The 55,657-nt window shown below is 71.6% G+C and carries 52 protein-coding genes and 1 pseudogene (1 of these 53 cut by a window edge); 13 read left to right on the top strand and 40 right to left on the bottom strand.

Features of this window, described 5'->3' with window-relative positions; translation table 11 throughout:
- A protein-coding gene (locus BUB97_RS16680) for a DedA family protein (protein WP_073136768.1) crosses the window boundary here: on the bottom strand, positions 1–592 show its 5' portion. Its footprint begins 11 nt before the window's first position; only the first 592 of its 603 coding nucleotides appear in the window; the start codon lies at positions 590–592; its stop codon lies off the left edge, out of view.
- A 190-nt stretch (positions 593–782) separates the two neighbouring features.
- Here BUB97_RS16680 and BUB97_RS16675 point away from each other — a divergent pair, with 190 nt between their 5' ends.
- Entirely contained in the window at positions 783–1,934 is a 1,152-nt protein-coding gene (locus BUB97_RS16675) for a hypothetical protein (protein WP_073136766.1), read from the top strand.
- 166 nt (positions 1,935–2,100) lie between these two features.
- On the opposite strand, the gene BUB97_RS16670 is transcribed toward BUB97_RS16675, so the two are convergent.
- The 5 genes from BUB97_RS16670 to BUB97_RS26290 all read right to left on the bottom strand — a co-directional run bounded on the left by BUB97_RS16670 (position 2,101) and on the right by BUB97_RS26290 (position 13,213).
- Entirely contained in the window at positions 2,101–3,918 is a 1,818-nt protein-coding gene (locus BUB97_RS16670) for a PTS fructose transporter subunit IIBC (RefSeq protein WP_073136764.1), read from the bottom strand.
- 12 nt (positions 3,919–3,930) lie between these two features.
- A complete protein-coding gene (gene pfkB / locus BUB97_RS16665; RefSeq protein WP_175562661.1) occupies positions 3,931–4,881 on the bottom strand; it encodes a 1-phosphofructokinase in 951 nt (316 codons plus the stop codon).
- Positions 4,878–7,361, bottom strand: a complete 2,484-nt coding sequence (gene ptsP, locus BUB97_RS16660) for a phosphoenolpyruvate--protein phosphotransferase (protein ID WP_073136762.1) — start codon at positions 7,359–7,361, stop codon at positions 4,878–4,880. Before ptsP ends, pfkB begins: the two co-directional genes overlap by 4 nt.
- A gap of 463 nt (positions 7,362–7,824) precedes the next feature.
- The gene (locus BUB97_RS16655) at positions 7,825–12,942 is read right to left on the bottom strand and encodes an alpha-2-macroglobulin family protein (RefSeq protein WP_073136760.1); all 5,118 of its coding nucleotides are present in this window, start codon (positions 12,940–12,942) and stop codon (positions 7,825–7,827) included.
- A gap of 103 nt (positions 12,943–13,045) precedes the next feature.
- Positions 13,046–13,213 (bottom strand): hypothetical protein, encoded by a 168-nt coding sequence (locus BUB97_RS26290; RefSeq protein ID WP_175562660.1) that lies wholly within the window; start codon positions 13,211–13,213, stop codon positions 13,046–13,048.
- Positions 13,214–13,375: 162 nt separating this feature from the next.
- Here BUB97_RS26290 and BUB97_RS16650 point away from each other — a divergent pair, with 162 nt between their 5' ends.
- Entirely contained in the window at positions 13,376–13,573 is a 198-nt protein-coding gene (locus BUB97_RS16650; RefSeq protein ID WP_073136758.1) for a hypothetical protein, read from the top strand.
- A 159-nt stretch (positions 13,574–13,732) separates the two neighbouring features.
- Here the strand turns inward: BUB97_RS16650 and BUB97_RS16645 are convergent, their stop codons facing one another.
- From BUB97_RS16645 to BUB97_RS16580, 14 genes are all read right to left on the bottom strand, one after another.
- Positions 13,733–14,416, bottom strand: a complete 684-nt coding sequence (locus BUB97_RS16645) for an anti-sigma factor (RefSeq protein WP_073136756.1) — start codon at positions 14,414–14,416, stop codon at positions 13,733–13,735.
- On the bottom strand, positions 14,413–14,961 hold the full coding sequence (locus BUB97_RS16640) for a sigma-70 family RNA polymerase sigma factor (protein ID WP_073136754.1): 549 nt from the start codon (positions 14,959–14,961) through the stop codon (positions 14,413–14,415). Before BUB97_RS16640 ends, BUB97_RS16645 begins: the two co-directional genes overlap by 4 nt.
- Positions 14,954–16,141, bottom strand: coding sequence for an iron-containing alcohol dehydrogenase (locus BUB97_RS16635; RefSeq protein WP_073136752.1), 1,188 nt, complete (start codon positions 16,139–16,141; stop codon positions 14,954–14,956). Before BUB97_RS16635 ends, BUB97_RS16640 begins: the two co-directional genes overlap by 8 nt.
- Positions 16,142–16,207: 66 nt before the next feature.
- Positions 16,208–17,299: an ABC transporter ATP-binding protein gene (locus tag BUB97_RS16630; RefSeq protein WP_073136751.1), complete on the bottom strand. Its 1,092-nt coding sequence runs from the start codon at positions 17,297–17,299 to the stop codon at positions 16,208–16,210.
- The gene (locus BUB97_RS16625; RefSeq protein WP_073136749.1) at positions 17,296–18,291 is read right to left on the bottom strand and encodes an ABC transporter ATP-binding protein; all 996 of its coding nucleotides are present in this window, start codon (positions 18,289–18,291) and stop codon (positions 17,296–17,298) included. The genes BUB97_RS16630 and BUB97_RS16625 overlap by 4 nt, the downstream gene beginning before the upstream one ends.
- Positions 18,292–18,293: 2 nt before the next feature.
- Complete coding sequence (locus BUB97_RS16620; RefSeq protein ID WP_073136747.1) at positions 18,294–19,727, bottom strand: amidohydrolase family protein; 1,434 nt, start codon at positions 19,725–19,727, stop codon at positions 18,294–18,296.
- Between the two features lie 58 nt (positions 19,728–19,785).
- Positions 19,786–21,378, bottom strand: a complete 1,593-nt coding sequence (locus tag BUB97_RS16615; RefSeq protein WP_073136745.1) for an ABC transporter substrate-binding protein — start codon at positions 21,376–21,378, stop codon at positions 19,786–19,788.
- A 21-nt stretch (positions 21,379–21,399) separates the two neighbouring features.
- On the bottom strand, positions 21,400–22,290 hold the full coding sequence (locus BUB97_RS16610) for an ABC transporter permease (RefSeq protein WP_073136743.1): 891 nt from the start codon (positions 22,288–22,290) through the stop codon (positions 21,400–21,402).
- Positions 22,290–23,228 (bottom strand): ABC transporter permease, encoded by a 939-nt coding sequence (locus BUB97_RS16605; RefSeq protein WP_073136741.1) that lies wholly within the window; start codon positions 23,226–23,228, stop codon positions 22,290–22,292. Before BUB97_RS16605 ends, BUB97_RS16610 begins: the two co-directional genes overlap by 1 nt.
- A gap of 7 nt (positions 23,229–23,235) precedes the next feature.
- Positions 23,236–24,873 (bottom strand): amidohydrolase, encoded by a 1,638-nt coding sequence (locus BUB97_RS16600; RefSeq protein ID WP_073136739.1) that lies wholly within the window; start codon positions 24,871–24,873, stop codon positions 23,236–23,238.
- Positions 24,870–25,652 carry a class II aldolase/adducin family protein gene (locus BUB97_RS16595; protein WP_073136737.1) on the bottom strand — a complete coding sequence of 261 codons (783 nt, stop codon included), beginning with the start codon at positions 25,650–25,652 and terminating at the stop codon, positions 24,870–24,872. The genes BUB97_RS16600 and BUB97_RS16595 overlap by 4 nt, the downstream gene beginning before the upstream one ends.
- Positions 25,653–25,795: 143 nt before the next feature.
- Positions 25,796–26,257, bottom strand: coding sequence for a thioesterase family protein (locus tag BUB97_RS16590; RefSeq protein ID WP_073136735.1), 462 nt, complete (start codon positions 26,255–26,257; stop codon positions 25,796–25,798).
- Between the two features lie 111 nt (positions 26,258–26,368).
- Positions 26,369–27,055, bottom strand: coding sequence for a class I SAM-dependent methyltransferase (locus BUB97_RS16585; protein ID WP_139281368.1), 687 nt, complete (start codon positions 27,053–27,055; stop codon positions 26,369–26,371).
- The gene (locus tag BUB97_RS16580; protein WP_073136733.1) at positions 27,052–27,759 is read right to left on the bottom strand and encodes an RraA family protein; all 708 of its coding nucleotides are present in this window, start codon (positions 27,757–27,759) and stop codon (positions 27,052–27,054) included. Before BUB97_RS16580 ends, BUB97_RS16585 begins: the two co-directional genes overlap by 4 nt.
- Positions 27,760–27,929: 170 nt before the next feature.
- Here BUB97_RS16580 and BUB97_RS16575 point away from each other — a divergent pair, with 170 nt between their 5' ends.
- Together BUB97_RS16575 and BUB97_RS16570 are read left to right on the top strand one after the other, a co-directional pair.
- Complete coding sequence (locus tag BUB97_RS16575) at positions 27,930–29,591, top strand: methyl-accepting chemotaxis protein (protein WP_086062266.1); 1,662 nt, start codon at positions 27,930–27,932, stop codon at positions 29,589–29,591.
- Positions 29,588–30,763 carry a PP2C family protein-serine/threonine phosphatase gene (locus tag BUB97_RS16570; protein WP_073136729.1) on the top strand — a complete coding sequence of 392 codons (1,176 nt, stop codon included), beginning with the start codon at positions 29,588–29,590 and terminating at the stop codon, positions 30,761–30,763. Before BUB97_RS16575 ends, BUB97_RS16570 begins: the two co-directional genes overlap by 4 nt.
- A 15-nt stretch (positions 30,764–30,778) precedes the next feature.
- On the opposite strand, the gene BUB97_RS16565 is transcribed toward BUB97_RS16570, so the two are convergent.
- Complete coding sequence (locus tag BUB97_RS16565; protein WP_073136727.1) at positions 30,779–31,318, bottom strand: hypothetical protein; 540 nt, start codon at positions 31,316–31,318, stop codon at positions 30,779–30,781.
- A 182-nt stretch (positions 31,319–31,500) separates the two neighbouring features.
- Between BUB97_RS16565 and BUB97_RS16560 the strand changes: the two genes are divergently transcribed.
- Positions 31,501–32,733 (top strand): helix-turn-helix transcriptional regulator, encoded by a 1,233-nt coding sequence (locus BUB97_RS16560; RefSeq protein WP_073136725.1) that lies wholly within the window; start codon positions 31,501–31,503, stop codon positions 32,731–32,733.
- Between the two features lie 6 nt (positions 32,734–32,739).
- Here BUB97_RS16560 and BUB97_RS16555 read toward each other — a convergent pair whose 3' ends face one another.
- From BUB97_RS16555 to BUB97_RS16485, 15 genes are all read right to left on the bottom strand, one after another.
- Positions 32,740–35,286 (bottom strand): ATP-binding protein, encoded by a 2,547-nt coding sequence (locus BUB97_RS16555; protein ID WP_073136723.1) that lies wholly within the window; start codon positions 35,284–35,286, stop codon positions 32,740–32,742.
- On the bottom strand, positions 35,283–36,014 hold the full coding sequence (locus tag BUB97_RS25525; RefSeq protein ID WP_086062265.1) for a response regulator: 732 nt from the start codon (positions 36,012–36,014) through the stop codon (positions 35,283–35,285). The genes BUB97_RS16555 and BUB97_RS25525 overlap by 4 nt, the downstream gene beginning before the upstream one ends.
- A complete protein-coding gene (locus BUB97_RS16545; RefSeq protein ID WP_073136721.1) occupies positions 36,011–37,138 on the bottom strand; it encodes a chemotaxis protein CheB in 1,128 nt (375 codons plus the stop codon). Before BUB97_RS16545 ends, BUB97_RS25525 begins: the two co-directional genes overlap by 4 nt.
- On the bottom strand, positions 37,135–38,304 hold the full coding sequence (locus BUB97_RS16540) for a chemotaxis protein CheW (protein ID WP_139281367.1): 1,170 nt from the start codon (positions 38,302–38,304) through the stop codon (positions 37,135–37,137). Before BUB97_RS16540 ends, BUB97_RS16545 begins: the two co-directional genes overlap by 4 nt.
- Entirely contained in the window at positions 38,301–39,056 is a 756-nt protein-coding gene (locus BUB97_RS16535) for a CheR family methyltransferase (RefSeq protein WP_073136717.1), read from the bottom strand. The genes BUB97_RS16540 and BUB97_RS16535 overlap by 4 nt, the downstream gene beginning before the upstream one ends.
- A gap of 36 nt (positions 39,057–39,092) precedes the next feature.
- Positions 39,093–39,419: an STAS domain-containing protein gene (locus tag BUB97_RS16530; RefSeq protein ID WP_073136715.1), complete on the bottom strand. Its 327-nt coding sequence runs from the start codon at positions 39,417–39,419 to the stop codon at positions 39,093–39,095.
- A 59-nt stretch (positions 39,420–39,478) separates the two neighbouring features.
- Complete coding sequence (locus tag BUB97_RS16525; protein WP_086062264.1) at positions 39,479–39,889, bottom strand: ATP-binding protein; 411 nt, start codon at positions 39,887–39,889, stop codon at positions 39,479–39,481.
- A gap of 306 nt (positions 39,890–40,195) precedes the next feature.
- Positions 40,196–40,912 (bottom strand): phosphate regulon transcriptional regulator PhoB, encoded by a 717-nt coding sequence (phoB, locus tag BUB97_RS16520; RefSeq protein ID WP_073136713.1) that lies wholly within the window; start codon positions 40,910–40,912, stop codon positions 40,196–40,198.
- Positions 40,909–41,637: a phosphate signaling complex protein PhoU gene (gene phoU, locus BUB97_RS16515; protein ID WP_073136711.1), complete on the bottom strand. Its 729-nt coding sequence runs from the start codon at positions 41,635–41,637 to the stop codon at positions 40,909–40,911. The genes phoB and phoU overlap by 4 nt, the downstream gene beginning before the upstream one ends.
- 17 nt (positions 41,638–41,654) lie before the next feature.
- Positions 41,655–42,437: a phosphate ABC transporter ATP-binding protein PstB gene (pstB, locus tag BUB97_RS16510; RefSeq protein WP_073136828.1), complete on the bottom strand. Its 783-nt coding sequence runs from the start codon at positions 42,435–42,437 to the stop codon at positions 41,655–41,657.
- A 113-nt stretch (positions 42,438–42,550) separates the two neighbouring features.
- Positions 42,551–43,456 (bottom strand): phosphate ABC transporter permease PstA, encoded by a 906-nt coding sequence (gene pstA / locus BUB97_RS16505; RefSeq protein WP_086062263.1) that lies wholly within the window; start codon positions 43,454–43,456, stop codon positions 42,551–42,553.
- A gap of 5 nt (positions 43,457–43,461) precedes the next feature.
- Positions 43,462–44,442 carry a phosphate ABC transporter permease subunit PstC gene (gene pstC, locus BUB97_RS16500; RefSeq protein ID WP_073136709.1) on the bottom strand — a complete coding sequence of 327 codons (981 nt, stop codon included), beginning with the start codon at positions 44,440–44,442 and terminating at the stop codon, positions 43,462–43,464.
- A gap of 59 nt (positions 44,443–44,501) precedes the next feature.
- Positions 44,502–45,539, bottom strand: coding sequence for a phosphate ABC transporter substrate-binding protein PstS (gene pstS / locus BUB97_RS16495; protein ID WP_073136707.1), 1,038 nt, complete (start codon positions 45,537–45,539; stop codon positions 44,502–44,504).
- Positions 45,540–45,709: 170 nt separating this feature from the next.
- Entirely contained in the window at positions 45,710–46,138 is a 429-nt protein-coding gene (locus BUB97_RS16490) for a phage holin family protein (protein ID WP_073136706.1), read from the bottom strand.
- Between the two features lie 13 nt (positions 46,139–46,151).
- Positions 46,152–46,454: a DUF883 family protein gene (locus BUB97_RS16485; RefSeq protein WP_073136704.1), complete on the bottom strand. Its 303-nt coding sequence runs from the start codon at positions 46,452–46,454 to the stop codon at positions 46,152–46,154.
- Between the two features lie 215 nt (positions 46,455–46,669).
- Here BUB97_RS16485 and BUB97_RS26285 point away from each other — a divergent pair, with 215 nt between their 5' ends.
- Positions 46,670–46,825 carry a hypothetical protein gene (locus tag BUB97_RS26285; protein WP_175562658.1) on the top strand — a complete coding sequence of 52 codons (156 nt, stop codon included), beginning with the start codon at positions 46,670–46,672 and terminating at the stop codon, positions 46,823–46,825.
- A 28-nt stretch (positions 46,826–46,853) separates the two neighbouring features.
- Here BUB97_RS26285 and BUB97_RS16480 read toward each other — a convergent pair whose 3' ends face one another.
- The 4 genes from BUB97_RS16480 to BUB97_RS16470 all read right to left on the bottom strand — a co-directional run bounded on the left by BUB97_RS16480 (position 46,854) and on the right by BUB97_RS16470 (position 50,169).
- The gene (locus BUB97_RS16480; RefSeq protein ID WP_139281366.1) at positions 46,854–48,629 is read right to left on the bottom strand and encodes a sensor histidine kinase; all 1,776 of its coding nucleotides are present in this window, start codon (positions 48,627–48,629) and stop codon (positions 46,854–46,856) included.
- A gap of 80 nt (positions 48,630–48,709) precedes the next feature.
- Entirely contained in the window at positions 48,710–48,859 is a 150-nt protein-coding gene (locus BUB97_RS26280; RefSeq protein ID WP_245818332.1) for a NepR family anti-sigma factor, read from the bottom strand.
- A gap of 62 nt (positions 48,860–48,921) precedes the next feature.
- Positions 48,922–49,518 carry a sigma-70 family RNA polymerase sigma factor gene (locus BUB97_RS16475; RefSeq protein WP_073136824.1) on the bottom strand — a complete coding sequence of 199 codons (597 nt, stop codon included), beginning with the start codon at positions 49,516–49,518 and terminating at the stop codon, positions 48,922–48,924.
- A 144-nt stretch (positions 49,519–49,662) separates the two neighbouring features.
- Positions 49,663–50,169, bottom strand: a complete 507-nt coding sequence (locus BUB97_RS16470; protein ID WP_175562656.1) for a sigma-70 family RNA polymerase sigma factor — start codon at positions 50,167–50,169, stop codon at positions 49,663–49,665.
- Positions 50,170–50,290: 121 nt separating this feature from the next.
- Here BUB97_RS16470 and BUB97_RS16465 point away from each other — a divergent pair, with 121 nt between their 5' ends.
- The 7 genes and pseudogenes from BUB97_RS16465 to BUB97_RS16435 all read left to right on the top strand — a co-directional run.
- Positions 50,291–51,007 carry a response regulator gene (locus BUB97_RS16465; protein WP_073136700.1) on the top strand — a complete coding sequence of 239 codons (717 nt, stop codon included), beginning with the start codon at positions 50,291–50,293 and terminating at the stop codon, positions 51,005–51,007.
- Positions 51,008–51,155: 148 nt separating this feature from the next.
- Positions 51,156–51,380 (top strand): CsbD family protein, encoded by a 225-nt coding sequence (locus BUB97_RS16460; protein WP_073136698.1) that lies wholly within the window; start codon positions 51,156–51,158, stop codon positions 51,378–51,380.
- Between the two features lie 87 nt (positions 51,381–51,467).
- Entirely contained in the window at positions 51,468–51,629 is a 162-nt protein-coding gene (locus BUB97_RS16455; RefSeq protein WP_073136696.1) for a DUF1328 domain-containing protein, read from the top strand.
- 7 nt (positions 51,630–51,636) lie between these two features.
- The gene (locus tag BUB97_RS16450; protein ID WP_073136694.1) at positions 51,637–52,290 is read left to right on the top strand and encodes a hypothetical protein; all 654 of its coding nucleotides are present in this window, start codon (positions 51,637–51,639) and stop codon (positions 52,288–52,290) included.
- A gap of 40 nt (positions 52,291–52,330) precedes the next feature.
- Entirely contained in the window at positions 52,331–54,166 is a 1,836-nt protein-coding gene (locus BUB97_RS16445) for an ABC transporter ATP-binding protein/permease (RefSeq protein WP_073136692.1), read from the top strand.
- A 277-nt stretch (positions 54,167–54,443) separates the two neighbouring features.
- Complete coding sequence (locus tag BUB97_RS16440) at positions 54,444–55,325, top strand: tyrosine-type recombinase/integrase (RefSeq protein WP_245818330.1); 882 nt, start codon at positions 54,444–54,446, stop codon at positions 55,323–55,325.
- 95 nt (positions 55,326–55,420) lie between these two features.
- A pseudogene (locus BUB97_RS16435) lies at positions 55,421–55,657 on the top strand (IS21 family transposase); the annotation flags it as partial.

Here is a 55,657-nt window from a genome sequence, read left to right as displayed (position 1 = left end):
CCTTCCGGAAGGTGGCGACGCGATAGAGGTAGAGCAGCAGGAGGGCCCCCATTACCACGTTCGAGGCCGGATTCACGTAATCGGCAACGCGCGCATGCTGGTCCTCGAGCACGTAGCCGACACCGGCGAGCATCCCGGTCCAGAGGGCGGTGCCGATGCCGGTGAACAGGAGAAAGGCCGGCAGAGGCATGGAAGCGAAGCCGGCGGGAATGGAGACGAGGGTCCGGATGGCAGGCACGAAATGGCCGAACAGCACGGCCTTGCCGCCATGCCGCCCGAACCAATCGGCGGCATGGTCCACCTCCTCCGGCGAGAGGGTCAGCCAGCGCCCATGCGCCTCCGTCCAGCGGCGCAGCCTCTCCTGTCCCAGGCGACGGGCGATGCCGTACCAGAACAGCGCGCCGAGCATCGCGCCCGCGATGCCGGCGAGAATGACGAGGAGGATGTTCAGCTCGCCCCGCGCCGCGCTGAATCCGGCGAGCGGCATGATGAGTTCGGAGGGGATCGGCGGAAACACGTTCTCCGCCAGCATGAGAAGTGCGATGGCCAGGTAGCCGCCGCTTTCCACGAGGCCGGTGATCCAGTCGAACATAGGCCCTCCCGCCGGAACCGGGGACGGAACGCATGGCGGGACGGCGGGATCGTGTCCTGCCCCGCCTCTCACCGGCACGTGAGCGACCGCCCCGGCCGGAGCCGCCGCTTGCCAGCCGGCGCCCCTCGCCCGAATTTGCGCGCCGCGATGGGGGATGCGGGATGGCGAAGCGGAACGGGGTGACGGCCGGATGCGGCTGATCCTCACCGGGGCGGACCTCCTGGGAGACACCCTCCGCCTCGGCCTCCGGATCGAGCCGCTCCACCCCGGCCTGCCGCCCGATGCCGTCCTGGCGCATCTCCACTGGAACCGCCCCGACGCGCCCTGGCCGCCCACGCCCCTGCCCCTCCGCGCCCTGCGCCCGGCCGAAGGCGGCTTCCGCGCGCTTCTCCCCCTGCCCCCGCCCGACCGGTCGCTGCACGGCGTCTCGGTGGTCCCAGCCCGGCCAGGCGACGTGCTGGAGGAGGATGACGGCACCGCCTCGCGCCTGGCCCGGCTCTTCCCCAGGACGGACGAGGAGTACGTGGCGCTGTTCCAAAGCGAGACACGCCGCTGGGGCCACCGGAAGACCCGCTTCTTTCTCGCCGCGCAGATCGCCCGCTTCTTCCCCGGCGCGCCGGAGCACCGCATCGGCGCCGCGCTCGTCATGGGCTACAAGGCCGCCGAAATCGGCGAGCGCGACGTGCTGCTGGCCGCGCTGGAGGTGAATGGCGCCGCCTTGGGATGGCTCGCGCCGCTCGGCCTGGATTGGCACCCACGGCGCAACCGCGAGCATCTGGAAATCTCGCTGCTGACCGTGCGGTGGCATCTCCAGCTCGCCCTGGGCGACGAACCCGCCACGCGCGCGACCCTGCGAAGCCTGCTGGAACGCTGCCAGGCCCGGGCCAGCTACTGGACCCTGGCCTATTCCGCCTGCAAGTCGCTCGTCCTCGGCGGCTGGCTGGAATGGCGCCACGGCGAAAGCGGGCGGGCCCGCGAAAGCTGGGAGCGTTGCGTCGCGATCTTCAAGACGGCGGTGCAGGAGGCGGATCCCGCCCGCGCCGTTCTCTTCAAGGAACTCTCGGTCAGCCACGAGGCGGCGCATTTCGCCGGGCTGTGCCTGCGCGCCCTCGCCCGGCCACGCCACCACCCCATGCCGCCGCTCGAACAGATCCTGGACGTCGCGACCCGGGTGCCGCCCCCCTCCCGCGCGCCGATGGCAGCCGCCATCCTGGCGGTGCACGCTTCCTCGCGGGCGGACGGCCAGATTCAGGCTCCCCGCCCCCGGGAGGCGCTGCCTCCCGGACCCCGCGTTCGGCCTGCCGGGGATGCGATGATCGCTGTGGCGCCGCAGGCAGTTTGATTTTTTTCCTGCGTGGGCTGACGCCGCAGTCGCCTGAGGTCATGGACCTCAGGCGCACCTCCAGCCACACATTCCACGGCAGTCTTCCAGAAAAGATGAGGGAGGGTCCGGGAGGGAGAATTCCTTCTCCCTCCCGGGGCGCCTCCGTTCAGGCCCAGGCCCCTGGTCAGCCCGACGCCACCTCCGCCGCCGGCCGCTTCACAATGGCCACCAGCACCGCCCCGACCACGGTGCCGGCCGCGATGGCAGCGAGGTACATCGCCACATTGCCCACCGCCCCCGGGATCAGCAGCACGAACAGGCCGCCATGCGGCGCGCGCAGGGTGCAGCCGAAGAGCATGGAGAGGGCGCCCGTCACCGCGCCGCCGATCATCATGGTCGGGATCACCCGCAGCGGGTCGCGCGCCACATAGGGGATGGCGCCCTCGCTGATGAAGCAGAGGCCGAGCACGCCCGTCGCCTGCCGCGCCTCGATTTCGGAGGCCACGAACTTGCGCGGCGCGATGAAGGTGGCGAGGGCAAGGGCGAGCGGCGGCACCATGCCCGCCGCCATCGTGGCCGCCATCGGCCCGAAGGAGGAGGAGGAGAGCAGGCCGACGGTGAAGGCATAGGCTGCCTTGTTCACCGGCCCTCCCATGTCGAAGCACATCATCGCGCCGAGCAGCGCGCCGAGCAGAACGGCGTTGGTGGAGGACATGCCACCGAGCCAGGCGGTCAGCCCGTCCATGATCCCCTTCATCGGCGCGCCGATGACATAGACCATCAGCAGCCCCGTGATGGCCGTGGCGAGGAGCGGGATGACCAGCACCGGCATCAGCCCCTGGATGCCCTCGGGCAGCCGCACCTTCTCGGCGATGAGCTTCGCCGAATAGCCGGCGATGAAGCCGGAGACGATGCCGCCGAGGAAGCCGGCCCCGAGCTGCTGCGCCAGCAGCCCGCCGATCAGCCCGGGCGCGAGGCCCGGCCGGTCCGCGATGGAATAGGCGATGAAGCCGGACAGCACGGGCACCATCAGCAGGAAGGCCGCGCCGCCACCGATCTGCATCAGCGCGGCCGGCAGCGTGCCGGGTTCCTTGAAGGCCTCGATGCCGAAGACGAAGGAGAGCGCGATCAGCAACCCACCCGCGACCACCACCGGCAGCATGTAGGAGACGCCGGTGAGCAGGTGCTTGTAGGGGCCGGACTGCGCTTTGCCCGACTGCGCCTTGCCCGCCGCGCGGGCCGCCGGTGCCGCGCCGCGCGCGGCAGGGATGGCTGCGGGCGCCTCCGTCGCCAGCGCGGCCTCGATCACGGCGGGCGCCTTCTTCAGCGCCGAACCGGTATCGGTCTGGTACAGCGCCTTGCCGGCGAAGCGGGAGAGATCGACAGCCGTGTCGGCCGCGATGATCACGGCATCGGCGCCCGCGATCTGCTCATCGGTCAGCACGTTCTTCGCGCCCACCGAGCCCTGGGTTTCCACCGCGATCTCGTGGCCCATCGCGGCTGCCTGGCGCTTCAGCGCCTCCGCGGCCATGAAGGTATGCGCGATGCCGGTGGGGCATGCGGTGATCGCCACCAGCCGCTTGCGCGGCCCCGCGGCAGGCGCCACGGCGCTGGCCGGCGCGGCTGCGGTCTCGCCCGCCGGGGCGGGGGTCGCGGCATGGGTTGGCACGGCCGGGGCCGCCGCTTCCGCCCTGCCGCCCAGGGCGAGCGCGGCATGGATCGCCCCCGCCGGGTCCCGGATGGCCGAGGCCGTGCTCGTCACATGCATCCGCCGGCTGCCCAGCGCACCGAGATCCACGCGCGTATCGGTCGCCAGCACCACGCCGTCGGCGGCGGCGATCGCCGCGTCATCCGCCCAGGCGGCCGCCCCGGCGGCGGGGTCGATCACCCGGGCCTCGATCTCGTGGCCCAGCAGCGCGGCCTGCTTCTTCAGCGCCTCCGCCGCCATCACCGAATGCGCGGTGCCCGACGGGCATGCCGTCAGGGCCAGGATCCTGCTCATCTCAAACCCTCCTCACGCCGCGTCCGGCAGCGTCTCGACCTCGACCAAATCCGCCAGCGACGCGATCTCCGCCGCATCCGGCAGGCGCGGCCCGAGGGTGGAGAGCGCGCCGAGCGAGAAGGCCGTCGCCAGCCTTGCCCGCTCCGCCAGGTCGAGCCCGCGCAGGCCGCCCATCAGCCAGCCCGCCACCATCGCGTCCCCCGCGCCCACGGTGGAGCGCAGCGCGCGCGGGCGGCCCACCGCATGCACGCGCCGGTCGCCCTCCGCGAAAACCGCGCCCTCCGCGCCGAGCGAGACGATCACCGTCGCCACGCCGCGCGCCTGCACCTTGCCCAGCGCGGCGGCCGCGTCGGCCACGCCCGCGATGCGCTCGCCCAGCAGCTCTCCCAATTCCTCGCCGTTCGGCTTGATGCAGTCCGGACGGGCGGCCAGCCCGGCGGCGAAGGGCGGGCCGGAGGCGTCCAGCAGCACCTTCGCTCCGGCCTGCCGCGCCTCGGCGAGCATCCGGGCATGCAGGTCCGGGGACGCACCTTTCGGCAGGGAGCCGCAGAGGGCGACCCAACCGGCGCCCGCCGCCGCCTCCCGCACCGCCCGGAGCAGCGCGGCCTCCGCCGCCGCATCCACCGTGAAGCCGGGGAAGTTCAGGTCGGTGACGCGCTCGTCATCCTCCACGATCTTCACATTGGTCCGCGTGCTGCCGGGGACGGAGAGGAAGCGATCGTCGACTCCACCCTGCGCGAGGAAGGCGCGGAACACCGCCGCATTCCCCTCGCCCAGCCAGCCCGTGGCCCGCACCGGCACGGGCGCAGCCTGGGAGGCGAGGAAGCCGGCGACATTGATCCCCTTGCCGCCCGGATCCTCCTGCGCCTCGCGCACGCGGTTCACCGCGCCGGGGGTCAGCACGTCCAGCCGCGTAGTCAGGTCGAGCGCGGGGTTGGGCGTGACGGTGAGGACGGGTCTCACGAGAGCGCCCTCACCTCGGCCGCCGTGCCGCAGGCCAGCGCGCGCTCGGCCAGCCGCTTCGCCTCGCTCATCCGCAGCCCGCGGATGCGCGCCTTCAGCTCCGGCACCGAGGGCGGCGAGACGGAGAGCTCGTCCACCCCCAGGCCGACCAGGATGGCGCAGGCCTCGCGCTCGGCCGCCAAGTTGCCGCAGACGCCGGCCCACTTGCCCTCGGCATGGGCCGCCTGGACCACCTGCCCGATCAGCCGCAGCACCGCGGGATGCAGCCCATCCGCCTTCGTCGCGAGGGCGGGGTGCATCCGGTCCATCGCCAGCACGTATTGCGTCAGGTCGTTCGTGCCGATGGAGAAGAAGTCCACCTCCCGCGCCAGCACATCCGCCATGGCGGCGGCGGAGGGCACCTCCACCATGATTCCGACCTCCATAGGCGGCGCGCCCAGCTCGGCGCGCACGGCTTCCAGCGCCGTGCGGCCCTCGCGGTATTCCTCCACGCTCGCCACCATGGGGAACATTACCTTCACCGCCCCGGCCGGCGCGGCCCGTGCCGCGCGGGCGACGGCGCGGAGCTGCGGCCGGAACAGGTCCGGCCGCTGAAGGCAGAGGCGCAGGCCGCGGATGCCGAGGAAGGGGTTGTCCTCCCGCGGCAGGCGCAGATAGGGCACCTCCTTGTCGCCGCCGATATCGAGGGTGCGCACGATCAGCGGCAGGCCGCGCAGCGCCTCCGTCATGGCATGCAGGGCCTGGAACTGCTCCTCCTCGTCCGGCGCCGCCTCGCGGTCCAGGAAGAGGAATTCGGTGCGCAGCAGGCCCACGCCCTCGGCACCCGCCGCAACGGCCGCGGCGGCCTCGGCGGGGGTCCCGATATTCGCCACCGTCTCCAGCCGGCGGCCGTCGCGCGTGAAGGCCGGGCGATAGGCGGCCTCCCGCGCCTCGGCATCGGCGGCCTGGCGCTCGCCCCGGGCCTTCTCGGCCAGGGCCCGGTCATGCGCGTCCGGCTCGGGCAGCAGCACGCCGCCATCGCCGTCCAGCACGGCCTCCGTCCCGTCCGGAATGCCCAGGATGGCCTCGCCGAGCCCCGCCACCGCCGGCAGGCCCAGGGCGCGGGCGAGGATGGCGGTGTGGGAGTTCGGGCCGCCCAGCGCGGTCGCCAGGCCGAGCACGCGCTTCACATCCAGCCCCGCCGTGTCCGACGGCGCGAGATCCTCGGCCAGCAGGATCACCGGGTGTTCCGGCAGGACGAGGCCGGGCGCCTCGGGCGCCCCGGAGAGGATGCGGACGACCCGCGCCCCCACATCCCGCACATCCCGCCCGCGCTCGGCCAGCAGCGCATCGCGGAGCGATTCCATCTCCCGTGCCCGCGCCTCGGTCACGGCACGCCAGGCGGCGGCGGCGGAGAGGCCCTGGGCCACCCGCGCCCGGGCGGCGCCGACCAGCTCCGGATCGTCCACCAGCTCCTGATGCGCGAGGAAGATCGCGGCCTGCTTGGAGCCCGAGCGGGCCGAGACCTCGGCCTGGAGCACCCGCAGCTCCTCATGGGCGCGGGCCAGCGCCGCCTCCAGCCGCTTCGCCTCCTCGGCCGGGTCGCCCGCGGGCGTGTCCTCCGTCAACACGGGGGCCGCATGGCGCAGCCGGTGCGTGCGCGCGATCGCCAGGCCGGGGGAGGCCGCGACGCCCCGCCGCACCGCGCCGCGATAGGGCACGGCCGCCACGGCCCGCGTTGCCGGGGCGGGCGTCTCGGGCTCGTCCGTGTCGCCCAGGCCGCCCGCGACGGCCTCGGCCAGGGCCCGCACCGCCTCGGCCCCGTCCGGGCCCCGCGCCCCGATCTCCAGCACCGCGCCCCGCTCGGCGCCGAGCGTGAGCAGCGCGGCCATGGACTTGCCATTGGCCAGCTTGCCGCCATGCCCCACCAGGATCTCGGCCGCGAAGCTCTTGGCGAGGGTGGCGAAGGCCGTGGCCGGGCGGGCGTGGAAGCCGGCATGCCCGACGATCTCGGCCGAGACGCGGTGATCATAGCCCTCCGGCATCACCGCGGGCTCGGCAGGCACGGCGGGGGCGGCCCCGCCCAGGGCGCGCAGGATCTCGCCCTTGTCGCGCGTGCGGCCCAGCGCCTCGGCCAGCTCGGGTTCCTGCAGCACGCCGGTCAGGGCGGCCAGCACCTGCACATGCTCGTCCGACTGGGCGGCGATGCCGATGGCGAGATGCACCGTCTGTCCGTCACCCCAGGGAACGCCCTGCGGGAACTGCGCCACGGCGACGGCGGTGCGCCGGACCATCGCCGCATCCCCCCGCATCCCGTGCGGAATGGCGATGCCGCTGCCTAGATAGGTCGGCACCTGCCGCTCCCGCGCCAGCATGCTGTCCCCATAACCGGCGCCGACGCTGCCCTCCTCCGCCAGGATGGCGGCGGTCTGGCGAATGGCGTCCTCCTTGTCCCGGGCGGTCAGCCCCAGCCGGACCAGGGATTCGGTGATCGCCACCATGCGCGTCTGCCTCCTCATGCCTCCCCGGTCTTCACCGAGAAGACAGATGCCTTCGGAAGGAGGCGCCTTTAGAGGATTCTGCCTTCCTGCCCAGGGGCCGTATAGGCCGTTCCACCTTGCAAACGCATGAAGGCGATGGGTGACTTCCACTGGCTGAACGGGTTCTGAACTGTTGGGAGATCCCGTTGAGGGCTCCGCCCTTCACCCGCCAAGGGCCTAAGGCCCTTGGACCCCCGTCGGACTGCCGTGGATACCCTGATCGAAGGGATCTCTGATCGAGGGGATTGATCCTGCCCCTGCAGTCGCCTCGGGTCGACGACCCGAGGCGCACCATCAGCCGAGGGATTCCAAACTCGTAAAAGAAGATGATGGTGAGGGGTCCGGGGAGAGGAAGAATTCCTTCTTCCTCTCCCCGGGAGCAACCGTCAGCCCCGAACCCAACCCCAAGCGGGATCACCCGGCCTTAGGGCACCGGCGCCACCGCCACACGGCCCGGGTTCTGCCGGGCGAAGACGGTGGGGCGGTACATGTCCCGCACCTCCGCCCCCGGCAGCTCGAACCGCCCGGCGGTCACGGCGCGGATCCGCACGGCGAAGCGCGCCATGGGCTGCCCCGGCGTGAGGGTCACGGCCGCGGCGAAGCGGTCGTCCAGCGCCGGGAAGGATTCCGCGGCCGAGAGCTCGCCGAGGAAGGTCATGCCCGCGACCTCTCCCTCGGGGAAGCGGCCGACGATCTCCCAGCCGGCGGGCAGGCCCTGCTGGACCATGCTGCGATGCGTCTCCCCGGTTTCCGCCCGGGCTTCCAACTGCATCAGGAAGACCTGGTTCTGGGTGACGGTGTCGAGGTTCACCGGGCTGCCATCCGTGTTGAAGAAGCGCCGGACGATCCGCATGCCCTGCCGCGCCGCAGCCGGGGCCTGCACCGGCAGGCCGGCGATGGAGACGGCCTGGGGCACGGCGCGGTCGGTGAGGTTCCGCACCTCCGCCGCCCCTTGCAGCGCGGCCGAGACGATCGGGGCCTGGGTCAGGTTCCGCCCGGCCAGGGAGATGCGCACCGGCCGCCCATCGCGCCCGAGGGAGGAGGCCAGCAGCACGGCCCAGGTGGCTTCCTGGGTGGAGGCCGCCTCCGGCGTCAGCTCCGCGCCGGGCAGGCGGCCGAGCAGTTCCGGCATCCGGCCGGCGAGCACGCCGCTCTCCTTCAGCAACAGGGTGACGGCCAGCGTGTCCCGGGCCGCACTGCCATAATCCTGGTACCAGGGCCGGCGGGCCGGGGCGGCGAGCGCGGCGGCGAAGGCCTCCTCGGCACGGGCGCGGTCGCCCATGCGCGCGAAGGCCGCCCCGAGCTGCGCCTTGGCCAGCGGGGTCGGAAGCTGGTCCAGGATCTCGAAGAGGCGCCGCGCCGCGCCCGGCAGCCCGCGGCCGGCCATGGCGAGGACGTGCATCCGATAGGCCTGCACCGCCTTGTCCAGCGGCTCCTCGTAGAGGGACTGGTCGGCGTCCTCGCGGATGCTCTTCAGCAGCGCCTCGAGCGGCGCCTCCGGCACCGTCACGCCCGCGGCCCGCGCGCGCAGCAGCGCCTCGGCGCCGTAGGAGGTGACGAAGCGGTCCGCCGGCCCGTTGGCGGACCAGAGGCCGAGGCTGCCGTCGAAGCGCTGCTTGTCCAGAAGCTGGGCCACGGAGCGCTGCATCTTCAGCTCACGGTCCGGCTCCCCCTCGAAGCCGACCAGGGCCAGGAGGCGGCTGGCCGCCTGCTCGCCGCAGGCGAAGGGGAAGTCCAGGTTCACGCGCATCAGCGCCGCCGGGTCGTAGCGCACCGGCTGGCCCCAGGTGGCCCGCACCGAGGCCGTGCCGGCGTAGAAGCGGGCCAGGTCCGGCGCCACCTGCGCCACGCCGTTCGGCGCGAGGGAGGCGGTCACCACCTCCCGCGACAGCGGCCGGGGGGAGCGGAGCGTGATCCGGCTCTCATGGGTGGCCGAATAGCCGCCAGGGCCGGTGACGGCGACGCGCACCACCCCCTCCCCCGCACCCGTCACGCGCAGCGTGGCCGCGGGCAGCGTCCGCTGGCCCTGGGCCAGGGTGCCCCCGAGCGCGTTGCCGCCCTCCACCGAAAGCGGCCCTTCCACCGAGAGGCTCGCCGTCACCCCGCCCGAGGGCAGGTCGAGATTGTGCAGCAGCACCGGGAGCCGCGCCTCGTCGCCGGGCGCGAGGAAGCGGGGCAGCAGCGCCTCCGCCACGACCGGATCCCGAACCGTGACGGGGCGGGACGCGGAGCCAACCCGGTCACCGGACCAGGCGACCGCCATCAGCCGCAGCTCGCCGTTGAACTCGGGCAGGTCCAGCGGCACCACCGCCCGGCCATCCGCCCCCACGGCCACCACCCCGGAGAAGAGCGCGACGATCCGCTGCGGCGGCTGCACCCCGGCGGTGTCCAGCCCGTCATCGCCGCCCTGGCGCAGCACGGTGGCCTCGCCTTCCGCCGGTGCAATCAGGCGGCCGTAGTCGTCGCGGATATCGAGCCCCAGCTTGCGCCGGCCGAGGAAATGCGCGGCCGGGTCGGGGGAGCTGAAGCGGGTCAGGCGCAGGATGCCCTCATCCACCGCGGCCAGGGTGAGCCAGGCGGCGCCCGGCGCGTTGGCGACGCGGACCGGCACCTGCACGCGCTGGCGCGGGCGCAGCAGCGCCTCGCCCTCCAAGGCCACCTCCAGGGTCCGGGCGGCGGGGTCGAGCCCGACCCAGGCGAGGCCGATCGCGCGGCGGGGCGCGGCGCCACCGGGCACCGGCACCTCGCCTGGGCGGAACACCGTCACGGCCACCCAGGCCCCGGGGCCCCACCCGGCCTCCACCGGCAGCTCCACCTCGGTCCCGCCGGCGGGCACATCCACGTCCCGCACCGAAAGGACGCGGTCGGTCAGCACGGCGATGCTCGCCCGCCCGGCGAAGGGCGGCGTCAGGCGCAGCCGCGCCGTATCCCCCACCGCATAGGCGCGGCGGTCGGCTGCCACATCCACCTTGTCCGGCACCGCGGGGTCGTCGGATCCGGTCCAGCCCGAGCGGAAGCGGAGGGAGGCGATGGCGAGGCCGCCGGGCTGCGTCACCTCCAGCCGGTAGCGCCCGAAGCCGAGGCGGCGCGCGAAGCGGGCCGGCCGGCCGGGGGCCACGGTCAGCTCGGCGACATCCACGGGCTCATCCAGCCAGACGGTCTGATAGCGGGCGGTGCCGTTCAGCACGGTCATGCGCCAGGTCGGACGTTCCCGCACAAGGCGGGCCTGCAGGCGGCCGGAGAGGGCCTCCCCGCTCGGCGAGACGAGCGCGGCCTCGATCGCGGCCTCCGCCCCGTCATCCACGCTGCCGGCGCGGAAGGCGGGGCGCAGGGCGATGAAGGGCTGGGCCGAGCGCACGGGCAGGGTCAGCGCGCCCTTGCTGCCACGCCCGCCCGGCTCCGCCATGGTGGCCACCACCTCGGCCCGCAACGGGCGGGAGGTATCGGGCAGGTTCGGCAGCGAAAGGCTCAGCACGCCCTTCCCGTCTGCATCGGTCTCGCCGATGTCGATGCTCTGCAGGCCGCCGTCGAAAGGCTCCTCGGCGAGCCCGAAGCGCCAGCCCTTCCAGGCGTCGAAGGGCTCGGGGTCCACGGCCAGCCGCATCTCGGCACTGCCGGTCAGCCCCGCCCCGGGCGCGCCGTAGAGGAAGCGCGTCTCCACCGGCACGGACAGGGGCGCGGAAGCCGTCAGCGGCCCTGGCGCCGGGCCGAGCTTCACCTCCAGCCGCTCCGGCACGAAGGCTTCCACCTGGAAGGAGGTGCTGGCGATGGGCGGGCGGTTCGGGTCTGTCAGGGCCTCGATGGTCCAGCTACCCACGGGCGCGCCGGCGGAGAGCTGGGGGGACCAGAGGATCACCCCCTCGGGCCCGCGTTCCGGCACGGCTTCCAGCGCCACCTGCCCGTTCGGCCGCCGCAGGCGGAGCCGGATCGGCAGGTCCAGCACCCCTCCCGAGGGGTCGCGCGGAAGCAGGGAGAACCGGACCTGCTCGCCGGGCCGGTAGATGCCGCGGTCGAGCCAGAGGAAGGCATCCACCGGGCCGGGATAGTCGCGCCCCGTCACGCCACGGTCCGAAAGGTCGAAGGAGGCCGCCTCGAGATCGAGGGAGACGAGGTCGTCCCCGAGCTGGGCATGCAGCGCGACGGGCGCCACCGGCCCCTCCCCGCGCAGCAGCGCGCCGCCGAAGCGCGCCAGTCCGTCCTGATCGGTCACCGTCTCGCCCAGCACGTCGTTGTTGTGGGCCAGGAGGGCGACGCGCACGCCGGCCTTCGGCCGGGCATCGCCGAGCCCGCGCGCCTGCACGGCCACCCCTTCGCTGCCGCGCCAGGCGGTGAGGCCGAGATCGGTGGCCATGATGGGCAGCGCCGCGGTCTGGCGCATGCGCTGCGTGTCCTCCGCGTCGTCGCGGGCCAGCAGCACGAAGAGGCCGGGGCCGGAACCGGTCAGCGCCTCCGGCAGCGGCAGAACCGTGCGCTGCATGGCGTTGCGCTGGAAGCGCGGCACCGCCGCCTTGCCCTCCCAGACCACGCGGCCGCGGCTCTCCGGGATGTCCTCCGCCTGATAGCCGCTGAGCTCCTCGCCCAGCCGCGTGTCGCGGGTGAGCGGCACGAGGTTGCGCTCGCTCACGCGCACGAGGCGCAGGTTCAGCGTCTCGATGTTCATGGTGGCGATGGCGACGCGCGGCGGGGCGCCACGCGGCAGGATGAAGGCGCGCTGGTCGAAGGCGACGCGCGCGGCGCGGTCCGGCATCGAGACGTCGACGGGCAGGTCGGCGCGAAGGTTCACCCCGCCTTCGCCGGGCAGGCCGGCGCGCAGCACGAGCCGCGTCCGCCGCCCCCAGGGGAGGCCGGCGACGCAGAGGCGGTCGCTTTCCTTCGTGACGGCGAGGCCGGGAATCGCGGGCTCCGCCCGCACCCAGTCCTCGGGCTGCCAGCTGCCGCCCCGCTGCGGCGCGATGGTGAAGGCGAGGCAGGCGCGGGCCGGTTCGGCCTCCGGCTCCACCTGCACCCGCCGCAGCATCATGCCCGCCTCGCGCCGCGCCTCCATCAGGGCGGTGCGCGTCGCCGGGTCGTTGGGCAGGCGCTCGGCCACGGCTTCCAGCGCCTGGATCACTTGGGGCCAGCGGCCCTGGGCCTTCAGCGCATCGGCCATCAGCCGCAGGGAGGGGACTTCGGGCTCGCCGGCGGGAACGAGGTCGAAGTTCTGCTGCGCCGCCATCAGGGCCTTCGCGGGGTCGGCCGGGTTCCGGGCCAGGGCCGCGCGGCCAAGGGAAAGCCACATCTCCGGCCGGGCATTGCCCATGCCCAGGCGTTCCTCCCAGGCGGTGATCGCCGCCTGCCAGTCGCCGCGCCCCTCGGCCTGCTGCGCACGCTGCTCCGCCTGGGTGCGCTGGGCCGGCGTGCCACCGGCCGGGAAGCGCCGCGTCAGCCCGCTCGCGTAGCGTCCGCTATCCGCCGAAAGGCCCGGAAGATCAAAGCCTTGCGCCAGGGCGCCACCGCCCCCCAGAAGTGCGGCGGCCAGGGCGACAACTCGGAGCAGGCGCATGGAGGACTCACCGGACGAAACGTTTCCTCCGGCAACCCTGCCACAGGGTAAGGGAGTCACCCAGCGTTACGTATCCTCGCCCGGAACGCCGCCGCGCCTGAGATCAGCGCGGCGGGCCAACTTCCCGTGTGCCGGCCGTTCCCCGGTCCGCCGCAGTGTGCGCCGCCCGCCGACGCCGGAAGACGCTGAGGAATTCCAGCCGCTGCAGCACGACGAGGCCGAGTATGACGAGGGCGAGCACCAGCAGGCCGATAAAGGGTGATTCGAACATCGGGCGCGCCTCCTGATCGCCAGGGCCAGATCTCATTGGCCAGACAGGACTGAAACGGGCCCGAAGCGGGATGGATGCGCCTGCCCAGGCGGGCGCGCCCGGCAACAATCAGGGGCCGGCGCACGTTCTCAGCGGCGACTCGTTCCGAATAGGAGGCAAACCATGGATGAGCCGCGGATGGTTACGGTGGAGGTGGATGGCAAGACCCATGTGGGCGACTACACGGTGACGGGCGACCTCGTCACCGTGCGTTCGGAGGACTATGCGGCGGAGGAAAGCGGCCATGCCGGCGAGGGCGACCCGCATGACATCGCCAAGCTGCTGCTGACCGAGCTGGTGCGCCGGAAAGAGGACCTTTGAGGCGGGCTTCGGCCCAGCCGGATGATGGCCCACTGCCCAGCCAAGCCGTCTCTCCTCTGAAACCGCTCCCGACCGCCTGCCGCAAACCCGAATGCACCAGCCAGGCACAGGCGGCGCGGCCGTTCCGGGACCAGCTCTCCCGGCCGGCCTGATTGCCCCTCAGCTTCCGCGCACCGGGGCCAGCCGGCCGATGAAGAGGATCGGTCCGGTCGGGCGGCCGGTGGGGGAACCGCCCGGCGGTTCCAGCGTGATCTCGATGAGCATACCCGGCTCCGGCCGCACGAGGCCGGGCGCGACGCTCGCCTGACCGCCTTCCGGGATGAGGCCCAGCGAGACGGGGGCGGTGGCGCCGGGCGGCAGCGCCCAGAGCTGCTGCACGCGCCCCGGCTCGACCGGACGCGGGTTGAGGCTGGCCAGGCGCAGCCCGCCCCTTTCCGCCTCCACCAGCCAGGCCGGCTGGTCGCCGCTGGTCAGGAGGACGGTCATCATCCGGGGCTCCTCGGCCGGGCGCAGGAGGATGAAGGCGGCCAGCCCGGCCGCGAGCGCGGTCGAGCCCAGGGACCAAGCTTTCCAGAGGCGGCCGGGGCGCAGTGGCGTGACGACGGCTTCGGGGCGCGCGCCAAGCGAGGCCTCGATCCGGCCCCACAGCTCGGGCGGCGGTGCCTGCGGCGGAGCGAGGTCGGCCAGCGGTGCGAGGCGCGCTTCCCAGGCGGCCACCGCCTCGCGCAGGGCGGGGTGGGTCGGCAGGGCGCGCGAAACCTCCCGCGCCTCCCGCGCATCGAGGGTGCCGAGGACATGCTCGGCGGCCAGCGCGTCCAGCGCCTCGGAGTCGGAGGGGATCATGCGAGGCACCCCTTCAGCCGGACCAGTCCACGCCGGATCCAGGCCTTCACGGTGCCCAGCGGCAGCTCGAGCCGCGCGGCGATCTGGGCGTGGGAGAGGCCGTGCACGAAGGCGAGGAGGATACCCTCCCTGTTCCGCGCCTCCAGCGCGGCGAGGCAATCCCGCAGCCTGCCGGATTGCTGCGCGGCGGCGAGACGCTCCAGCGCCTCGGCTTCCACGGGGCTGTCGCCCAGCGTGGGATCGTCCGTGGGAGTCTCGCGCCCCCGGGCGCGGGCGAGGTCGAGCGCCGCGTTGCGCACGATGGCAGCGAGCCAGGCGGAGGCCTCGCCCCGGAGCGGGTCGAACTGCCCGGCGCGCGAAGCGATCTTCAGCACGGCGTCATGCAGCGCATCGGCCGCCGCATCGCGGTCCCGCAGGATGGCCACGGCCATGCCGAAGAGACGCGCGCCCTGCGCATCGTAAAGGCGGCGCAGCGCGCCCGCTTCCCCGGCGGCGATGCCGCGGAGCAGGAGCGCCGCATCCGCGCCGGGCTGGGTGTCAGGCATAGACCTCACGATACAGGGCGACGATCTCCGCCGCATCCGGCACGCGCGGGTTGTTCGCGGGGCTGCCCGAGGCGAGGGCCTGGGCCGCCATGGTCTCCAGCAGCCCGTCCCAGCGATCGGCCGGGATGCCGTGGCTGGCAGGGCTTGGCACGGAGAGGTCGCGGTTCAGCGCTTCCAGCTCCTCCACCAGCTTCGCTGCGGCGCCCTCGTCCCCCTCCCCTTCCTCCGCCACGCCCATGATGCGCGCGGCCTCGGCGTAGCGCGGCAGGGCGGCGGTGAGGCCGAAGCGGGTGACGGCGGGCAGCAGCATGGCGTTGGAGAGGCCATGCGGAACATGGAAATGCGCGCCGATGGGGCGGGACATGCCATGCACCAGCGCCACCGAGGCGTTGGAGAAGGCCAGGCCCGCCAGCATGGCGCCGCGCATCATCGCCTCCCGCGCCTCCTCGTCGCGCGGGCCGTTCCCGCCGCGCTGCGCATCCGCATAGGCCCGGCGGAGATTCGGCGCGATCAGCCGCATGGCGAGGCGGGCATAGTCGTCGCTGAAGGGATTGGCGCGCTTGCTGACAAAGGCTTCCAGCGCATGGGTAAGGCTGTCCACCCCCGTATCGGCCACGGTGCGGGCGGGCACGGTCCAGGTGAGCTGGTGGTCCACGACGGCGGCGAGCGGCAGGGCGCCGAGGCCGGCGATGAGCATCTTCTCGTCATTCGCCGTGTCGGTGATGACGGTGAAGCGCGTCGCCTCACTGCCCGTGCCGGCGGTGGTGGGAATGCAGAGGACGGGCACGGCGCCCTGGTTGGCCTGGGCCGGCACCTTGAAGGCGCGGATATGCGTGCCCTCCGGCGCGGCGGCGAGGACGGCGATGGCCTTGGCCGTATCCATGGGGCTGCCGCCGCCGAAGCCGATCAGGCAATCGTAGTCGCCCGCGCGGAAGGCCTGGACGCCGGCCTCGACCACCGTGTCCGTCGGGTCCGGCACCGTTTCATGGAAGACGGCCGGCCGCAGGCCCGCCGCGCGGAGCGGGGCGAGGCAGCGCTCCACCGTGCCGGAGGAAGCCATCCAGGGATCCGTGACGACCAGCGGGCGGGAGAGGCCGAACTGGCCCAGCACCTCGGCCACCCTGGAGACGGCGCCGCCGCCCGAGAGGATCAGCCGTGGCGCCTGGAGCGTGACGAGCATGGATACGCTTCCCCGGTTTTCTTGCCTGCCATCCTGCGGCGGGGCCACGGGCCGGGCAATGCCCCGTCAGCCCGCCGGGACCACCGCCGGAGCACGGGCGGCACGCGCCGCCGCATAGGCCGCGAGGCGAAGCTGCGCCACCGGCGCCACGCCCCCATCGGCTTCCGCGTTGAAACGCGGAAGATCCTCGGCGAAGTGGCAGGCGGCGGTGTGGCCCGGGGCGATCTCGCGCAGCGGCGGGTCGAGCTCCTTGCACTTCGCCTGCGCCACGGGGCAGCGCGTGTGGAAGCGGCAGCCCGGCGGCACAGCCAGCGGGCTGGGCAGGTCTCCGCCCAGCGGCGTGACGGAGCCTCGGCGGGAGGGATCCGGGCGCGGAATGGCGGCAAGGAGGGCGCGGGTATAGGGATGGCGCGGGTTGGAGAAGAGCTCGTGCTTCGCCGCCACCTCCACGATGCGGCCGAGATACATCACGGCGACCCGGTCCGCGACATGCTTCACCACCGCGAGATCATGGGCGATGAAGAGGTAGGACAGGCCGAGGCGCTGCTGCAGGTCGCCCAGCAGGTTCACCACCTGGGCCTGGATCGAGACGTCCAGCGCCGAGACGGGCTCGTCGCAGACCACCACCTCCGGCTCCACGGCCAGGGCGCGGGCGATCCCGATGCGCTGGCGCTGCCCGCCCGAGAACTCATGCGGGTAGCGGTCCGCGTGGAAGGGGCGCAGGCCGGTGAGGCGCAGCAGCTCCTGCACCCGCTCCCGGCGGGAGGCGGCGTCGCCGATGCCGTGCACCGTCATGGGCTCGGCGATGGCGTCCGCCACCGTCAGCCGCGGGTTGAGGCTGGCATAGGGGTCCTGGAAGACGATCTGCAGGTGCCGCCGCAGGGCGCGCAGCTTCGCGCCGCCCACATTCGTGACGTTCTCGCCCTTGAAGATGACGTCACCGGAGGAGGGTTCGATCAGCCGCATGACGAGGCGGGCGGTGGTGGACTTTCCGCAGCCGCTCTCCCCCACCAGCGCCAGCGTCTCGCCGCGATGCAGGGCGAAGGAGACGCCATCCACGGCGCGCACGGCGCCGACCTGCCGGGCGAAGAGCAGGCCCTTCTTGACCGGGTAGTGCTTGGCGACGCCGATCGCCTCGAGAAGCGCGGGCTCTTTCATGCGGCGATATCCAGGGCCAGTTCCACGGGCGCGCGGATGCAGGCGGCGCGGTGGCCGGGGGAGAGTTCGCGCAGCGGCGGGTCGATTTCCGTGCAGGCGCGGATGGCGAAGGGGCAGCGCGGGTTGAAGCGGCAGCCCTTGGGAAAGGCGAAGGGCGGCGGGACGCTGCCGTCGATGGAGAGAAGGCGGTCCCGATCCTCCTCGATGCGCGGGATGCTGCCGAGCAGGCCGATCGTGTAGGGGTGCTGCGGGTCCTCGAAGATATCCTTCGCCGTGCCGCGCTCCACCACCCGGCCCGCATACATCACCGCCACCTCATCGGCCATCTCGGCCACCACGCCGAGATCATGGGTGATGAGGATGACGGACATGCCCGTCTCGGCCTGCAGGTCGCGCAGCAGGTCCAGGATCTGGGCCTGCACGGTCACGTCCAGCGCGGTGGTCGGCTCGTCGGCGATCAGCAGGCGCGGCTTGCAGGACAGCGCCATGGCGATCATCACGCGCTGGCGCATGCCGCCGGAGAGCTGGTGCGGGTATTCGGAAAAGCGGCGCTCCGGTGACGGGATGCGGACGCGGCGCAGCGCTTCGATGGCGCGCTCCTTCAGTTCCGCCTTGCTGGCCTTCGCGTCATGGGCGCGCATGGCCTCGGTCAGCTGGTCGCCGATGCTGTGCACCGGGTTCAGCGAGGTCATCGGCTCCTGGAAGATCATGGCGATCTCCGCGCCGCGCACAGCGCGCATGCCGGCGGGCGAGAGGGAGGCCAGGTCCTGCTCCTCCAGCAGCACGCGGCCCTGGGCGATGCGCCCGGGGCGCGGCACCAGCCCCATGATGGACAGCGACAGCATGGACTTGCCGCAGCCGCTCTCCCCCACGATGCCGAGGGTCTTGCCGCGCGGAACCTCCAGCGTCACGCCATCCACGGCGGCGATGTCGCCGTTGCTGCTCCGGAAAACCGTGCGGAGATCCTCGATCCGCAGGAGGGAGTCACTCATGCTCATGCCCAGGGGAAGCTCGGCGGGCTGATCTTCTCGACCGGGCGGTGGGCCCAGTCCTGGCGCGGCGCGTTGTCGAGCACGCGCTTCTGCGCCTCGTGCAGATGCGCGGCGGCGCCTTCGTAATCCATGGTCAGCACCATCCCGTCTTTTACGACGAGCTGGCCGTCCACATAGACGTCGCGCAGCGCGCGGTCCCCGGCCGCATAGACGAGGCTGCGCATGGGGTCGCGGCCCGGGCGCATCATCGGGTGCTCGGCATTCACCAGCACGAGGTCGGCCCGGCAGCCGGCGGCGAGGCGGCCGATATCCTCCCGGCCCAGCGCCGTGGCGCCGCCGATGGTCGCGGCGTCGAAGATCTCGGTGGTGGTGACGGCGCGCGGATCGGTCGCCTGGGTGCGGGCGAGGTAGCCGACGAGCCGCATCTCATCGAGCATGTTGTGCGGGTAGGTGTCCGTCCCCAGGCCCATGTTGACGCCGCTGCGCTTGTAGCGGCCGAAGTTCTTCATGGTGATGCCGCGGCGCGCGAAGACGGTGGGGCAATGGGCGACGGTCGTGCCGGTCTCCGCCAGCCGCTTCAGGTCCGTTTCGGTGTGCCAGCGGGTGGAGGGATGGTCGTCCAGGAAGATGCCGTGGCCGATGATGGCACGGTCGTTCAGCAGCCCCATGCTGTCCAGCCAGCCGATGGGAGTGAGGCCGTGGCGGCGGGTGATCTCGTGGAACTCCACCACCGATTGCGCGGCGTGGATCTGCCAGGAGAGGCCGCGCATGCGCGCCTCTTCGCTGCTTTCGCGCAGCAGGCCGGGGGCGCAGGTGTCGATCTGGGCCGGCACCACCATGCCGAAGAGGCGGCCGCTCTCATGCTGCTCGGCGCGGTCGATGATGGAAAGGGCCTCGGCCATGGCCTTCTCGCCGGCGGCCTCGTCCCACTCATATTCCACCACATGGCCGTTCTTCGTGAACCAGCGGGCGGACTTGAACATCGGCGCGACGCAGACGCGCATGCCGGATTCCGCCAGCAGGTCCAGCCAGCCCGGATGGGCCATGGAGAGATCGGCGACGGTGGTGACGCCGGAGAGCAGCAGCTCGCTCAGCGCCACCCGCACGCAGCTCGGCACCGCTTCCGAATCCGCGCGGAAGATCGGCATGAACTCGTAGAGGGAGGAGTTGTAGAGGCCGGGCGAGCCAATCTCGTCCAGGAGGCCCTTGTTCATCGGCTCGCTGGAGGGGTGGGAATGGATGTTCACCAGCCCCGGCATGACCATCAGCCCGCGGCCGGCGATCTCCTCATCCACCGGGCCCGTATAGCCGCGGCCGACATGGGTGATGGTGCCGCCCTCGAAGGCGATGTCGGCGCCTGTGAGATAGACATGCTGCTTCGCCGAGGCATCCCAGGCGACGACGACATCCGCATCGCGGATCACGGTGGTGGTCATGACGGGTCCCCGGCAAAGAAGGGCGGGTGGCCGCGGATTGCGGCCACCCGCGATGGGCTTAGCGCGTCAGGCGGATGTCGAGGCCCTTGTAGAGCCCCACGCCGTAGATGCCGTGCGGCCGGACGCCCTCGGTCCGCTGCGAGGCGGCCACCCAGAGCTGCTCCCGCGCGAGCGGCAGCCAGACATTGGCCTGCACGATGCGGCGCTGCGCCTCGGCGATGGCCTGGTTCCGCTCCTGCTCCGTCAGGCCGGTCTTGGCGATGCGGAGCAGGCGGTCCGTCTCGGCATCCGTCCAGTTCATCCGGTTCGGGGTCGGCTTGTTGGCACTGTCAAAATACAGCGCGAAGCCGTCCGTCGCCGAGATGTAGGGATAGGACATGACGAAGGCATCGAATTCCTGCGTCGCCAGCTTGCCCCAGCCCACGGTCGCGTCCCAGAGCTGCACGCGCATCTCGATGCCCACGCGGCGCAGGTCGGCCTGCATCGCCTCGGCCATGCGGCGCCACTCGTTGGTTTGCAGGCCGTAGAGGAGGAAGGAGGCGCGCTGTCCGTCCTTCTCGCGGATGCCGTCCGCGCCCGGCTTCCAGCCGGCCGCATCCAGCACGCGCCGCGCCTCATCGGCGTTGAACTGCGGCACCATGCGCGCGGCCTCGGCGTCGAAGCCGTTGGTCCGCGGGTTCAGGTAGGCATCGGCCGGGTCGGCGGCGCCGAAGAAGGTGGCCTGCACCACGGCGGTGCGGTTGACGGCCAGGTTGATGGCGCGCCGCACCGCGGGGTCGCTCACCACGGGCTTGTCCACCTTGAAGCCCATGAAGAAGTCCCAGAAATAGGTCTCCTGCCGGGTGAGCCTCACCGTCGGGACGTTCCGCAGGCCCTGGATGGCGAATTGCGGAATGTACTGCGTCACGTCGCCCTGGCCGGATTGCAGCGCGGCCAGGCGGGTGTTCGCCTCGGGGATCACGCGCCAGATCACCCGCTCCACCTGCGGAGAGGGGTTCTGGTAAATCGGCGGGCCCCAGCGGTAGTTCGGGTGGCGTGTCAGCACGAAGTCCTGGCGCGGCGACCAGGAGTTCCAGCAATAGGGGCCGGTGCCGTTGAAGCCCTGGACGCCGAAATTGTCGCCCAGCCGCTCGACGGTCGCCTGATCCACAATCGAGGCGAAGAAGAGGGTGAGCTGATAGAGGAGCTCGCCATAGGGCTCCTTCAGCTTGTACTCGACCGTGTAGTCATCGATGGCGACGACATCCTCCACCGGGCCGGCGCGCCAGCGCACGGGGGAACGGGTGGCGGGATCGACCCAGCGCTTGATGGTGTAGGCCACGTCCCGCGCGGTGAAGGGCTTGCCGTCGCAGAAGGTGACGTCGCGGCGAAGGCGGAAGGTGTAGGTCTTGCCGTCCTCGGAGACGCTCCAGGATTCCGCGAGGCCCGGGCGGATCGTCTTCTGGTCCCAGTCGAGCGACACCAGCGTGTCGCTCATCATGTAGATCACCTCACCGGCGCCGCGCGCGGTGGAGCGGGCGGGGTCGTAGCGGTCGGCGTCGATCTCGCGCAGGACGACGAGGGTGTTGCGCGGCGCGGCCTGGGCCAGGGCTTCCGCGGCGGGTGCCGCGGCCCCCAGGGCCAGCAGCCCCGCATAGAGCCAGTTCTTCATTCTCTTGGTCCCCTCTGTATGTCAGGCGCGGAGCCGGGGGTCGAGCGCATCGCGCAACGCATCCCCCAGCACGTTGAAGGCGAGCACCACCGCGAAGATGGCGACGCACGGGATCACCGCGATATGCGGCGCGAAGAACAGGAAGTTGCGGCCGTCGCTCGCCATCGCGCCCAGCTCCGGCGTTGGCGGCTGCGCGCCGAGGCCGAGGAAGGAGAGCGCGGAGCCCAGCAGGATCACCTGGCCGAAGCGCAGGGTGGCGAAGACGAAGATGGAGGACAGGCAGTTCGGCGCCACGTGCCGCAGGATGATGCGCGCATCGGACATGCCGGTCGCCCGCGCCGCCTCGATGTAGTCGAGCCCCATGATCGCGAGCGCCGAGCCGCGCACGATGCGCGCCATCAGAGGCACGGTGGCGACCGAGAGCGCCAGCACGACCGCCGGGATGCCCGGGCCGAAGATGGCCGCCAGCGCCAGGCCGAACAGGATGGCGGGGAAGGACAGCATCACGTCCATCAGCCGCATCAGGAAGCCGTCGATCCGGCGGTAGAAGGCCGCCGCGAAGCCGACCAGCGCGCCCACGCCGCCGCCCAGCACCACCGAGGCGAAGCCCATGAGCAGCGTGATCCGCAGCCCATAGAGCAGGCGGGTGATCATGTCGCGCCCCTGGGCGTCCGCGCCCAGCGGCAGGCCGGGCGAGCCGGGAGCCTGCATGGCGAGAGACAGGTCGTTGTCATAGGGGTCGGTGGGGGAGAGCACCGGGGCGAGGATCGCCGCCCCCAGCACCAGCACCACGAGCACCATGGCGAAGGCGGCTGCGGGCTCGCGCATCAGCCGGGAGAGCGTGCCCGGCCGCTTCGGCGGCGCCGCCTCCTGCGCCTGAGGCAGCGGGGTGGATTCAGCGGTGGCGCTCATCAGGTCCGCATCCGGGGATCGAGGGCCGCGTAGAGCACGTCCACCACGAGGTTGATGATGATGAAGCCGAGGGAGAGGATGATGATCGTGCCCTGGGCCATCGGGAAATCGGCCGAGAGAATCGCGCCGACGGCCAGGCGCCCCACGCCGGGCCAGGAGAAAACCGTCTCGGTCACCACCGCGCCACCCAGCAGGAAGCCGATCTGCAGGCCGACCAGGGTGACGACCGGGATCAGCGCGTTGCGCAGCGCGTGGCGGGTGACGACCTTGAACTCGCCGAGCCCCTTGGCGCGCGCCGTGCGCACATGCTCGACACCCAGCACGTCCAGCACCGCCGTGCGCGTCATGCGCGCCACCGGCCCGATGAACACGCCGCCGAGGGTGAGCGCCGGCAGGATGATCGCCTTCAGCCCCTCCTCGGTCCAGAGCGGGCCGGCGCGGCCGGTGAAGGGCAGCAGCTGCAGCCTGAAGCCGACATACCAGATGAGCACGAGGCCGAGGAAGAACACCGGGATGGAGCCCCCCGCCACCGCGAAGGCGGTGATCAGGCGGTCCGCCAGCTTGCCGCGCCAGTAGGCACCGATGGTGCCGAGCGCGATGCCGATCGGGATGGACCAGATCAGGCTGGCGAACATCAGCTCCAGCGTCGGGCCGACCGTGTTCCCGAGTTCCTGCACCACCGGCACGTTGTTGATGATCGAGACGCCGAGATCCCCCTGCACGAGGCGCCAGAGATAGATCCCGAACTGCTCGTAGAGCGGTCGGTCCAGCCCCATGTCGCGCCGCAGCGCCTCCACCACGTCGGGCGTGGCGGAGGGGCCGGCGCGCACGAGAGCCGGGTCGTTCGGCACCACCTGCATCAGCAGGAATCCCACCAGCACCACCCCGAACAGGACCGGGATGGCCATCAGCAGCCGCTGGACGGCGTGGCGGCCCATGGCGCCCTCAGGCCGCCGCGGCGCGCAGGGCGCCGTGGCGGTCGAAGATGGGCTCGCCGCCGCGCAGCGTGAGGTCGGCCTCGGTGGTCAGCAGCTCATCCGGAGAGATGGCGAAGATGTCCTTCGAGAGAACGGCGACATCGGCCAGCATCCCCGGCTCCAGCGTGCCACGCCGCCCTTCCGCGAATTGCGAATAGGCGCCGCACCAGGTGTAGCAATGCACGGCCTGCTCCGCCGTCAGTGTCTCCTCCGGACCCAGCACCGTGCCCTTGTTCGTCTTGCGGGTGAGCATGGTGAAGAGATTGCCGAAGGGATCGACCGAGGAAACGGGGCTGTCCGAGGAGGCGGCGGGGTGGTGCCCCTCCTCCAGCCAGGTCCGCATGGGGTAGGCGGCGGCGGCGCGCTCCATTCCCAGGTTCTTCACGTAGAGATCGCCGAACTCGTACATGAAGACCGGCTGCGGCACGGGGATGATGCCATTCGCCTTCATCCGGCGCCGCTGATCAGCGTTGAGGAAGCCGCAATGCTCGATGCGGTGGCGGCGGCCAGCGAGGGGCGCGTCCGGCGCGCCGGCCTTTTCCATGCCCAGCAGCACCTGCTCGATCGCGGCATCGCCGATGGCGTGGATGTCCAGCTGCCAGCCCTGGCGGTGATACAGCGCCAGAAGGCGGTGCATCGTCTCGTCCGGGAAGCAGAAGATGCCGGTGCCGCCGCCGGCGCTTTGCAGATAGGGATCGAAGAAGGCCGCCGTCAGCCCGCCGGCCGAGCCGTCGCCGAACACCTTCACGGCGCCCCAGGCGAGCATGTCGTCCGTGTGGTCCGGCCGCAGGCCCTCGTTCCAGGCCGCCTCGGCGATGCCTTCGGGGTTGCCGGCCAGCACCTGCCACATGCGCTGCATCAGCCGGCCCTCGGCCAGCGCGCGACGATAGGCGCCGATCTCGTGCAGCCCGGCGGTCATGCCGACATTCATGTCGCTGGCCGTGGCGAAGCCGCGCGCCGCGAGGTCGCGCCCCGCGGCCTCGATCGCCCCGACCATATGGTCCTCAGAGGGCATCGGCATCGCGTCGATGATCAGGCGCTTGGCGCGCTCCATGAACAGGCCGGTGAGCTTGCCGCCCTTCCGCTCGATCGCGCCGCCCTCAGGGTCCGGCGTGTTGTGGCCGACGCCCGCGGCCTTCATCGCCGCGCTGTTCGCCACGCCCATATGGCCGCAGGTGCGGACGATATAGACGGGATGGTCGGGCGAGACGCGGTCCAGCTCCTCCGCCGTCGGGTGACGGCCGATATCCAGCTCGCCATGGTCGTAGCCGCGGCCGAGAACCCAGCTCCCCTTCGGGGCCTTCTTCGCCGCCTCGCCGATCCGGCGCAGCACCTCGTCGAGAGTCTTCACCTGCTCGGCGCGGAGATTCACCTGGCTGAGGCCGAGCCCATAGGGCAGCAGATGCATATGGGCCTCGTTGAAGGCCGGAATCGCGACCCGCCCCCCGAGATCCACCTGCCGGACGCCGGCGGGGGCCATGCCCGCCACCTCGTCCTTCGTGCCGATGGCCGCGACGCGCCCATCCGCGATCAGGAGGGCGTCCGCGAAGCCCCCGGCCAAGCCGCGGAAGATGCGGCCGCCGGAGAGAAGGATGGGCTCGCTCAAGACCGCCAGTCCCGGCCCTGGCCCTCGATCAGGGCGAGGGAGGAATCCCAGGAGAACTGGGCATGGCTCAGCGTGTTCGGGCCGTTGAACTGCGCCGCCGTCTTCAGCCGCACCGCCTCGGGCGGGAAGACCAGCTCCGCGCCACCCGAAAGGGCGGCGACCTGCGCCTGGCAGGCGCGCTCGAGGTAGTAGATCTGGTTCCAGGCCTCCGCGATGGTACGGCCGCCGACCAGCAGGCCGTGGTTGACCAGGATCATCGCCTTGTTGGTGGGGCCGAGGTCGTGGATCAGCCGCTCGCGCTCGTCCAGATCCAGCGCGACGCCCTCATAGCCGTGATAGGAGAGGTGGCCGTAGAACTTCAGCGCGTGCTGGCTGATCGGCAGGAGGCCGTGCTTCTGGCAGGAGACGGCGATGCCCGCGGAGGTGTGGGTGTGCACCACGCAGGTCAGATCCTCACGCGCCATGTGGATGGCGGAGTGGATGGTGAAGCCTGCGGCGTTCACCTTCCGGCTCTGCGGCTCATCCTCCAGCACGTTGCCGTCGAGGTCGATCTTCACCAGGTCGCTCGCGCGCATCTCATGGAAGAGCACACCGTAGCGGTTGATGAGGAAATGGTGCTCCGGGCCCGGGATGCGGGCGGAGATGTGCGTGTAGATGAGGTCCGTCATCCGGTGGTGCGCCACGAGCCGGTACAGGGCGGCGAGGTCGCAGCGGACGGCCCATTCCTCGGCGCTCATGCCGGCGGGGGCTTCGCCTCGGGGGCGCAGGGCAACGTTCATCGGGGGGGTCCTCCGTAGGGGCGGATGGTTCTCCCTGGCATGAAGGATCGTCAACCCGGATATCGGATAATATCGCCCCTTTCCGTGCAACTGGCGCCCAATGCCTAGGCAGCCTGCCTCTGAAAGAGCGACCCCCTGCCCTACTAGCGGCGCAGCGACAGCCGTTCCGGCGCCGCGCCGACCGGCACGGCAGCGAAGCTCGCCTGCACGTCTTCGGGCCAGAGACAAACCCTGCGCTGGCTCAGATCGACGCAGAGGAAGAGCAACTCGCAACGGGCGCTCTCGAATCCCGCCTCGGCCTGGAAGAGGCGATGACGAATCAGCAGGCGCTTGGAATCATTGGCCAGCACCTCGCTCTCCACGGCCAGCGGGTCCTCCAGCCGGACCTCCCGGCGATAGGAAACCCAGTTCTCGGCCGCGAAGGTTCCAAGGCCCCGGGCCCGGAACCCCTCCCCCAGGCCGAGGGAGGGCCAGAGGAGGTCCGTCGCCATGTCGAACACCGCGACATAGGGCGCGAGGTTCATATGGCCGTAATGGTCCACCCATTCCGGACGGACCCGGCACAGGACAGGGCGCATATCACGCTCCACGGCAGTGCTCGCCATTACGGCTTTCATCCCGCCGGCCCGGGCGGCGCGCTGCCGCGCGACGAGGCATTCCCGATGCCTCCAAAAGGCCAAGCCTTCGTGTGCAGCATCCAGCCCGCCCCGCCGGCTTCATCGTGGCTTGCGCAGCGTCCATTTCGGCCCATCCACTTCGAGCGCCAGCTTCATCGCGGCCGCGAATTCGTCGGCCGCCTGCTTCACGCCGGGCCAGGGATAGTCATCGCCGATCATGATCCCGCCGGGGCGCAGCAGCGCCCAGTAATTCTCGATGTCGCGCTTCACCGGCTCGTATTCATGCGCGGCATCGATATGGATCAGATCCGCACGGATCCGAAGGTGCTTCAGGATCACCGCCGCGTTGTCGCTGGTCTGCGGCAGGGGCACCACGCGCTCGGCATGGCCGGAGAGGACCATGTTGGACAGGAACTGCCAGTAGAGGCTCGGCCAGCCATGCACCAGGCCGAGGCTGTCCACGATCCGGTCCGGCCGCGTCCGGTCCCAGTGGCCAGGGCTGCCGAGGAAGGTGTCGATGGCCAGCAACGCCGAATCCGGGCGAACATGGCGCATGGCCTCGGAGAGGCGCGCGACGGACTGGCCCTTCCAGACGCCGATATCGAAGGCGACGGCGGGCTTCGTCTCCTCCACAGCGCGCGCCAGGGCGGGATGCGTGCCGTTCCACCCCTGCAGGTCCAGGGCGCGGATAGGCTGGAAGCCGGCATAGATATCGGTGCCGTGCACGGCCTCCATCAGCCGCGCCGCCTCGGGCGTGAGCACGGTCACGGAAGCTGCTTCGCTCAATGGATCTCGTCCGCCCGCGCCAGGGCCTCGCGCAGTGCCGCCACGGTGAAGTCGCGGGAGGCGCAGAGGTCAAGGATGACCTTCTCCCGGCGGGAGAGCAGTTCGATGGCGGCCGGAATCTTCGTCACCGCGTCATGCGGGATCACCACCGCGCCGTGGCGGTCGGCATGCACCACCGCGTCGTGATGGCAGGCCATGCCATGCACCGAGACCTCCTGCCCGTACTGCACGATATGCACATAGGCATGGGACGGGTTCACCGCCCCGGCGATGAGCTGAAAGCCCTGGGCGATCATGTCGAGGTCACGGATGGAGCCGTTGGTGACACAGCCCTGGGCGCCGATGGCCTTGTGAACATTGGTGTTCACCTCGCCCCAGAAGGCGCCGGTGCCGGGCGTGTCGTCCAGGTCCTGCAAAACCACCACGGTCGGCATGGCGGCTTCCGCCACGTATTCGTACCAGCCGATGCGGGCGGCGCGGTCCACCTCCTTGGCGCGGCCGGAAGGGGCCGCCGCGCGGATGGTGCCGGTGCGCGCCAAGCCGCAGATCGGCGGCAGGGAGGTGGAGGCGGGCACCAGCGGCCGCACGGTGAAGCCATGGCCGCGGCGATGCGGGGCCACCATCTCCAGCGCGTTGCAGATGGTCGGCGTGTCCCAGGCGCGAAGGGCCTCCAGGTCCGCGGCGGTGAAGGGGTATTCGGGCATGGCGTCCTCCGGGCTGCCGCCCTGTTTCCGAGCATGGAAGGGGCGGCGGGCGGCGCAGCATCGCCGCGCCGCGCGGGAAGGGCAAATCCCCTCGGCGGGTCCGGCCCGGTCGTTCCGCACCCGTCCCCGGCACCTTGTTCCTGCCGGGGGCGCCGTCTAGCCTGCCGTCCATGGAGAACGTCCAACCCGCCCCGTTGCCCGGCGATCCGTCGGCGGGCGGGCGGGCCGCGGCCTCCGCCCTCGGCCGGGCCACCCCGCCGCGGGGCCTCGGCGCCCTGCTGGGGCGGATCGGCACGCGGGCGGCGCTGATCGCGCTGCTGATGCTCATCGTGGTCGGGCTGCTCACCGGCACCGCCCTGCTCCTGAGCGAAAGGCAGACGGCCATCATCGGGCGCATCACCGGCCCGGATCACGAGGCCGATGCCGCGCTGGACCGCTTCTCCGGTACCATCGCCGATTTCTCCTCCGGCATGACCGGCGTGCTCGCCGGCGTGATGCAGCCCCGCCCCGCCGCCAGCCGCATGGCCCGCAACGGGCAGCTCGTGCGCGACACCTATGCCGAGGTGGAGCGGCGCCTGGGGGCGGAGATCGACCCGATCGTGACCGGCGGCGCCCGCGACATGGCCGAGCGCATGGGGCCGCTCGCCGAACGCGTGCGCGACGCCTTCGCCGAAGCCCGCCGTGGCGACTTCGCCCCGCTGCAGGAGGAATGGCTCGATGCCCAGTCCGGCTTCAACGCCTTCACCCTCGCCGCCCGCAGCGTGGTGCAGCGCCACAATGCGGAGACGCTGGCCGAGGCGTTGCGGCTGAACGCGCGAGCGCGCGGGATCATCCTGGGCGCCGGCGCGGCCGGGCTGCTGGGCTGTGCCCTTATCCTCTTCGTCCTGCTGCGCCTCATCGCGCGGCCGGTCGGGCGGCTGGCGCGCGCCATGGACCGCCTCTCCTCCGGCCAGCTGGAAACCGAGGTGCCGGAGGCGGACCGGACGGATCAGGTGGGCGAGATGTCCCGAGCCGTCCTCGTCTTCAAGGACAGCCTCCTCGCCGCCCGCGCCCTGACCGAGCAGGCGTTGGAGAATGCCCGCCGCACCGCCATCGCCACCACCCAGGCCTCCGACGCCATCGGGCAGGTGAGCGACGGCGCCATGACCCAGCTTTCGGAGCTGCGTCAGACCGCCGAGGCCCTGGCCCAGACCACCGACGCCATCGCCGACGTCTCCCGTTCCACCGGCGAGGCGCGGGACCAGGCCGAGCGCGCGAAGTCGGTGTTGACCGAGAACCTGCTGAAGGTGACCACGCTGATCGAGCTCGTGGACGCCGTGGGCGAGGATACCGAGCGCGTCACCCGAATCGCCGGCACCATCGCCAAGGTCGCGACTCAGACGAACATCCTGGCCATCAACGCCGCCATCGAGGCGGCCCGGGCCGGCGAGCACGGCCGCGGCCTCTCCGTGGTGGCCGAGGAAGTGCGCGCGCTTGCCGCCTCCACCGAGAATCTGGCGCAGGAGGTCGCCGACGTCGTCCTCGTCGCCGGCCGGCGCGCGCGGGAGGGCAGCGGCACCGCCGCCGCTGTGGGCGAGGCGATGGATGCGCTGGAAAACATGGTAGCGGAAAGCGCACGCCTCGCCGGGGCCATCGCCGTGGCCATGGAACAGCAGCAGGCGACCGTCGGCGGGCTCAACGAGCGCGTCTCCACCCTCAACCGCATCGGCCAGTCGAACGCCACGGCCGCCGAGGAGATCACCGTGACCATGATCGATTTGTCACGCCTCGCGAGCGACACGCGCCGGGTGGTCGAAAGCCTCGCCGTCGCCGATGCGGGGAAGGCCGCGTGAGCGAGGCTCTGAACGACACAGTCTCCATCCTCGTCGTCGAGGATTCCTCCTTCAACCGCCTGGTACTGAAGAAGCGCCTGGCCGAGCTGGGCTATATCCGCGTCACCGAGGCGGTGGACGGGGTGGAGGGGCTTTCGGCCATCGAGCGGGGCGCCTTTGACGTGGTGCTTTTGGACCTCGAGATGCCGCGGCTGGACGGCATCGGCGTACTGGAGGCGCTGCACGCGGCCCGCGGCGCGGCCCCGCCCGTCATCGTCATCTCCGCCCTGACGGAAATGGACAAGATCGTCCGCTGCATCGAGCTGGGGGCCGAGGACTATCTGCCCAAGAGCTTCGACCCGCCGCTTCTCCGTGCCCGGCTCGGTGCCGTGCTGGAGAAGAAGCGGCTGCGCGACCTCGCCGATCACCGCCTGGCCGCGCTGGAGGCCGAGTTGGAAAGCGCCCGCGCCGCGCAGCTGGACCTCGTGCCGCGGAATTTCGCCGCCATCGTCCCGCCAGGCCTCACCCTGCACGCGGCCATGATCCCGGCGCGGCAGGTGGGCGGCGACCTCTACGACGCCCTTCGCCTCGGCCCCGGCCTGCTGCTGGCCTGCGTGGCGGATGTCGCGGGCAAGGGCGCGCCGGCGGGGCTGACGATGGCGCGCACCCTCGGCCTGATCCGCTCCTCCGCCCTCTATCTGGTGGAGCAGGGCGGGGGCGCACCCGACCCCGCGGCCATCCTCGCCCATGCGAATGACGACCTGGCGCGCGAGAATGAGAGCCAGACCTTCGTGACCGTGGTGCTGGCCGTGATCGACGCCGCATCCGGCACCGGCCGCATCGCCCTGGCCGGGCATGAGCCGCCCTTCATCCTCACGGAGGGTTCCGCGCGCGCCATGGCGGATCTCTCGCGTCAGCCCCCGCTCGGGGCCATGGAGGGCTTTCCCTACCGCTCCGACCCCCTGGCCCTGGAAGCGGGAGAGGCCCTGTTCCTCTTCTCCGACGGGGTGACCGAGGCCGAGGACGGGGCCGATGGCTTCTTCGGCCGGGACCGGCTGGCGGCGACCCTGCGTCCGACGGGCGCGGCACCGCCCCGGGACGTCGTGGAGGCGGTGCTGGAAGCCGTGGCCGGCTTCGCCGGCGGGGCGCCGCAGGCGGACGACATCACGGTGCTGGCCGTACGCCGGGGGTGAGCGCCCTTCCGCGCCTCAGCCTGGACGCGGCCGGCGGCCGGCGCCGCCCGCGCTGGGGCGGAAGGCAACGGAGAGGCCGTCCAGCATCGCCGAGGGCCGGCCGTTCAGCAGAATGGTGCCATCGGCGATCAGGCGCTGGGAGCCCCGCATGATGCGGCGCAGATCCAGCCGGTACTCCACCCTGCCCCGTGCCCCCACCTCCACGGGCAGCTGGCGCAGCTTGCCCCGGCGGATCGGCTCGGCATCTCCCTCGAAGCCCATCCACATGCCGTAATGGGTGAGGAGGCGAAGAAGCGTGGCCATGTCCGCCGCCGCATCGCCGCTTGCCTCCCCCACCGTGGCCCGTACGGCGCCGAGCCCGTGACGTCCGTTCTGGACGCCGAGGGCCAGGATGGCGCCCGGTCCTTCCCAGGTGGGCTCGGGCGGGCCGGATGCCTCCACATCGCCCTGCGCAGGACCGGCATTGTCGTTGTCGCCCGAATGACGGGCCGGGCAGGTCACGGGGATGTTCTGGGCCCCGATCGCCGCTGCGAGGCTGGAAAGTCGGTCAGGCATGACCCGGTCCACCCCTCCTGATGTCCACCAGCTTAGCATTCACACTTCCGCGATCCCCGCCATCATCAATATTGAGGATCGCCGTATTTTCCAGGCCGTTCATGATGTCGGTCGTCCGCTACTGCGCCGGACAACCCGGGGTGAGTCGACCGCCCTCTGCTCCGGCGAGAAGCTGAGGATGGATGGACGACAGGGCTTCGATCATTGCGACGATCTACGCGGCGGCCGCGGAGGAGGCGTCCTGGTCCGCGGCCGTTCAGGCCCTGCAGCGCGTCCTCGGTGCGGCCAGCGCATCGCTCTTCATCGGCAGCGGTGCCGGCGGAGAGCTGGAACCGCTCCACGTGGCCCCCTTCGACGCGGCAGATATCCGCGCCTATGTGGAGCATTACCGCGACATCGACCCCTGGCTGGCCCGCCTCTTGCCCTCGCTGACCGGCAGCCCCCGCCTGCGCGCGGTCCGCGGCGAGAGCGTGCTGCCCCAGGAGGAGTACCGGCGGACGGAATTCTACAATGATTTCGGGCGCCGGATCGGGCTGGAATGGGTCGTCGGCGGGGTGGGCCGCCTGGGCGAGGCCGGATTCTTCAATCTCGGCCTGCAGCGGCCAGAGGGATCGGAACCCTTCCGACCCGACACCGTCAGCCTGCTCAACGCCGTCCTGCCACATCTGCAACGCGGCCTTCAGCTCCGGGAGCGGCTGCGCGGCACCGCGGCCTCCCTCCCCCTGCGCGTGCTCGACGCCCTGCCCGAGGCGGCGCTGGTCCTCGATGCGGATCTCGTGGTCCGGCACGCCAATGCCGCCGCGGCGAGGTTGAGCGGGCCCTGCGCCGGCTTGCGCATCATGCGGGATGGTTCCCGCCCGGGCGCGCCGCTGGTTTTCCGCCTGCCGGGTGTCGAGGAGAACGTCCGGCTGGCGGCGCTGGTGCAAGGGGTCGCGCTGCTCCGCCGGGCGGGCGGCGCCTTCCGCTTGCTTCCCCGGCCCGAGATGCGGCGCGACCCCGTCGCGCTCCTCGTCTCCCCCCTGCCCGGCGCCCTGAGCCCGAACGGGAATGGGCGCGCGGGCCCGCCCGGGCCGGTGCCCGGCCTCGCGCTCGTGCTGCTACGGCCGCTGGACCGTCCTCCGCCGCCCACGGCCCTGCTCCAGAATCTCTTCGGCCTCACCGCGGCGGAGGCCGAGGTCGCTTCCGGCCTCGCGGGCGGCACGCGGGCGGAGCAGCTGGCGGAGCGGCGGGGGGTGAGCCTCGCCACCATCCGCGCCCAGGTCCGCACGGTGCTGGAGAAGACGGGCACGGTGAATCTGCGCGAGCTCGAAGCCCTGCTCGCCTCCCTGCCCCTGCCGGGCCCGGTGGAAGGGGCGGAGAAGGGGGATGCGGGGGCTGAGAAGCCTCGCCCCGGCCGCCCCGCGAGCCCCGCCTAGCCGGCCCTAGCCCTCGCCGCCCAACCCGTCCGGTTCCAGCAGCAGCACCGGCTCGCCATTGCCGAGCACCCCCACGCCGCCCACGCCGGGCATGCGGGCCAGGGCGGGGTGCAGGGGCCGCAGGAGGATGTCCGCGCGGCGTTGCACCCGGTCCACGCCCAGGGCCAGCGGCCCGGCGGCGGCGCGCACCACCACCACGGCGCCGAGCGGGGTTTCCGGCAGGCTCAGGAGCGGTGCCAGGCGCAGCACCGGCCGTCCGTCGCCCTCGCCCTCCAGCACCGCCTCCACCCGCGCGGTGGGGATGGCATAGGGGTGTCCGCCCACCTCCAGCAGCAGCACCGCCTGGGTGGCGGCGGTCAGCGGCAGGCGCAGGGTGAAGCTCGTGCCCCGCCCGGGGGTGCTCGCCACCTCCAGCGTGCCGCCGGCGCGGCGCGCGGCATCCTGCACCACGTCCAGCCCGACGCCGCGGCCAGAGGTCTCCGTCACCGTGCTGGCCGTGGAGAAGCCGGGGCGGAAGAGCAGCGCCTCGATCTGCGCAGGCGAGAGGCCGGGCGCCTCCTCGGCCGAAATTAGCCCCCGCTCCACCGCCCGGGCCAGGACGCGGTCATGATGGATGCCGCGCCCGTCATCGGAAACCCGCACGCGGATGCCGCCGGTGCGGCGGGCGGCAGAGATGCGCAGCAGGGCGCGCGGCGGCTTGCCGGCGGCCCGGCGCTCGGCGGGGGTCTCGATCCCGTGGTCCACCGCGTTGCGGATGAGATGGAGCAGCGGATCGGCCAGGGTTTCGACGAGGGAGCGGTCGATCGCCACCTCCTGCCCCTCCAGCACCACCTCCACCTCCTTGCCCGCCGGCTCGGCGACGGCCCGGGCGACCCGCGGCAGCCGGGCGAAGAGGGTGCCCACGGGCACCACGCGCAGCTCCATCACCGCCTCGTCCAGCCGGCGGAGGGAGAAGGAGAGGCGGCTTTCGGCCTCCTCCAGCGTGTCCTCGAAGCCGCGCAGGTGGTCGGAAAGCTCGGTCAGCTCCCGCCCCGCCGCCCCCTCCAGCTTGCCCGCCAGCACCGAGAGGCGGGCGATCGCCGTGCGCGGCGCGCTCTCGCGCAGCGCCTCGGCCAGGGCGAGGGAGGCGGCGCGGACCTCGGCCTCCAGGGCGATGATCCCGTCGATCAGCTCCTGCCGCACACGCATCGTCGCGCCCCCCGCCGTGGCGGGGGCGTGGGAGGCCTCCTCCTCGGCGACGGAGAGGGAGAGGAGGACGCGGCGCGAGGGATCGGCCGCCGTGGCGGCGCGTGAGAGGGCGTCCAGCTCGGCGGCGCTGGCGAGCAGGAGCTCCAGGAGTGGCGGGCTGGCTCCGGGCAGGGTGCGGCTGCCCAGGATCTCGGCCTCCGGCCGCAGCGCATCCGCGATGGCCGCTTCCAGCGCATCCCCCTGCCCCATGGCGAGCCGCGCGACATAGAGGCGAGCGCCGGAATCCAGGGCGGCGGCGGCGCGCTGGCGGGCGGTTTCGCTCAGCAGGGGCAGGAAGCCGGCCGGAACGCGTGAATCGCCGCCCGCCCCGGCCAGGGGCGCGCCGCCCCCGCCGCCGGCATGGCGGATCGCCTCGGCCAGGGCGGGGCCGCGCGCGCCGAGCAGAGCGGCCGCGTCCGGGTCGGCGGCGCGGTCCGCCAGGTCCTCCAGCGCCAGGAGGGCGCGCTCCAGCGCGTCCTGCCCCAGGGCGCAGGCCGAGGCGGCGGCATCCCGCGCCGCGGCGGCCAGGGCAGCATGGCCGCCCGGCGGGTCGGCGAGGCGTTCGGCCGTGGCGGCGAGCCCCGCCGTGTCCACCGCGCCCCGCGCGGCCCGTGGGATGGAATCGGCCCCCGCCGCCTCCCCCGCGCGCGCCGCCAGGAGCGCGAGGCAGCGGCGCAGGCGGCCGAGGGAGGGCAGGGCCGCGGGCGAAGCGGCGGCTTCCACCAACTGGTCCAGCGCGGCGGCAAGGCCGGGCAGGCGCATCATCCGGGCCGCGGCGGCGAGGTCTGCCGCCTCGGCCAGGGCGGCTTCCTCGCGCCCGGCCGAGAGGGCGGCCAGGCCGGCGGCCGCCGCCGCGCAACGCGAGGCGAAGGCGCCGAGCAGCGGATCCGCCGTCATGGCCAGGGCCGTGAGAGGCTCAACTGGGGGCGAGGGCAAAGTTGGGGGCGGGGCGGCGTCGCCTTCCGCCAGCGCGGCGATCCGGCGCAGCAGCGCTGCCTCGGCCGGGGCGTCGCGATGCGTCTCGATGACCCGGGCCCGCAGGGCGCGCAGCCCATCCACGGCGGCCATCAGCCCGTCCGCCACGCCGCCCGCCACGGCGAGCTTCCCGGCGCGAGCGAGGCCGAGCAGGTCCTCGCAGCCATGGGCGACATCCCGCATCCCTGCCGCGCCGAGCACCGAGGCCATGCCCTTCAGGCTGTGGAAGGCCCGAAAGAGCGTGTTCACCCCTTCCCCCTCCACCGGCCCGGAGAGGAGGCGCTCGATGGTGTCGAGATGCTCCTCGCTCTCGGCCGCGAAGCCCTCCCAGAGGGCGGCATCCTCGATCATGGCGCTTCCACCGGCGGCAGCCCGGCTGCCCGGCGCGCGGCACGGCGGATCGCCTCGCCCTGCCGCTCGCCCAGATCGGGGGAAAAGGCGCCGGAGGGCTTGCCCACCACCGCGCTGGCGCCCAGGCGCCGCGCCTCCGTGGCCACCTCGCCCCCGGGCACGGCGGCGGAGGAGACGACCACCACGGCGCCCGTGCCGCGCAGCGCCCAGTCCCGCAGCACGCCCAGCCCGTCCAGCACGGGCATCTCGATATCGAGCATGATGAGCCCCGGGCTGTCCTCCGCGATGCGGGCCAGCGCCTCCCGCCCATCGGCGGCCTCCGCCACCACCGTGAAAGCGGGGTCGGCCGCAAGGCTTTCCCGCACGAGCCGGCGCATCATGGCGCTGTCATCCACCACCAGCACCCGTACCGGCCCGGCAGCCGGGGCCCGCGATTCGGGCGGCGGCGCCTCGAAGGGCAGGTCGTGCCCCGCGGCGGCCACGGTCCGCGCATGGGCCAGCAGGGCACCGGCGGTGCCCTTGGCGTCGAAGGGCTCGGGCAAGGGGTCCAGCGCACGTAGCGCGGCGCGCAGCGAGCCGATCTCGGCGCCCGCCGCAAGGCCGCGCAGGGAATCCAGGGAACGGCGCTGCGCCGCCTCCTCCTCCGCCGCAGCGAGGCGGCCCGCTTCCGCCTCCCATTCCGGGAGGAAGAGCGCCAGCAGTTCCGGATCTAGCGCCGTGCCGCTCATGCCGTTCCCCAGCTCCGGCCCGGCAGGCTGCGCGGCACCGCGAGCGCGCGGAGCCGCTCCCCCAGGGCCGCGGGGGCCGCCACCTCCTCCGCCAGCCCGGCCTCGATCACCGCGCCGGGCATGCCCGCGACGACGCAGCTCTCCGGCGATTGCGCCAGCACGGTCATCCCCCTCTCCCGCATCGCGGCCGCCCCCTCCGCCCCGTCGCGCCCCATGCCCGTAAGCACGACGCCGATCGCACGCTGCGCCAGGAGGGCGGCGGAGCGGAAGAGGATGTCGGCGGAGGGGTGCACCACCCCCTCCCCCCGGCCGAGGCGGAGGACCAGCCCTTCGCCGCCGCGCGCGAGGAAGCCGTCCGTCGCGCCCGGGATCACCGCCACCTCGCCGGGGCGGAGCGCGGCGCCATGCAGGCCGAGCACCGCCAGGGCGCCGCTGCGGCGGTTCAGGTGCCGGACGAAATCGGGGCCGAGATCGGCGGGCATGTGCTGCGCCACCACGCAGGGGACGGCCAGCGGCCCGGCGGCGGCGAGAAGGGTCGCCAGGGCATCCGGCCCACCCGTGGAGGAGGCGATCACCACCACGTCGCAACCGGGCCGGGACCGGGGCGGGGCCAGGGGCAAGGCGGGTGGCGCGGCCGGTGGCAAAGCGGAGCGCGGGCCAGGCTGCGGTCGGGCCGGAGGCGGGGGCGCGGGAGGCAGCGAGGCCGGCAGGGGGTTCGGGCGGGAGCGCTGCCCCGCCCAATGGCGCAGCCGCCCGCGCAGCTCGCGGTCGATCTGCGCCAGGTCCAGCCCGCCGAGCGAGGAGCCCTTCCAGAGCACATCCGCCGCGCCGGCGGCCAGGGCGGCCAGCGCGTGCTCGGAGCCGTCCCGCGTGTGGTGGCTCACCATCACCACCGCCGGGGGGTCCGGCAGGGCGGCGAGGCGGCGCGTCGCGGCAATGCCGTCCAGGCCGGGCATCTCCAGGTCCATGGTCACGATGTCCGGGTGGAGGCGGGCGGCGAGCTCCACCGCCGCCTGCCCCTCGCTGGCCTCGCCCACCACGCGCAGATCCCCATCGGCCTCGATGATCCGGCGGAGCGCCATGCGCATGAAGGAGGAATCGTCCACCACCAGCGCACGGATCATGGTTCCTGCGCCCCGCCCAGCGGCGCGTGCTGTGGCGCGAGCAGGGGCGCGAGCAGGGGCGCGAGCAGCGCGCGGGCACGCAGCACCGGAATCACCGCGCCCTCCAGCCGCGCGACACTCGCGACCAGCCCCGCCCCTGCGACCGGGGCGAGGTCCGCTTCCGGGACCTGCCGCAGGCCAAGCACCGCGGATACTGCCAGGGCCGCGGGTTCCGCGCCGGGCAGGCGGATCATGGGCACGGCCGCGCGCGCGGCCAGCACCGGCTCCCGGCCCAGCCGTCGCCCGGCATCCAGAACGGGCAGCACATCCCCCCGATGCATCGCGATTCCGGCAACCGGGCCACGCCCCTGGTTGCGCGGGGTGGCGGGGGGCAGGATGGCAACGACCTCCTCGATCGCCAGGGCGAAGCTTGCGCCGGCTGCGCGGGCGAGGAGCAGCAGGCGCCGTGGCACCGGTGTCTCGGCGGCGGGCGGCAGGGCAAGGGGCGCCATGCCCAGCAGCGCCGGCGAGAGGAGCGGCCCGGGAAGGCTGGCCGGAGCCTCCGCGACGGGCGCGGCCGCGCGGCAGGGAAGGCCGATGCGCCGCCCCCCGGCCAGAAGCACGGCGAGGAGCGGCGCCTCCTCCTGCCCGGTGGCGCCGAGGAGGGCGGGATCGGCCACGAGCACCGCGCCGGCCGCGGTCCAGGCCATGCCGCGCACAGCCGGGGGCGCGTCGGGCATCGGGTGCAGCGGCGGCATGGGCAGCAGGCGGTCCAGCGCTGCGAAGGGCACATCGGCGGCACCGCCCGCTAGGGCGAGGCGGAACCCACCACGGGATGGCAGCGGGATGGCCTCCGCGGCCTCGGCGGGTTCATCCCGGCGCGCCAGGCGCAGGCGGGGCGGCGGAAAGGGCGGAGGGGGCACCGGCGCGGCATCTGGCGGCGCCTCGACGAGGGAGTCGCCACCCAGCAGCACGGCGCCTTCCGGCCCGGGCACGAGCGCCCAGGCTTGGGCCGGCCGGGTGGCGCCAGGCAGGATCCAGGCCGGCAGGGCCCCGCCGCCCAGCAGCCCCACGCAAAGCTGCCCGCCTCCGCCCGGCAAGGGCCGGAGCACCGGAGCAGCGGTGGCCGAGGCGCCCTCCGGCAGGCGAAGGACGGTGTGACCCGCCCGGATTCCGGTCGCGCTCACAGCCGGCGCCAGACCGCATGCGCGCCGGGCTCCGGCGCCAAGGGCAGGTCGGAAGGGGGGAGGTCGGTCGGGCCGAGCAGAAGAGCCCCGCCGGGCCGCAGCCGCGTGACGAGGTCGCGGAGCACCGCTTCCCGCGCTTCCGGCAACAGGTAGATCAGCACGTTGCGGCACAGGATCGCGCCGAAGGTGCCGAGATCGGCCGGTAGTTCGAGAAGGTTCGCGCGGCGGAACAGCGGCGCCGGAGCACGCGGCACCACCCAGCCTGCATCCTGCCCGAAACGGGCATGCAGCGAGGCCGGTACCTCCCGGAGCGCATCCGGCGGCCCGGCGGGGAAGCGCCCCGTCCTGGCCTGGGCAAGGGCGGGGCGGCAGAGATCCAGCCCGACCACCTCCGCCTCGATTCCCGCCTCGGCGGCAAGGACGGAGAGGCTCCATGCCTCCTCCCCCGTGGCGCAGCCGGCCGAAAGGAGGCGGGCCGGCTGCCCAGGCAGGTCCGGCATCATCGCGGCCAGGAGGAGAAGCTGCGGAGCCGCGCGGAACAGCCGCGTCTCCTGCACGGTCACGGCGTCGAGCAGGGCGGCCCAGCCCGGGGAATCGAGGCCGGGCGGCGAATCGAGCGCCCGGACCAGCGGCGCCGCCCGGTCCAGCCGGCGCCGCAACACCTCCGAAGGCGCGAGCCCGGCCAGGGTGGCCAGGCCGGCCTCCGCCCGTTCACGCGGAGCGGGAGGGCAGAGGGCCCGCATGGCGGGCATGGCGCCCTCCCCTCCCCGCCGCGGCGCCCCGGGCGGTCAGCCCGCGGCGAGCGCGTCGGCGCGGGTGGCGTGCAGCGGGATGATCTTGTCGAAGCCGGAGATCTCGAAGACCTCCCGCACGGCCGGCTGCAGGCCGCAGACCGAGAAGCCCACGCCCTTGGTACGGGCCTGCTTCGCCGCCTTCAGCAGCACGCGCAGCCCGGCGGAGGAGACGTAGCGCACCCCCGTCATGTCGGCCACGAGCGGGCCGGCATCCAGCAGCGAGAGGAGCTTCTCCTCCGTCGCCGGCGCGGTGGCGGTATCAAGGCGGCCTTCCAGCGAGGCGATGGTCGTCGCGCCTTCCCTGTTCTCGGCGATCTGCATGGCATCTCCAGTCAGGTCCGGCGCAAGGAGCCGGTCGGGAACGATGTTTGCCCCCCGCTTCACCCCGCGTCCAGCAGGGCCGTCAGGCGATTCCGTCCATCACGGCGCTCGTAATGCGCCTCGCGGGTCATGCGGCGCACGAAATGCACACCCAGCCCGCCCACATCGCGCGTCTCGACCCCCGCATCGAGGTCCGGTTCGGCGACGGAGAGCGGGTCGAAGGGAGGGCCGTCATCCTCGATGAGGAGGTGGACCGAGTCGCCCTGGCGGCTGGCCTCCACCGTCACCAGAGTGGCGCCCGCCGCATGCATGGCGACATTCGCCGCCAGCTCCTCGGTCACCAGGGCCAGATGCTGGGCGGCCCGAGGGGACAACCCCGCGCCCTCCGCGAATTCCTCCAGCCGGTCGAGAAGCGCAGGCAGCGCATCCACCTCGGGCGGCATCTCGTGGCGCAGCGCCGCAGCGTCCAACCCCGCCTCCCCTGTCCTGGCCCGGAAGATAGGGCGGGCGGCGACGCTTGGGAACAGAGAGGGCTCCGCCTTCAACCCGCCAAGGGCCTGAGGCCCTTGGAACCCCGTCTGACTGCCGTGGATACCCCGGATCAGTGGGGTCGCGGGCTAAGGCGCTTTTCCTGCCCTTGCAGTCGCCTCGGGCCAGGACCCGAGGCGCACCGTCAGCCCAGTGAATCTAAACCTGAAAAAGAAGATGATGGTGCGGGGTCCGGGGAGAGGAAGAATTCCTTCTTCCTCTCCCCGGGACAGACCGACACCGGAGGATCAGGCCTCGGCGTCCAGCGCGTAACCGGCGCTGCGGACGGTGCGGATCACGTCGGAGTCGGCTTCCCCGTTCACCGCCTTCCGCAGGCGCCGGATGTGCACGTCCACCGTCCGCAATTCCACATGGATGTCGCGCCCCCAGACGGCGTCCAGCAGCTGCTCGCGCGAGAAGACGCGGCCGGGGTGCTGGAGGAAGAATTCCAGCAGGCGGTACTCAGTGGGGCCCAGATGCAGGGTGCGGCCCGCGCGGGTCACGCGGTGCGCGTCCTGGTCCATGGTGATGTCCCGCCAGGACAGCGCGCCCTTGGTGGACGGGCCCGAGGAGCGGCGCATCACGGCGCGGATGCGGGCCAGCAGCGCCTCGATGGTGAAGGGCTTGCCGATATGGTCGTCCGCCCCGGTGTCCAGCGCGCGGACAGCGTCCGCTTCCTCAGTGCGGGCAGTGACCATGATGATCGGCAGGTCCCGCGTCTCGGCGCGGCGCCGGAGCTGGCGGCAGACCTCGAGGCCGGACATGGCGGGCAGCATCCAGTCCAGCAGCATCAGGTCGGGCTTGGATTCGGCGACGCGGATCAGCGCCTCCGGCCCGTCCGTCGCCTCCTCCACGCGGAAGCCCTGCTTCTCCAGGTTGTAGCGGAGAAGGGTGAGCAGCGGGGCCTCGTCCTCCACCACCAGGATGGTGGGGCGCTGGCCGTCGGGAAGAGCGCCGGCCCTCATGCGGCGGGTGCCTGTGGCGGGGCCGGCAGCTCGCTGGAGACGTCGGCCTTGGGCCGGTCCTCGGGCAGCACCGCGCCGCGCACGGCGTAGTGCACCGTTTCCGCGATGTTGGTCGCGTGGTCGCCGATCCGCTCGAAGTTCTTCGCGATGAAGAGCATATGCGTGCAGGCCGTGATGTTGCGCGGATCCTCCATCATATGCGTCAGCATCTCGCGGAAGATCCCGGTGTAGATGTCGTCCACCGGCGCATCGGCGGCCCAGACGCGCTCGGCGAGGTCGGCGTCGTCGCGCACGAAGGCGTCGATGCTGTCCTTCAGGTTGCGCTGCACGAGCTGCGCCATCCACTGGAAGCCGTTGACCCCGCCGATGAAGGGCTGGCCCGAGACGATGATGGCGCGCTTGGCGACATTGCGGGCGTAGTCGCCGATCCGTTCGATGTCCTGGCTGATCTTCAGCGCGGCGACGATGAAGCGGAGGTCGCTCGCCATGGGCTGGCGCAGGGCCAGCAGGCGCACGCAGAAGGAATCCACCTCCCGCTCCAGCGCGTCGATCGGCGCGTCGCGGCCCACCACCTCGCCAGCCAGCTCGGAATCCCGGCGGACCAGAGCATAGGCGGAATCGGCCACCTGCCGTTCGGCGAGGCCGCCCATCCGGGCGATCAGCTCACGGAGCCGCTTCAGCTCTTCCTCATAGGATTTCACGATATGCTCCACCGGACGATCCATGATCCTGCCCTTCCGCCTCAGCCGAAGCGGCCGGTGATGTATTCCTGCGTGCGCTTCTGGCGCGGCGCCGTGAACAGGTCGGCCGCCGGCGCCACCTCCACCAGCTCGCCCAGGTAGAAGAAGGCCACCTGGTCGGCGCAGCGCGCCGCCTGCTGCATGTTGTGCGTCACGATGGCGATGGTGAAATCCTGCTTCAGCTCGTCGATCAGCTCCTCGATCTTGAGGGTGCTGATCGGGTCGAGCGCGGAGGTCGGCTCGTCGAACAGGATCACGTCCGGCCGCACGGCGATGGTGCGCGCGATGCAGAGGCGCTGCTGCTGGCCGCCCGAGAGGCCCATGGCGGAGGAATGCAGACGGTCCTTCACCTCCGGCCAGAGCGCCGCGCGGGTCAGCGCCCACTCCACCCGCTCCTCGATCTCCGCGCGCGAGAGCTTCTCATGCAGGCGGATGCCGAAGGCGATGTTCTCGTGGATGGTCATCGGGAAGGGCGTGGGCTTCTGGAAGACCATGCCGACCTTCGCGCGCAGCGCGTTCAGGTCCATGTCCGGGTCCACGATGTTCTGGCCGTCCAGCATCACCTGCCCCTCAGCCCGCTGGCCGGGATAGAGGCTGTACATGCGGTTCAGCACGCGCAGCAGCGTGGACTTGCCGCAGCCGGAGGGGCCGATCATGCCCGTCACCTGCCGGTCCGGCAGATCGAGCGAGATGCTCTTCAGGGCCTTGTTCGTGCCGTAGTAAAAGTCGAGATCGCGGATCGCGATCCGCGCCTTGTTCATCAGGGCGGAGGAACGGGCCGCCATGCCGCCGAAGGTGCCGGAGGGCGGCTGGGCCGTTGCCGGGGCCTGGGTGGCCGCCGCGGGGGCCGCGGTGTCGGTGCCGAGATTCTGATTCATGGGTTTCCCTCAGGCGTCCCCTATCGGCGGGCGCGCAGCACGGCGCGCGCCACGATGTTCAGGCCCAGCACGCCCAATGTGATGATCAGCGCGCCGGCCCAGGCCAGGGTGATCCAGTCCTCATAGGGAGAGCCGGCATAGGAGTAGATGGTGATCGGCAGGCTCGACATGGGCTGGGAAAGGCTCAGGGACCAGTTGAGATTGCCGAGCGAGGTGAAGAGCAGCGGCGCCGTCTCGCCGGCCACGCGGGCCACCGCCAGCAGCACGCCGGTGATGATGCCCGAGATGGCGGCGCGCCAGCAGACCAGCACGATCATCTTCCACTTCGGCGCGCCCAGGCCGATCACGGCCTCCCGCAGCGTGTTCGGGATGAGGCGCAGCATGTCCTCCGTCGTGCGGACGACGACGGGGATGACGATGATGGCCAGCGCCACCACCCCCGCCCAGCCGGAGAAGCCGCCGAAGGGAAGGACGAGCAGCTGGTAGACGAAGAGTCCGATCAGGATGGAGGGGGCCGAGAGCAGCACGTCCGAGACGAAGCGCACCACATGGCCGAAGCGGGAGTTGCCCGCATATTCCGCGAGGTAGGTGCCGACGAGCAGGCCGATGGGCGTGCCGATGAGGGTGGCGAGCGTCACCTGGATGAGGCTGCCGATGATCGGGTTCAGCAGGCCACCATGGGACCCCGGCGGGCGCGTCACCTCGGTGAAGACGGAGAGCGAGATGCCGCCCGCGCCCTTCACGACCAGGGTGGCGAGGATGGAGACGAGGAAGAGCAGGCCCAGCCCCGTCGCGACCGTGCAGAGGATGCGGATGATGGCATCGACCCGCGCCCGGCGGCGCCCGAGGGCGACGGAGGCGCGCTGGTCCTTGGCGCGGCCGGGAATGGAGGAGCGGGGAGCGGCGGAGGCCGTGGTGGCGGACATGGCGCTCAGCCCTTCAGCCGCGAGCGGAGCAGCCAGCGCGAGAGGGCCAGCACCGCGAAGGAGATGACGAAGAGGAGGAAGCCCAGCGCCAGCAGCGAGGAGAGCTTGAGGCTGCCCGCCGCGCTTTCCCCGAATTCCAGGGCGACGATGGAGGCGATGGTGTTGCCCGGCCCGAAGACCGAGGCGGTGATGCGGTTGGCGTTGCCGATGACGAAGGTCACGGCCATCGTTTCGCCCAGGGCGCGGCCGAGGCCGAGCATGATGCCGCCGACCACCGAGATACGGGTGTAGGGCAGCACGACCCGGCGCATCACCTCCCACCGCGTGGCGCCCAGGCCGTAGGCGCTCTCCTTGAACACGCCCGGCACCTGCAGGAAGACGTCCCGCATGGTGGCGGCGATGAAGGGCAGCACCATGATCGCGAGGATAAGGGCGGCGGTGAACAGGCCGGTGCCGAAGGGCGGCCCCTGGAACAGGTCCCCGATCAGGGGCAGTTCGCCCACCGTGTCGATGATGGCGGGCTGGATGGTGCTGGCCATGACGGGGACGATGACGAAGAACCCCCACATGCCGAAGATGATGGACGGAACCGCGGCCAGCAGCTCGATCGCGGTGCCCACCGGCCCGCGCATCCAGTCCGGCGCCAGCTCGGTCAGGAAGAAGGCGATGCCGAAGGCAAGCGGGACGGCCATGAGCAGGGCGAGGATGGCGGTCAGGATCGTGCCGTAGATCGGCACCCCCGCGCCGTAGAGATCCTGCACCGGGTCCCATTCGGTAGAGGTGAGGAAGGCCGCGCCGAAGGCCTTGAAGGCCGGCAGCCCACCGAGGAACAGCTCGATGATGATAGCGCCCAGCAGGAGCAGCACGAGGGCCGCCGCCGCGCGGCAGAGGGTGGCGAACACCGCATCCCCGGTGCCGCTGCCGCGCCGTGTAGCGGGGCGGGCCGGGGCGGCGGGGAAGGCTTCTGGGACGGCGACCTGGGCCACGCGGTCTTCCTCGGTTCAGGGGGTCGCCCGGCGGCTCGGAGCCGCCGGGCGGGTCCGGATCAGCGCGCGGGCCAGGCCGGCTGGCCGTTGACCTGGATCTGCGACCAGGCGGCGCGCACCGCGTTCTGCACGGTCTCGGGCAGCGGGATGTACTCCAGCTCCCGCGCCGCCGCGCCGCCATTGGTGTACGCCCAGTCGAAGAAGCGCATCACCGCGCGGGTGCGCTCGATATCGGTGGAGTTGGTCGGCAGCAGGATGAAGGTCGGCGAGACGATCGGCCAGGAGGTCGCGCCCTGCTGGTCGATGATGCTCGCCGCGAAGCCCGGCACGGTCCAGTCGGCATTGGTCGCCGCGGCCTGGAAGCTCTCCATGCTCGGGCGGACGAACTGGCCGGCCTTGTTGCGCAGCTGCGCGGTGGCGAGGCGGTTCTGGGAGGCATAGGCGTTTTCGACATAGCCGATGCCGCCGCGGGTGTTGCGGACGGTGCCCGCCACGCCTTCATTGCCCCGCGCGCCCGCGCCCGTGCCCCAGCGCACCGAGGTGCCGGCGCCCACGCGCTGCTTCCACTCGGCCGAGACGGCGGAGAGGTAGGAGGTGAAGACGAAGCTCGTGCCCGAGGAGTCCGCCCGGTAGACCGGGGCGATCGCCAGGTTCGGCAGGGTCACGCCGTTGTTCAGCTCGACGATCCGGGGATCGTTCCACTTCGTGACCTTGCCCATGTAGATGTCGGCGAGCAGCTCGCCGGTGAGGCGCAGCTGGTCCTCGGCGACGCCGGGGATGTTCACGATGGCCACCACCGCGCCCATCACGGTCGGGAACTGCATCAGGTTCCCTTCGGTGAGCTGCTGCTGGCTCAGCGGCGCGTCCGAGGCGCCGAAATCAACCGTGCGGTTGCGGATCTGGTTCACGCCGGCGCCCGAGCCGACGGACTGGTAGTTGAGCTGCAGGCCCGCGGCCTTCGCACCCTCGCCCCAGCGCTGGTAGACGGGGTTGGGGAAGGACGCGCCAGCGCCCGTGATCTGGGTGGTCTGGGCCATGGCGGCCGGGGTGGCCGCGAGGGCGATGAGGCCCGCCAGGGCGAGGCGACGATGGATCACCGGATGATCTCCGCAGTTTCGGCCGGGCCTTTCGGCCGGCGGGGGCCTTCTAGGCGGGGGCAGCGTCACCTGCGTTGCAGTTTTATGACCAATCCATGACAGACGCCACGCAGCAAAAAGGGCACCTCCCTTCGGAGGTGCCCCAGCTTGCCACACTGGTCACGCGGCCGTCACATGCGGCGGCCGCCCCGCAGCTTCGGCCAGAGCGCCGCCAGGGCGATGCCCCCCAGCGCCATCAGCGGGGCCGCCTGGGTGGTGAAGCCGCTGACGGCCGACTGGGCCGCCCCGGTCAGCGCCACGTTGCGCACTGCCTCGGCCTCCATCTCCTCGCGCGGCTTGGTGTTCCGCGAGGCCAGGAAAACCAGGATTCCGGCGATCACCAGATCGGCCAGCATGACGATCAGCGCCGAAAGCACCGGCCCGAAGCTGTTCCGGGCCGCGTGCCAGCCCAGCACATGCAGCATCACGAAGGCGGCCAGGCCCATGAGGCCGGCCGCGGCGTAGAATGCGACGCTCCGGGCGGTGGCATTCGCCTTCGCCTTCAGGCGGCGACCTTCCGCCTGCGCCGCCATTCCGACCAGGCTGAAGGTCCGCAGCATCCTCCGCCCTCCTTCAGCGGCCGAGGATTCGGGCCAGGATGAAGCCGACCGCCGCGGCGATCAGCAGCGACTGCGCCGGGCGCTCCCGCACGCGGTCCGCCACCTGCTCATACTGGACCTGGGCGGTGTCGGCGGCGCGGGCGGCATAGCCCTCCGCGGCATCCATCGCCTGCGACAGGTACTTCTGCCGGTCGGCATACAGCTCCTCGACCTGCTTGCGCAGGGCGGCGATCTGCTCGGCGGCGCTGGTGGTGGCGTCGTTCACGGCGGTGGCCGCCTCGTCGACTGCCTTGCCTGCGTCAGTGTTCGCGGCCATCGGTCCCTCCTAAGGACATGTCTTTGGTCCCCACGGCAACGCGCCCCCGGCAGGGCGGTTGCGCGACGTCGCATCCTGCGTCCCGCACCCGTCGCGCATCGCCGTCCCTCGCCTGCCCCCGGACTCCGGGAGGATGCAAGGGCAACCGGCCGGCTCGCTTCCGCGTTTAAGAAGGGTGGCCGGACGGATGGCGCCCGGCAAGAGAGGAGCGGGCCATGCAGATCGGTCGCGTCTCGATGATGGTGCTGCTGGCCGCCCTGATCGCGATGCCGGTGGCCTATGCGCAACTCAATGCCCTCATGGAGGGCGCGGGACTGGTGATGACGGCCTTCGGGCCGGGCGACTTCCAGACCGCCGCCCTCCCGCACTGATCCGCGGGCAGGTTCAGCCGGGGCGCGTTCAGGAGGTCATTGCGCGCGGCGCCGGGTTCTCCCGCACGGGGAAACGGACGGTCCAGCGCGTCCCCCCGCCCTCGCCTTCCACCCTTCCGCCGACCAGCGGCCCGCCGAGCTGCTTGGCGAAGCCTTCCATCAGTTGAAGCCCGAGTCCGCGCGGCCTGTCCTTGCGGTCCGGCAGCCCGATTCCATCGTCGCGGATGGTCAGCGTCACCTCGCCTCCCTCCGCCGCGCTACCATCCGTCGCAAGGGTGAGCCAGACCGTGCCGCGCATGTCGTCGGGGAAGGCGTGCTCCACCGCATTGCCCACCGCCTCCGTCACCAGCAGCGAAAGGGAGACGGCCTGGTCGGTGGAGATGGCGATGTCCGCCACGTCCAGCTTCAGCGCCAGCCGCTCGCCCGGGGATTCGTTGTGGGAGGCGAATTGCTGGTTGGTCAGCTCCGTCAGGAAGGGAACCAGCGAGACCGCCTCGAAGCTGTGCTGCATGTAGAGGTGGCGGTGAAGCGTCGCGAGGGCGCGCACGCGGTTGCGCGCGGCCAGGAACTCCTCGGCCGCCGCGGGGTCGCCGATTCGCCCGGCCTGCAGGTTCAGCAGGGAGGAGACGATCTGCAGGTTGTTCTTCACGCGGTGGTGGATCTCGGCCATCAGCGCGTCGCGCTGCTCGAGGGCGGCGCGGAGATCCGCCTCGCGCCGGGCAAGGGCCGCCGCGGCCTCGCTGAAGGCCTGCTCCACCGCCCGCACCTCGCGCGGCTCCGTGCCGGAGGGGCTGACCCGGAAGGGATTGCCGGGCCGCCAGCCCCGCACCCGGGCCGAAAGCAGCCGCAAGGGGCGCACCATCGCGAGATCCGCCCCGACGACGATGGCCGCCAGGCAGGCGACCAGGAAGGTCGCCAGTTCCATGATCCGTTGCAGCAGGACGGCCCGCGCGGCCTCCTTCACCGCCCCGACGGGATGCCCGACCACGAGCCGGAGGCCCGGGTTGAGCCTCGCCCCGGCATAGGCGGTTTCGCCGCGCCGTCCTTCCACGACCTCCCCGCTCTCCCCGAGGCGCGCGAGGATTCCGGGGTCGAGGGCCGGGGTGGCGGGGCGGCCGGGGGCGATGACCCGGTCTTCCCGGTCGACCAGCCAGACCATGTCGGCCGAAGCGCGCCCCCCACTGGGCGGGGTGCCGGGGGCGCCGGCATAGTCGCGCAGCACCAGCGTTCCCACGACCGCCCAACCCGCCGTGCCGGAGCCCGCGCTGGAGACACCGGGCATCACCACGGGCAGCGTCGGCGCCTGCCCGGCCCCGCCCGGGAGGAAGGCCCCATAGGCCGGGGCGCCGCTCGCCAGGGCCTCGCGCAACAGCGGGCCGACGTCGAAGCCGGCCGGCACGGTGCCGCAGACCGGCGGCTGGCCGGGCACGACGACGGAAAGGCTGGCGATGTCACCGGGATGCAGTTCGGCGAGCCGGCGGAAGCCCGCCGCGCAGCCCCCCTCCCCGGCCGGGCTGTCCGGGGACGGATTCTGCCGGGGGTCCTGCCTGGCCAGGGCGGCGAGGATGGATTCCGAGAGGCCCAAGGCCACGCCATAGCGGGCGGCCATCAGGGTCCGCAGCGTCTCAACCCCGCGGCGCCCCTCATCGAGGGCGGCCTGGTAGTCCTGAAGGGAATTGGTGACGGCGATGGAGGCGACGGGAATGCCCGCGACCATCAGCAGGACGATCATCCGGCCACGGATGCCGCCAAGGGACGAGGCCAACCGGCGTCTCAGCCGCGCGAATCGGTCGCGCCGCAGCATGGAAGGGTGATCCTCACGCGCGGCGGCGCCGGGCAGATTGTCCGGCACCGGATATCACCCCCCTCTTTCAGCTAGGCGCCCTATCCCTGGCTGCGGTCCTGTTCGATCAGGCGCAGCAGCTCCTCGGGGATCGGCTCACGCATGACGTCATCGAACATCTGATGCAGACCGCGCTGCAGCCAGAGGTCGAAGGCAGTTTCGGGCGCGGCTTGGCCGCGCCCGTTTCCCACGCCCTGTCCTGGCTTTGACACCGGTCCCGGCTTTCCCTTCGGGTGACTACTCTCGTCCATCCTCAGACAGGGGTCGCATGCCCCATCCCCGCCTCACTCTCCGCAGTATGACGACGCCGGGCGCGAGGGGAAGAGGCCGACTTGCGGGAAGAGGCGGCGACCTTCGGGGCCTCGACGCCGCGCTCCTCGCCGGTCAGCCAGCGCTGCAGGGTCTGGCGGGCGCGGAAGACGCGGCACTTGGCGGTCCCGACGGCGCAATCCATGGCCGCGGCCACTTCCTCGTAGGACATGCCCTGGACCGTCACCATCACCAGCGCCGTGCGCTGCTCGGCCGGCAGGCGCGACAGGTGGCCGCGCAGCTCGCGCATCACCAGGCTGTCCTCCTGGGCGCCGGGGCGGGCGAAGGCGCTGCTCGGCACGTCGTCGATATCGGTGGTCTCGCGCTTGCGGCGGACATCCGAGATGAAGCGGTTGCGCAGGATGCGGAACATCCAGGCACCGAAATTCGTGCCGGGGGCGAAGCTGTCCTTGGCGGCCAGGGCCGAGGTCACCGCGGCCTGCACCAGATCATCGGCATCGGCGCGGTTGCGGGTCAGCGCCAGCGCCTGCACGCGGAGCCGCGGAAGGGTGGTGACGAGCAGCTTGTGGAAATCAGCCATGCTGTGGCTCGGGCGGACGGTGGCCTGGGTCTCGATGGTCTGGCTCATCTGGGTAGTCCCCTCTGCGTCGATCTTCACCCGACCAATGCACCACCCCCGAATTCGGTTACCAATTCCCTGATCACGAAAAAGCCAGGGTGAGATTCACTCGGTATCCGATTGATTTTCCTCGTCACCGTACTGCGCGGCCAAGGCCTTCCGCGCACGCGAGACACGGGCCTTCAGCGTGCCCACCTGCACCCCCGCCACCCGCGCGGCGTCCTCGCCGGAGAAGCCCAGGGCTCCGACCAGCACCAGCGCCTCCTGCTGCTCGCGCGGCAGGTGCTCCAGCGCGCGGGCGAGGCCCATGACCTCCATCCGGTGCTCCTGCCCCGCCGGCATTCCCTCCTCCACCGGAACCTTGTCGAGCGCCCGCTGCCGGGCCGCCGCGCGGCGGCGATTCTCGAACCAGGCATTGCGAAGGATGGAGAAGGTCCAGGCGCGCAGGCTGGTTCCAGCCTGCCATTGCGCCTCGTTCCGCAGGGCACGCAACAATGTGTCTTGCACGAGATCGTCCGCTGCGGCCGGATCGCGCGACAGGAAGCGGGCGAAAGCCCGCAGGTCGGGCAGCAGCCGCGTCAGAGCCGGGCGGAAATCCTGGTCGTTCGTCATGCACCCGGCGAAAAAATGAACCGTGTGCCGCATCGACGCGGCGCACGGCAGATCCATTTAAGGACCCCGCGGGGCCGCCATAAGGGCGGCACCCGGACGGGGCGGCGGAGGACTATCACGGATGAATGCTGTCACGCAGGGGGAGTTGCTTCGCACCCTGCCCTTCGCCCGGCGCTATGCCCGGGCCCTGACCGGCGGGCAGGCACGCGGTGACGCGCTGGTGGCGCAGGCGCTCCGGGCCGGACTGCCGCAGGACGTGCCTGGCCCGCTCTCCCTCTTCGCCGGGGTGAGCCGGATGGTGCCTGACAGCCCCGGGGAACACATCACCGCGAAGCAGCGTCAGCTGCTGCTCCTCACCGCTCTCGAGGACCTCTCCCTCACCGATGCCGCCCTGGCCATCGGGCTTCCCCTGCCCGAGGCGCGGCAGCTGCTGGAGAAGGCGCGCGAGGCGCTGCTGGCGGTGGCCGCGACCGACATCATGGTGATCGAGGACGAGCCGATCATCGCGATGGACATCCGCCAGTTGGTGGAGAGCTGCGGCCACAACGTGGTCGGCATCGCGAGCGGCGAGGCGGAGGCCGTGGCGATGGCCCGCGAGCTGCGGCCCGGCCTGATCCTGGCCGATGTGAATCTCGGCCCGGGCGGCGACGGCATCTCGGCGGTGCAGCGCATCCTGCAGGAGCAGGCGACGCCCGTCATCTTCGTCACCGCCTATCCCGAGCGCCTGCTGACGGCGGAGCGGCTGGAGCCTGCCTTCATCATCAGCAAGCCCTTCGAGCCGGTCGCTCTGGCCATCGCCACCTACCAGGCGGTTTCCGGCGGCGTCTCGATCGACTGAATTCCCGCCTTCCAGCGGCGTCAGGGGGCCGGACCAGGCGACTGGTCCGGCCCTTTCCATGTCGGGGCCGCCCGCCCCCGGCAACCCCCATCCCATCCTCCCGTTGCCCGCCATGAGTCCCGCATCGTCGCGGGAGATGGAGGAAGCAATGGACTGGGACAGGCTCGCGGGAGACTGGAGCAACATGGGCGGCAAGGTCCGCCAGAACTGGGGCAAGCTGACGGACGAGGATATCCGCCAGGCCGGCGGACGCCGGGACATGCTGCTGGAGCGGATTCGCGAACGCTACGGCCTCGGCCCCGACGAGGCGGAAAAGCAGCTGGAGGATTGGGCTTCCTCCCATGCCGGGGGCAGCCCGGGGCAGGCGGTGTAGCCCGGAAACCACGCTCCGTGGCGAGCGGGCAACCAGCATCAACATGCCACGTTCAGGCAACGCATCCTCTTCAAGGGAAATCCTCACATGCTTTACTGGACCGTCATCTTCCTGATCATCGCGCTGGTCGCGGGCGTGCTGGGCTTCGGCGGCGTTGCTTCCGCGGCCAGCGGCATCGCCAAGGTCCTGTTCGTGATCTTCCTCGTGCTGTTCCTGGTCTCCCTGGTGGCGGGCCGGGGCTGGATCTGAGGGCTCCATGAACCGCCGCTCGGCGCTTCTGGCCGGCCTCGCGACCATCGTCGCGGGGCCGGCTTTTTCTCAGGGTAGCACCGGGCGGCTGTGGTTCGATCCGACGCAACTCCCCTCCTTCAGCGGCGTGGTGGATCGCTACCTCCTCACGCCCGAGGGCAAGACGGACCGGCTGATCTTCCGGGAGGGGCCGCAGGTCATCTTCCCCGAGCATGTCGCGGGCGACATCATGGCCGCCGTGCCGCCGGGCCGGTCGATCATCGTTTATGGCATCCGTGCGCGCCGCGCGCCGGCCATCACCTTGCTGGCCTGGGCCAAGGATGGCGACACCCAGCCGCGCTTCGTGGACCGGCCGAGCTGGACCTTTCCGGAATACCGCGCGGCCGATGAACGCCTGGAGGTGTCGGGCACCATCCGCGCGCCGCTTTACACGCCGCAGGGGGACGTGATCGGCGTGCTGCTGGATGAAGGCGTGGTGATCCGCCTGCCGGCCGGCGTCGCCCAGGTACTGGGCGACCGCCTCTCCGCCGGACGCAGCATCGCCGCGGTGGGGCATGGCGCGAGCGTGGCCGAGCGCGGGAAGGCGCTGGATGCGGAACGCATCGGCGAGAGCCCCGACAGGTTGGAGCCGCTGCCGGCACCGGCAGAACGTCCGCAATGATGCGAATGACGATCGCGACCCAGGACAGGCGAGACACAGCGTGAGTGAGACAGCAGGGGCAAACATCCAGATCCAGACGGGGGCCATTGGTGCCTTTCTCCGCCTGGCGGGAGGCTTCTTCCTGCGGGAGAAGAAGGCCAAGTGGCTGGCCTTCGGCCTGATTGCGCTGACGCTGCTGCAGATCCTGATCCAAATTCGTTTCAATCTCTGGAACCGGGACTTCTTCAACGCCCTCGAGAACCGCGACCGCGACGCCTTCCTGCGCGAGATGCTGTTTTTCCTCGGCCTTGCCGCCTCCTCGATGATCACGGCAGTGTACCAGCTGTATGTGAAGCAGCTGGTGCAGCTGCGCTGGCGCGAATGGCTGACCGAGCGCCTGCTCGGTGTCTGGATGACGGATGCGCGCCACTACCAGCTGGACCGCGCGGGCGCGGCCGACAACCCGGACCAGCGCATTGCCGAGGATGCACGGCTCTCTGTCGATCTGGCCGTGGATTTCGCGACGGGCATCTTCAACTCGGCGGTGATGCTCATCGCCTTCGTTGGCATCCTCTGGACGATCTCTGGCGCCCTGAACCTCACCATCGCCGGGAATGCCATCACCATTCCCGGCTACATGGTCTGGGCCGCGCTGCTCTACGCCGTGATCGGCTCCACCCTCACCTACCTGGTGGGCCGGCCGATGGTGGCGCTGAACTTCTGGCGCTCCTCCAAGGAAGCGGATTTCCGTTTCGGGCTCGTCCGGGCCCGCGAGAGTAGCGAGGGCATCGCCCTCATCGGTGGCGAAACCGATGAGCGCCGGGGGCTGCAACTGCTCTTTACCAATGTCGCCGATGCGGTCCGGGACCTCATGAAGAGCCAGCGCCGGCTGATGTGGCTCACCAGCGCCTATGGCATGCTCACCTCCGTCTTTCCGACCGTCGTGGCCGCGCCGTCCTATTTCTCTGGCGCCATCACCCTTGGTGGGCTGATGCAGATCGGCTCCGCCTTCGGCTCCGTGCAGGCCTCGCTGAACTGGTTCGTGGACAACTTTCCGCGGCTGGCCGAATGGCGTTCAAGCGTCGAGCGTCTGCTGACCTTCCGGGAGTCGCTTCGCGTGATCGAGGAGATGGTGGCCGATGGCGACCAGCCCACCATCGTGCGGATCGAGGGCAAGCCGGGCGAGGAGGAGAAGGTGTCCTTCCGCGATGTCCAGGTCGCCTTTTCCAACGGATCGGTGGTGATTGCCGAGGCCTCGGCCGAGATCCAGGCGGGAGAGCGGGTGCTGGTGAAAGGCGAGTCCGGCACGGGCAAGAGCACATTGTTCCGTGCCTTCGCCGGCATCTGGCCCTGGGGAAGCGGCGAGATCCACATGCCTCCGCGGGAGGCGACCACCTTCATGCCGCAGCGGCCCTATCTTCCGTTGGGGACGCTGCGTGGAGCCCTGTCCTATCCCAATCCGCCAGAAACCGTGTCCGACAGCACGGGGAAGGAGGCGCTCGAGCGCGTGGGGCTCGCGCATTTGCAGGAGAAGCTGGAGGAGGATGCGCGCTGGGACCAGGTGCTCTCTCTGGGCGAGCAGCAGCGCCTCGCCTTCGCCCGGCTGCTCATCCAGAAGCCGCGGTGGATCTTCATGGACGAGGCCACGGCGGCGCTGGATGAGGAGAACCAGGACGCGATGATGCAGCTGGTGCTGGACGAGCTGCCGAAGAGCGCCCTCATCTCCATCGGGCATCGCCCCGGGTTGGACGCCTTCCATGAGCGCACGCTGCATCTGCAGCGCGGCCCGGAAGGAGCTCGGCTGGCCCTCCGGCAGCCGGTGCGGGTGCTGAAGACGCGGACAGTGAAGATCCGCAATCCCTTTCGCCGGCGTGGGCGCCAAGCGACGGCGGAATGAACAGCAAAAAGCCCTGGCGCCATAGGCGCCAGGGCTTTCGTATCTGGATGCGGGGACAGGATTTGAACCTGTGACCTTCAGGTTATGAGTTCGATTTAGGCCCCCAGCGCTCAGGTTTTCTCCGCCCCTCCAGGGTACGCCAAACCCCTACAATACATTGTTTCTATTGACATTTATCATCTGACCGCCTACCCTTGGACGCGATCGGAATCGCTCCCATTTTCTCCCGACTGATTCCGATTTGATTCCGGAGATTCCGGCGTTCGTTAGGTGTTCTATGGCCAAGATCACAAAACGTTCTGTCGATGCCGCCACCCCCGGCGACCGGGAATTCTTCATCTGGGATGAGGAACTGAAAGGCTTCGGCCTGCGTGTCTATCCCTCCGGTCGCAAAGTGTATCTCGCGCAGTTTCGGGCCGGCGGCCGACTTCGCCGCGTCAACATCGGTACCCATGGTGCGCTGACCCCGGACACCGCCCGGACAGAAGCGATGAAGCACCTTTCCGATGTTCGTCTCGGCGGCGACCCGGCCGGCGAGCGCGACAGGCGCAAGGCCTCGCCCACCATGAAGGAGTTCGGCCAACGCTTCCTCGATGAGCACGTCGCCTCCCATTGCAAGCCGACCACCCAGGCCGAATACAAGCGCTCGGTCGAACTGTTCATCAACCCGAAGATCGGCACCCACCGCATCATCGATGTGAGCCGCGCCGATGTGGTCGAGCTTCACCAGTCGATGAAGGCGACGCCCTATCAGGCCAACCGCACGCTGGGCGTCCTCTCGATCATGTTCACTGTCGCCCACACCTGGGGCATACGGACCGACGGCGTAAATCCGTGCTGGAAGGTGAAGCGATACAAGGAGATCAAGCGCGAGCGCTACCTTACTCCCGAGGAACTCGCTCGGCTCGGCAAGGTGCTGCGCGAGGCGAATTCAGAGCCGGAAGCGGTGAACTGCATCCGTCTCCTCCTCCTCTCGGGCTGCCGCCTCAGCGAAATCCAGAAGCTCAAATGGGAGCATGTCGATCTCCGTGCAGGCATGCTGCGGCTGCCGGATTCCAAGACCGGGGCAAAGCTGGTGGCGATCGGCAAGGCCGTGGTCGAAGTGTTCAAGAGCATCGTCAGGGTGAAGGACAATCCCTACGTTGTTGATTTGCACTGAGAGCTGACCCTGTAGGAGCCGAAGTTTTCGCTGAGAAATGACCCGTGTCTGTTCACCTCCCCGGCCGGATGGCCGGGGTTATCGGAGTGATCGACATGGAGTTGTTGAGCGTGATCCGCCGGTGGCACCACCGGGACCGCATCCCGATCCGCGAGATCGAGCGGCGGACGGGCCTGTCGCGGAACACGATCCGCAAGTACCTGCGGTCGGATGCCGTGGAGGTGCGGTTCAAGGTCCCCCAGCGCCCGAGCCGCCTGGACCCGTTCGCCGACAAGCTGTCGGAGTGGCTGAGGGTGGAGGCGGGCAAGGGCCGCAAGGGGAGGCGGACGGTG

Source organism: Muricoccus roseus (assembly GCF_900141905.1).
GTDB lineage: Bacteria > Pseudomonadota > Alphaproteobacteria > Acetobacterales > Acetobacteraceae > Roseomonas > Roseomonas rosea.
The sequence above is the reverse complement of the archived record's forward strand: the minus strand, read 5'-3'. Positions and strand labels throughout refer to the sequence as shown.

Bases quoted from the DNA above. Each gene is read 5' to 3' on its own strand.
- BUB97_RS16475 (WP_073136824.1), bottom strand. From the start codon at position 49,518: ATGGCTGATTTCCACAAGCTGCTCGTCACCACCCTTCCGCGGCTCCGC.
- BUB97_RS16615 (WP_073136745.1), bottom strand. From the start codon at position 21,378: ATGAAGAACTGGCTCTATGCGGGGCTGCTGGCCCTGGGGGCCGCGGCA.
- BUB97_RS16565 (WP_073136727.1), bottom strand. From the start codon at position 31,318: ATGCCTGACCGACTTTCCAGCCTCGCAGCGGCGATCGGGGCCCAGAAC.
- BUB97_RS16675 (WP_073136766.1), top strand. From the start codon at position 783: ATGCGGCTGATCCTCACCGGGGCGGACCTCCTGGGAGACACCCTCCGC.
- BUB97_RS16555 (WP_073136723.1), bottom strand. From the start codon at position 35,286: ATGATCGAGGATGCCGCCCTCTGGGAGGGCTTCGCGGCCGAGAGCGAG.
- pstB (WP_073136828.1), bottom strand. From the start codon at position 42,437: ATGGCGGCCCGTTCCTCCGCCCTGATGAACAAGGCGCGGATCGCGATC.
- BUB97_RS16490 (WP_073136706.1), bottom strand. From the start codon at position 46,138: ATGCTGCGGACCTTCAGCCTGGTCGGAATGGCGGCGCAGGCGGAAGGT.
- BUB97_RS16545 (WP_073136721.1), bottom strand. From the start codon at position 37,138: ATGATCCGTGCGCTGGTGGTGGACGATTCCTCCTTCATGCGCATGGCG.
- BUB97_RS25525 (WP_086062265.1), bottom strand. From the start codon at position 36,014: ATGAGCGGCACGGCGCTAGATCCGGAACTGCTGGCGCTCTTCCTCCCG.
- BUB97_RS16465 (WP_073136700.1), top strand. From the start codon at position 50,291: ATGAATGCTGTCACGCAGGGGGAGTTGCTTCGCACCCTGCCCTTCGCC.
- BUB97_RS16480 (WP_139281366.1), bottom strand. From the start codon at position 48,629: ATGCTGCGGCGCGACCGATTCGCGCGGCTGAGACGCCGGTTGGCCTCG.
- BUB97_RS16460 (WP_073136698.1), top strand. From the start codon at position 51,156: ATGGACTGGGACAGGCTCGCGGGAGACTGGAGCAACATGGGCGGCAAG.
- BUB97_RS16590 (WP_073136735.1), bottom strand. From the start codon at position 26,257: ATGGCGAGCACTGCCGTGGAGCGTGATATGCGCCCTGTCCTGTGCCGG.
- BUB97_RS26290 (WP_175562660.1), bottom strand. From the start codon at position 13,213: ATGTTCGAATCACCCTTTATCGGCCTGCTGGTGCTCGCCCTCGTCATA.
- phoU (WP_073136711.1), bottom strand. From the start codon at position 41,637: ATGGATCGTCCGGTGGAGCATATCGTGAAATCCTATGAGGAAGAGCTG.
- BUB97_RS26285 (WP_175562658.1), top strand. From the start codon at position 46,670: ATGCAGATCGGTCGCGTCTCGATGATGGTGCTGCTGGCCGCCCTGATC.
- BUB97_RS16450 (WP_073136694.1), top strand. From the start codon at position 51,637: ATGAACCGCCGCTCGGCGCTTCTGGCCGGCCTCGCGACCATCGTCGCG.
- BUB97_RS16575 (WP_086062266.1), top strand. From the start codon at position 27,930: ATGGAGAACGTCCAACCCGCCCCGTTGCCCGGCGATCCGTCGGCGGGC.
- BUB97_RS16650 (WP_073136758.1), top strand. From the start codon at position 13,376: ATGGATGAGCCGCGGATGGTTACGGTGGAGGTGGATGGCAAGACCCAT.
- BUB97_RS16645 (WP_073136756.1), bottom strand. From the start codon at position 14,416: ATGATCCCCTCCGACTCCGAGGCGCTGGACGCGCTGGCCGCCGAGCAT.
- BUB97_RS16610 (WP_073136743.1), bottom strand. From the start codon at position 22,290: ATGAGCGCCACCGCTGAATCCACCCCGCTGCCTCAGGCGCAGGAGGCG.
- BUB97_RS16635 (WP_073136752.1), bottom strand. From the start codon at position 16,141: ATGCTCGTCACGCTCCAGGCGCCACGGCTGATCCTCTCGGGCGGCGGC.
- BUB97_RS16580 (WP_073136733.1), bottom strand. From the start codon at position 27,759: ATGCCCGAATACCCCTTCACCGCCGCGGACCTGGAGGCCCTTCGCGCC.
- BUB97_RS16440 (WP_245818330.1), top strand. From the start codon at position 54,444: ATGGCCAAGATCACAAAACGTTCTGTCGATGCCGCCACCCCCGGCGAC.
- phoB (WP_073136713.1), bottom strand. From the start codon at position 40,912: ATGAGGGCCGGCGCTCTTCCCGACGGCCAGCGCCCCACCATCCTGGTG.
- BUB97_RS16605 (WP_073136741.1), bottom strand. From the start codon at position 23,228: ATGGGCCGCCACGCCGTCCAGCGGCTGCTGATGGCCATCCCGGTCCTG.
- BUB97_RS16530 (WP_073136715.1), bottom strand. From the start codon at position 39,419: ATGCAGATCGCCGAGAACAGGGAAGGCGCGACGACCATCGCCTCGCTG.
- pstA (WP_086062263.1), bottom strand. From the start codon at position 43,456: ATGTCCGCCACCACGGCCTCCGCCGCTCCCCGCTCCTCCATTCCCGGC.
- BUB97_RS16625 (WP_073136749.1), bottom strand. From the start codon at position 18,291: ATGAGTGACTCCCTCCTGCGGATCGAGGATCTCCGCACGGTTTTCCGG.
- BUB97_RS16455 (WP_073136696.1), top strand. From the start codon at position 51,468: ATGCTTTACTGGACCGTCATCTTCCTGATCATCGCGCTGGTCGCGGGC.
- BUB97_RS16560 (WP_073136725.1), top strand. From the start codon at position 31,501: ATGGACGACAGGGCTTCGATCATTGCGACGATCTACGCGGCGGCCGCG.
- BUB97_RS16535 (WP_073136717.1), bottom strand. From the start codon at position 39,056: ATGCCCGCCATGCGGGCCCTCTGCCCTCCCGCTCCGCGTGAACGGGCG.
- BUB97_RS16670 (WP_073136764.1), bottom strand. From the start codon at position 3,918: ATGAGCAGGATCCTGGCCCTGACGGCATGCCCGTCGGGCACCGCGCAT.
- BUB97_RS16640 (WP_073136754.1), bottom strand. From the start codon at position 14,961: ATGCCTGACACCCAGCCCGGCGCGGATGCGGCGCTCCTGCTCCGCGGC.
- BUB97_RS16630 (WP_073136751.1), bottom strand. From the start codon at position 17,299: ATGAAAGAGCCCGCGCTTCTCGAGGCGATCGGCGTCGCCAAGCACTAC.
- BUB97_RS16595 (WP_073136737.1), bottom strand. From the start codon at position 25,652: ATGAACGTTGCCCTGCGCCCCCGAGGCGAAGCCCCCGCCGGCATGAGC.
- BUB97_RS16470 (WP_175562656.1), bottom strand. From the start codon at position 50,169: ATGACGAACGACCAGGATTTCCGCCCGGCTCTGACGCGGCTGCTGCCC.
- BUB97_RS16655 (WP_073136760.1), bottom strand. From the start codon at position 12,942: ATGCGCCTGCTCCGAGTTGTCGCCCTGGCCGCCGCACTTCTGGGGGGC.
- BUB97_RS16485 (WP_073136704.1), bottom strand. From the start codon at position 46,454: ATGGCCGCGAACACTGACGCAGGCAAGGCAGTCGACGAGGCGGCCACC.
- BUB97_RS16620 (WP_073136747.1), bottom strand. From the start codon at position 19,727: ATGACCACCACCGTGATCCGCGATGCGGATGTCGTCGTCGCCTGGGAT.
- ptsP (WP_073136762.1), bottom strand. From the start codon at position 7,361: ATGGTGGCGATCACCGAATCCCTGGTCCGGCTGGGGCTGACCGCCCGG.